We start from the raw sequence: 40623 nt of genomic DNA, 5'->3' as shown, positions 1-40623 counted from the left end.
AAGCGACCAGGTAGACGACGACTGCTGCCGTGATGGACGCGATGCATTCCAATGGGACTCGCGTGAAGATTGCGAAGTTCGCCAGATACTCGACCGCGTAGCGGACAAGTGGTCGTTGCTGGTTATCGCGCTTTTGGACGAAAAAACTCTTCGGTTCGGCGAACTGAGCCGAGAGATAGACGGCATCAGTACCAGAATGTTGACCGTTACCCTGCGCAATCTCGAGCGTGACGGGTTGATTCACCGACGTATGTATCCCGAAATTCCGCCTCGCGTGGAATACAGATTGTCCGACCTCGGCCGCACACTGCTGGGGACGATTCAGGCCCTCGTCGGTTGGACCGAGCAGCACCGAGTCGCGATCGCCCGGGCCCGCAAGGCATTCGACGATGCTGCAGCTACGGCGACACAGTCGTGATTCCATCCCGCCTCGAGGATGGATGAATGGATCGGGTCCTTTTCGACTGCCCAGGAGGAGATGTTTCGCTCGCAGTGGCCGGACTTGGGAGTTCGGTCAATTAGCACAATGCTGTCGGAAAGGCGTGCAGCAGAGACTCAGGCAATCGGGACGGCTGTGTTCTGTCCGCTTGCAATGAGCCACCGACCATCGTGTCGATGCCAGAGATAGGTCGGCTTCCCCTTTCGAGGTGGGGACAGTGAGTCCCCACCAGCGGTCAGGTATTCCTGGTTCACACCTGTCAAAGCAACATCGTCGGTGATGAATCTGACGTGCTCGACGTCGTATCGGACACTGCCGTCGGCAAACGCGCCAGGTAGCACCTCTCTTGTGAAAGCTGCGATGGTCGCTTTGCCGATAAGCCGGGCTCCACCGGCCGTGACCCACACTGCGTCATCGTCGAACAGTGCCAGGAATGCATCGACATCCTCTGCACGTTGCGTGCGTTCGAGTTCTGCCACAAGGGAAACCAGTTCATCGATGTCGCCAGTGCTCGTGCTGGATATGTTCATGACGGCATTTCACAACATGAAGCGCACTTGAGGTCAAGAACGGCACGCATTTCGACCTGGATTTCGCGGCAGTGGCGCGACGACCTCACCGAACAAATCGAAGAACTCACCGCGCTTCGTGACAACTTCTCCAACTGCATCGGTTGCGGAAGCCTGTCCTTGACCTTGTTCCCAATGTCGAACCCCGCCGACGTACTGGGCCGAAGGCACCGGGTGCGCAACGGCTACGAAAGTAGACCCGTCGCTCACCACGAAGGTCCGGCGGACTCGCCGCAACGCAGTGACCCGACACGCGGCCCCGGTCGCAGTGCATTACCCGAAGGAATCCCGGTAGCCTTCAGCATGCCGTCAGACCCCGATTCCGCAGACCCACCGTCCGTGAGCACCCCGGAAGATCCGCCGCACAACTACTTCCACAACAGCGACCCTGTGGCGCTCGCCGAGGCAGCAAACCTGGGCGAAGGTGGCCCAGAAGAAGTCGTGCAAGTACAGCAATTTTACCGGCAAGTTCTCGAGTTCGTCGATGATGTGGCTTGGGCGGAGGACCCGGTGGGTCCGCTCGGCAACCATTGGCGGGGCGTCGGATACGGACAATCAACGAACTACTTGATAAATATCGCTGACATGCTGCAACGTCTCGCGGGGAACGTCTCGCCGGGGGTCGGGCGGACAATCATTCAGCGCATCAAGAGCGTGCTGCGCCCGGTTGATGACCACGGGTACGAGGAGGCGCTTGCGGAACTCGAGGTTGGCAGTGTCCTCGCGTTACGCATGACTCCGGTGTTGCTCGAGCCACTGGTTCCGAGCGATTGGAGGCCCAGCAAAGGCAACCAGCCGATGTCCCCTGACTACGGCTTTCGGATGCCTGAAGGTCTTGTCACGATAGAAGTGACCGTATGGCACTGGGAGGCCTACGCGGCTTGGCAGCGGATGAGCAACATGATCAGTACAACGCTCTCCGCGCGAATGCGCAAACGCGACGTTGCTCGGAACATTCGTGTCGAACTGCCGATCGGATCGCCCAAAGACCTGGTGTCGACACTGTGGAGCCATGAGTTCTGCGACATGGTGTGCAACAGTGATTCTGGTCAGATTACGACGACCCCCGACGCCGCAGAACGACCCATCCGGGCGACTTGGCGACCCATGCTCCACTTCGCAGACGACAGCAACATCGACTGGGACGCAGTAGACGCTAACGGCGGGCTACCCTTCACCTCAGGCCCGTCCATCGGCCACGCCTTCGGGTACTCCGTCAACCCTTGCTTCAACGACGATGACCGTGCCGCCGCCTTCGAATCGCTTCGCAAATCAATTGACCGAAAGAAGCGACAGCACGACCCCACCTCACCGCATTTTCTCGCACTTGCATCGACCGCACCCCAAATTTCCACTGGGTCTGAGGAATTCACTGACACATGGGACCTTCTCGGCCTCACGATCGAGAAACGGATGTGGGCAAATCCGCGATACGCCTGGCTGTCTGGGGTGCTGCATCACAGACCCAACCGCATGGCTCTCAAGTCCGACACCATATACACGCTCGAATACAACCCAAACCCAAATGCCCGACTACCCGCTCCGCCGACCTTCTCGAACGCAATCGCAGGCAATGGTGAATTTCATTCGATGTGGCAGCGCCCACGCCGCCGATCCACAAATAGGCAAGCTTGACGGTGGTCACCCGAGCTGGAGACTACTTCCGCTGCGCGGAGTACCGCGCCCACGGCTGCGCTGCCAATTCGGCGTGGCGGTGGGCGACGGAGTAGCTGTATCCGAGCATTTCCGCGGCGAGCGGCGGTGGCACCTGGGTGACGAGGGTACGAAGCGACGTCGTGCGCGCGCCGAGCAGATTGATTCCCAATGATCGGATTCGGCCCATCATCGTGTTGGGGTGCAGGTGGCGGCCGGTGCGGACGCTGGGGAACAGCCAGCCGGTGTCAGTACCGGTGAGTTGCGTTGTGCGTGAGGCGATATGACCTCGAAGAAGCACCGCGAAGGGTTCGGGTACCGGGGCTGGTTCGGCACCGAGGGTGATCCACAGTCCGTCGGTGTCGGTAGTGACTTGATCGGTGCGGAGTGCGGCAATCTTGACCATCGGTTGGGCGTAGAGCAGGAGAAGAATGCCGGCCACTCGATACGGAAGCGATTCACTGCTGCCGGTGAGGAGTTCACGGATCCAGTGCAGTCGCTCGTCTTGGGTGAAAGTGATTGTCGGGGCGGGGGAGCGGTGCGCGATTGTCACCGACCGATTGATGCGGGTTCTCTTTGCCCAGACGAAGAACGTTCGAATCAACTGGCGTGTGGTGGGTCCGGTGGCGAGCCATTCATCGACGTCGAGTTGGCGGCATGTCGCGGCGGTGCGGCTTTGGGTGTCGTGGAGCCAGGTCAGAAACTTGATGGCTTCGGTGATGTCCTGTTTGGAGGCGTGGACAGGTCCGCGGGTGGGTTTGCCTACGGCTGCGATCGCGCGGACTCGTTTGAGGTGGTGCCAGGTCGCAAACTGTTCGGCGTAGCGCCGAACCGAGCCGTCATCGATGGCGGTCATCTTTGCGGCGATCCAGTCCTCGAAGAGGGCGAGGTAGCGGTCACGCGGCAGAATCAGCTGGTGATGTTCGAGGATTCCCCGCAGGTGCATTGTGCGGCGATCGTCGCCGACGCTGTCTAGGCCTTCGTGGGTCATCGGAATCTGACCGGTTGCCAGCTGGCGCAACAGCTCGTGCACCTTGGCGGATCGTTTCCAGGTGTGGATGCTTTCGGGGCGGTGCACGGCGCAGAAGATGCCCACCAGTGTGTGCATTGCGGCAGGATCGGCGGGGTTGTCGAGAAGCAGCGAGGTGAGGTCGTCGCGGAGGGCGCAGCGTGCGCAGATGCCGCGCCTGTAGTGCTCGGCTTCGGTGCCGCACCGGGTGCAGTGGAAGTCGGTCTCGATACCGGCGCAGTCGACACAGACCGCTCTGTCCTCGACTCGTCCGGGAAGCATTCGCTCGACACCACACGCTGCGCAGTATCCGTGGATGCGCACTGCTGCGTGGAAGCATGTTCCGCAGATCTTCCCGTCGGGCCAGCGCACGCGCGGTTTACCGGCCTCACGTCCGCATCGATCGCAGGTGAATCCGCCACCGGTTCTCGGTCGCCCCCGAACGGTGTTGCGGGGTCGAATCTCAATGGTCATCGCGGACCACCCGGGCGCGCCGCGGTCGGACTGTCTTGTTGAGCTCGACGACGTTCGGTGCCGATGAAGTTGCAGTTCGCTTCTTGCGTTCGTCAGCTGCGGTGACGGTGACCAGGTCCTGCATTCCGCAACCAAAGATGTCGCAGAGCGCTGCCATCATCTGCAGCGAGACACGTTCGGGTCGTTGCGTGACGAGGCGGTAGACCTGTGGACGGGAGAGGGCGATTCCTCGTTCGAGTAGGCGGGGGATGAGGTCCGTGCTGTTGTGCATACCGTGTGCGGCCATCAGCTCGGGTAGGCGCCAGGTGTAGTCGACGGTGCGTTTCACGAGATTTCTCCTTCCATACCGAGAGCGTCGCTCACGGTCGCATCCAACGCTCGCCGCAATGTTCGAGTGCGGAAGTCGCTCGACACGCACGTGTAGAGGGAGGTGGTGCTGGCGTGCTCGTGACCCATCTGCTGTTGCACGAATAGCGGATCCCAGCCGTCTTCGATCAGGTGGGTGGCGTACGAGCGACGCAGTGAGTGCAGGTCCAGCCCGGGGGAGAGCCGCAGCTCGGTACAGTAACGCCGGAACCGACGTATCAGGGTCGATTCGGCAACGAGCGCACCACGTTCGGACGGGAACAGATCGAGTCCCGCATCGAGATAGGGCTGGCCGTGGGTGAGCCAATCCTCGACGATCTCAGGTGTCCAGTCGAAAACCGTCAGGACGCTACGCCGTTTCGGGGGTGACCCGCGTGTGGCTTTGCCGTAACGCACGTTGACCACTCCGAAGCGGCCGAACTCGCGTGCGTGGGGATTGCGGGCGAAGTCGACGGTCTGCAGGTGACGTACTTCGTTGAACCGCAGCCCGTAGGAGTAGGCGAGTTTGAGCATCACCGCGTCACGGTACGCCGGCAGCCACCCCTTGCGCCCTGTCGCTCCGATCGTCTCGACCTGGGCGTCGGAGTGGTCGAACAACAGTTGCAGCTCGGTCTTGGTGAAGGCACGCTTGGCCGGTGTCTGCTCGTTGTCCTGGACGTGTGCTGCGGTGTTCCACTCGAAGAACACCTGAGCAGGGTGCGTACCGAAACGACTCTCACACAGGCGATCCCACCCGTATTCGGGGTTGCTGATGTAGGAGCAGAACAGCTTGAGCGAGGTCTGATAGCTGCGGATCGTCGAGTGCGCGATTCGTCGGATCGAGCGAAGGTCTCCGAAGTATTCCTCGACCATGGCCGGCGTCCATGCCCACGGGAACTCGTTGGTGTAATCGATGAACCGCACGACCACCTGCTGTCGTTGCTCGATGGTCCCGAGCTGCAGATTTCGGCACAGCTGCTGGTTCCGCCATCCCGTGAGCATCTCCTCGACCGTTTGCTCCTCGGGATGCAGAGGCGTCACCGACTCGACTAGGACTACGCGACCGCTCCTGTCGACCCCCATGACATCCCTTCACCGTCTCGTTCAACGAATCAATGATTCATCAGATGAATCATCACTGTCAATAGCACTGCCAGAGAATGACGTTGAACAGCGAGAACTACAGGCTGACAATTCATTGAGAAGGACGTCCGAACGGACGGCGTTCCAAACAGCACGTAACATCCTCATGCTGAACTGATTTCGTGCTTCACCCGAGATGCGCGCAGTCAGTTTGCTGGAGCGAAATGATTCATCAGATGCAATATGCAGAGCTATACCCGACATAATCTATATTATCGGCAATGATTGTCACTATCATTTATTCTCAAGCTCCGCTCATACGTCGACCTTCCGCCACCACCGTCACTCAACCCCGTCGACGCCCCAGACAGAAGCGCTTCGACTTCCGATGAAGGGACCGGTCAATAGGCGGCCGGGAATGAAGGCGCAGACACCCGACACACGTTCTTTCAAGGCACTACGCCCGCACCTTCCCTTGACTACAGTCGATCGAATGAGAATGAGTTTCGAAGCGATGCGGGCGCTGCGATGGCTGGCCGACAACCCGCGAGCTGCGGCACTTCCAGAAGATGTCGTAGTCAGAACCGACGCGCGTTCCATCTACGACGAGCTACACAGCCAAGGCCTTATCGCCGAGACGTTAACCATGAACGGCACAGAAGACGGCGACTTCGACTTCATCCTCACACCTCACGGAATGACTGTCGCTCGCCAAGTCCGCCGAGCTTATCGAGCGGAACTGGCGCAACGCCGCGTCCTCGAATGGCTGCGCACCAACTACTCGCTAGACGGCTTGGCCACCGACCCGATGGCCCACGACTTCACCGGGTCTCTGACCAAGTCCGAGCTTGACGAAGCCGCATCTGAACTCGTCGACGCGAACCGCCTGACCGGCCACACTAGAGCCGACGGGAAATTCTTCCACTTGGAGCTGAAGCCCAGTGGGCGGGCGGCCTTGCGCGCCGACAGTCCGATCAGCGATCCGAACGGTCGGGCAGCAGGAACGGTCACCACGAACACCGCCAACAACTACGGCACGATCGCTAACCAGGTAGTTGGCGGCTCCGGCCACACGGTTACGTCCAATGTGACGTCTGGAATATCAATCGAGCAGGCGCTCGAAGCTCTGCAGCAGATCCGTGAATCGGTGGCAACCGCTCCGGTCGACGACTTCGTCAGAGCGGATGTGATCGAAGATATCGACGGTGTCATCGCTAAGGGAATGCGCAGAGGCCTTGCCTGGATCAAGCAGGCGCTCGTTCCCATCGCGACGCACGTGCGCGCAGAAATCAGTCAAGAGGCCGCACAGCGCATCACGGAACTCACCTCGTCAATCATCACCTAGGGCACGAGCGGAAGCTTCGCCTCTGCCACGTCCATCGCGGAGCTTACGGTCCACCGACATCGAGGCGGGCAGAACGAATGCGGCGGTCCTGCTCTCCTCTACGGACCGCGAACACGATGGCTACATGGGCTACTACAGAGACGCCACGCCAGCAGAGTGGTATAAATTCAACGCGCATCCGCAGATGACTACGTGAAGTATGATCTCGAATAGGAAATCTCGTGGACCTCTCCTAGGAAAGTCTTTTGTTTGGACTGCTGAAGTTAGCTGGCGTCCCCGCTGTGCTGATTACCCTGTTCTCACTGGTCCTGGCCGCGCTTGGTTGGCTCGACCTGTTCAGGTCTGTGTCTGCGCAGATGAACCGACTGAGTGACGTAGCCGCAGATCGTATCCCACTCATATTTCTTCACTTTCTCCAGTTCGTAGTGTCCGCTTCTCTCTCCGTGGCGTGTCTTTATGCATTTATTCAACTGATGTCCACCCCGCACCCGAAAGGACTGTCTCCGTTTCCTGCGGAAACGGGAGGAATAATTGATGTATTGAATAATGCATTCTCGATTTCAGCGTGGAATCCGGCAGCCAAGACTGCCGTTATTACGGCACTCTTCGTTGCAGGCCTGCTGATTGCGTTGATTGCCGTCGGTGCAGATCAACTCCTTGACCTGCTTGCTGGCGTCGTCGGATGGATAGGAATCTTCGCCGCAGTCATCGGGATAGGTCTTCTGCTCCTAGGTGGGATGTCCATCTCAGGGGGCGTGGATCAGTCCGACAACGACGCTGGATATGCTGCACCTATTCTAGGTGTTCTCGTCGCCGGATTTGGTCTCACTTTTTGGTCCGCGACGTACGCGTCCAGGCACATCGCGGTACAGATTGCGCATAGTTAATTCAGCGCACGTGCTTGACTTCTAACGCTTTCAAGATCTCCAGCCAGCAGCTGCAGCGCCGCCTCGGCACTCCCATCGTCGACCAGATCGGGGACCGTCCCGCCGCATGATCGGTGCCAAGCTGTCGACCGGGTACTGGTGAGCTCGTCGACGTACCCTCCGAACTCTTGCGCTGTGGCAATCCGGCGTTCGTGGTGGTTGGCAATCTCGGCCAAAGCTTCAGAGCGCCGGTAGATCTCGGCGACGACAGTTCGCTGCTGCTCCGTGGGAACGACGTTATGGAAGCCGTACTCGTAGTCGCATGCACAGACGAAGTGCAGAAAGTCCGAGCCGTACCGTCGATCGAGCTCGTGAGCCTGGGTGCGGTATTCCACCCCCTGCTCTTCGACGAAGCTGTCCCAGTTCTCGAAGTCCTCCTGCGTTCTCATAGGACTACCTCTACAGGATGGCGCACACGCAACTGCATTCACTCACCCATGCAAAAGAGCCCGTGATTCTGACACCGCCGCGACCCGATATGGCGCTCACGGTACGTTTCGGCTGCTGACGGGATCGGATCGAGTGGGTGGGCGACCTGAACTAGTAGTGGGTACCGCTGCTCGTAGCCGGCCACATCAAAACCCGCGCGCATTGACGAAGCAGGAACGGTGGGGCTACCCGAACGTGGCAATGCTGGCATGTCTACTCGGGTGCGATGCCTTGTTCGAGCACGGCTACATCACAGTCGACGCCAGTGGGACCATCGCCGAACGACGGCCCACCACCGTCGACGCGCTCGCGAACGCCCGGGGCCGAGCTCATCGGATCGCCGTGCCCGACATTCACCCCAGCCCGCGCAGCGTCGTTCAAGGCCCACCGCCAACTACACCGCACCTGAAGTCTCAGACCGCGGCGACGCACAATCGCGACTGCGACACGCACACGGGGCCGTAGCGACTGCGAGCACCTCCGTATCACGACCACTAGGCCGTTACCAGTAGATCCGTTGCAGGATGGAGAGTTCGTTGAACCCTTCCAGTCCCGACTCCCCAAGAATCGAAGCAGGTGGGAATATGCGGTTGGTGGCCGATTGGGACAGGCTGTAGTAACTCATATCAGTGAGACGGAACCCATCTGCCATAGCCGACAGAGAGTCATCGTAGTAACTCAGTTTCTCGTACAGCAGACCGATGAGGAATGCCACCGGCGGCAACTTGAGAGAAGTAGCGTCCTTTATAGATTGATCGTGTCCGACATTAAGAAACGAATATTGAATATGCCCTCCCGGCGCGGCTACACTCGGAGGCAACACTGCAGCGACTTCCGGCGTCACAAGGTGGATTTGCTTCGACCAATAATTCAGGTCGGCAACACATAAAAGATCCAGAGCCTCACGCGGCTCGTTGCTGAATTGGGAATCAAGTTCACTCAGCGCCGCGGTGATCGATTCAACCGGCCTCGATGTTGCTGTCTTCCATGAATGCGTGTGAGCCAAAATGCCGTAGAGGAACGGCGGGAGGAGCTTGCCTCTGAGATCGTGAGACCGGAACTTAGCCGCCTGTCTTACCCTGGCTGCCTCCTTCACCGCTTCCCGAATCCCCGCCTTGTCCAGGGTCAGCTTGACACTGAACGCTGCAACGATTCCCGACAGGAGAACGTTAGGACGGTCACGAAGCGCCTTGGGATACGAGGGGTGAAAAACAACGATATCCGTTTCCGCAGACACCTCCGATCCGTCGCCGGGGTCGGTCTCGAACAAGATATATTTTCGAGTTCCGATACCATATCCTTGAGGCAACCAATCTTTCAGAAATGCTACCCATGCCGCTTCGCTGTTATGCCCTGATTGCTGGGCACCGCCACGTTTAGATGCTTCCGCATGAGCCTCCTCGAAGTCACTATGCATCTGCTTCGATACATCGGTCAACCATTTGTGATGACGATGCGCCATTTACTTAATCTCCTTTGATCATGCGGCCACACTGGCACCTATGCTTAGCGTCGAAACCCTCGTCGGGGATCGCGGGGAGCCTCTCCGTACCGGGGTGTGAACCACGTATCGCAAGGAAAGATCCGTAGCCACTGTGCTGCGGTGGAGGGGTGGTAGAACGCGTCTGCGTCACGATCTTCCATCAGACCGTCCGACACGGCCTCCCAGTCGCTGTCTCGCGGGTGGGTGGGCAGCGTGGCAACGTCGTCGCCGAACTCAGCATCGGACAGAGCAGCTGAGGCATGGACGATGACGATCATGAGCGCCAGTTGCTCTGCCATTGTGCGGGGTCGGGGAAGCTGGCCGGCGTCGAGGTCTTCGGCCAGGTCGTCGAACGATCGGGCCATCTGACGCCGCCACAGGGCGGACTCGTTGTAGGTGCAGCCGGGAAGGCGGTCGAACAGATTCCACCACTCGGTGGTGACGACGGGATCGTCGCCGCGTTCCTCGATGTCGTCGTACGCACTGTCGGCGCACACCCACGCGTGTATCCGCATCAGCTCCCGCTGCCGATCGGTGAGGGAGAACCGCGGCTCGAACTCGATGACGTTGCCCATGCCCGCCATGCTGCCGGTCCACGGCGGTACGGCGCACGGCTTCGCCTCTTTCCTACGCGAAGCCGCAGGCCGAGCGGATACGCCCATCATGTCGGTGCCATGCGCTAGATCGGGATCGCGTGCTCTCACCGATTCGGAACAGTTCGAGCAGCGGGATCAGAAGAAGGCCAGCTGGGCGTCGTCGATGCGGCCACCCCGACACTGCGCTCTTCGGGGCCGGCCTGGGGTGCGAACTATCGCCTCGACATCAGTTCGAGGCGGCTCAAACACAAAAACTGCTGTACGCCAGTTCAGTCGGGATCTAACCTGGCCCTTTGCGTCGAACGAAAGAGTCCCACCATGCCGCCACCAACGCCCACACCGCCCGCTGATCACTACGAATGGCTCGGCAAAGTGATGACTGCCTGCTCTCTGCTCGAGATCCAGATCGGGATGATCGGCTGGGCCACCAAGAACGGCGAGCTATGGACCGAGGACTGGACCGATGTCGCGAAGACCTCCGGTGCCGCGCTAAAACTCTGCAAGAGCCAGCTTCGGGCGATGGATACAGAACTCGCCGAGGACGTCCGAGCGCTGCTCGCCGACGCGCAACCAGTGTTCAACGAACGCAACCAACTCGCCCACGGCGTCTTCATACTTGACCCCACCAAACCAGGAACCCAACAGTGGGTCCTGAAATCGGCACGAGTGGCCGAGTTCAGTCCGCTTACTCCCACGGAGGGCAGCATCCTGGTCGTGAAGGCCAACCGCCTAAGCAGAAAAGCGTCTGAGCTGCGCCAACGGGCCGTCGGCCGGTAGCAAACTCGGCCTTACGCAAACAATGTGAAGTCGGAGTTGATGCGATCGAGGTCGTCATCCGCGGCTGCCCCACCTCGCGACTTCGTCGAATGCACTCTTGCCCCTACGCCAAACAAGAGAACCCCCAGAGCTGATGCTCTGGGGGTTCTCTTCTAATCGTATGTCCTAGAGGGAGGCCTAAGCCCGCGATCCTCAGTGGCTCTGTGATAAACACCGTACATGTCTACCGCGTCGAACGCAATGACCCCCGCTGTGGCGCAGGAGATAGAAAAATGCCTGTCACCTGGCCGAGTTGGGTCGTACGCCCCTCCCCTGATCGCCTGCGAACAGGGCGAACAACCGTTGAGCGCAGCCCTTCGGTTGTACCAGTGGAACACCGAAATTGCATCGGCGATGTGGACTGTCATGCACATATTCGAGGTAACGGTACGGAACGCGGTCAGCGACGCAGTGAGCGAAGTCCACGGGCAGAAATGGACACACGAGCCATCCTTCCATTCCAGATTGGCACCGACACCGAAAGACCGGATCACCGGAAAGCCGATCGGCTATGGCCCCCGGAACGACCTGCAGAAGCAGAGCAGAATCCACACCACCCCAGGCAAAGTCATTCCTGAGCTGAAGATGGTGTTCTGGGAGAAGATGTTCACCCAAGCGCACGATCGTGACTTCTGGAACCCTCACCTCCAAGCCGCCTTCCCGAATCTTGACTCGTCACAACCCACGCGCGATCATCGCAACGCCTTGCGAATCAGATACGAACGGGTCCGCAGAATTCGCAACCGCATGGGCCACCACGAATCGATTTCCGACGCTTCCCGGTTCGACCTAGATGCGTGCTACCACGGAATGATGGATGTACTGGCATGGCGCTCCAGCGAGGTACACGCCTGGGTTTCCTCGATGGAAACCGTTCAAGACGTGCTGCGACGGCGGCCTCGCTAGCCGGGGCCAGCGCTTTCAAGGCACAGCCAGCCCTAAGACACAGAGCCAGGGCGTGCCCCAATCCCGGGTTCAAAACTCAGGAGAACCTTTTGGGCACGGGGCTTCGACTCCGGAATTTCAGCTAGGTCGGGACGAAGCAAGATTTCCTTGAACGCTGCTAGGCCAAACGAGATCGCTTGCGATGCGCGCTGGGCGACGGTGTCGATCGACATCTTGTTGTCACCGACCTGAACATCTCCGTGGACGAAGCGGCTGCGCATCTTGCCAAGAGCGGCCAGCTAGGTACATTGCGGTTCTGGAAGCTTGATAGTGCGGGCACCGTTGTCGACGGTCACCGACCCTGTTACGCAGATCGGCTCGGTTCCGGAGCGAACTATCAGGGGTGAATAGGCGTTGCCAACACCTGGTTCGACGGCGCGCTGCGTATCACTTCTGGTCGGATCGTTGCCCCGGTAGGTGACAACCGAGATCGAGTCACCAGCACCCGCCCCATCCGTTCGTTCTATTTTGCCCCACACGGCGTTGCAGGCCGGGGAGTAGATCACGAAGACACTCATCCCTTCGACGGTCTGCGGTGCGTTCGCGCGGACGGCGTCCGCGCTGCATCCGCTGAAGATAGGGTCGTCCCCCGTTTGGGGTGCCGCCCCTGTTTCGGCTGTGGGTTCTTCCGTGTCGGGCCCAACCACCGCCGCGGTGATCAACGCTGTAATGACAGCCGTCACGACTACCGTCACGACTGCCGTACCCGCGACCAGCGCAGCGAGACGACGACGTGACCACTGCCCACCCGATGAGGGCTCGATCTCGTCAGAAGCAGTGTCAGGCTTCAGTTCGGCAGCGATCGAGTCACGCCGCTCGACAAATTTCTCGACGAGGGCGGCATTGTCGTCGGTGACGGCCGCTACGTAGGCGGCAACTGCACCTGCGGCGGGCAGTCGGACGCATTGCTGAACTGCGTGCATCGTCGATTTACTGTTCGGGGTGCGCCCTGCATTTTTCGCCGCTCTCGACAAGGCCTCTACTGTCCTGTTCTCGCCATTGAGGTCCTGCAGAGCTCGACGGAACGGGCGCAGTAGACGTTCTGCGGGGTCTGACTCCTCCGTGTGCTCTGGATCCGGTACCACCGGTTCCGAACTCGATCGCATCTCAGCTGCCATGCCAGCCCCCTATTCGCTCCACCCGTTTTCCGATTCTTCCAGATTCACTGCTCAGACCACCTGGATGGACGAATCCGATGGTTGTGTGGAAATCGTCGAGCAGCAACCGGACCGATCAGAAGGAGTGATCTCGATGAAGGGCTTCACCTCGATCAGAGACAGCAAGGCAGTAGCGGCGACAGCCGCGACCGCAATCATGATGGGTGCCGGCGTCTTCGTCGGAGGTCAACTTGTCGCGGATGTTCCCGCCCAAGCGCAGGACCAGAGTGCGGGCTACTACGGCCGCGAGTGCACAGTGAAGGCCCTGAGCGGTGAAGGCCTGATGGGTGGTGGATGCAATTCATACGGCGTTGCGCACTGGATTCCAGGGAATTCCGGTAGCCCCGAGATCGCCAGCTGGATCCAGGCCTGCGTCAGGGGTGGCGCATGGGCGGTCGCCGTAGTCCCGTTCGCGAAGGTATCGCCGCAAGGCCTTATTGCCTCTACGTTCCTCGGATGCGCGACATCTGCGGCGGATGATCTGCTAACCAACTGACCGACCCCGTTTGTCGGCACGGTGAGTATCCAGAATGGACGGCCCCGGGATTCTTCTCGGGGCCATTCTGCTCGATTCTCGAAATCCTCGACCTGGTTAGCCACCGTTCCCGGGTACGGCGTCGATGAGTTATTGTGGATGATGTTCGACCGTCGATGAGGGTCACGGTCGAGCGTCCATCCAGCAACAGCGCTGCACCGCACCTCTTTTCGGGTGCCGGTGTCATCGTGCTGTGGGCTGGCCGACGCTCCCAGTGAAGGCCCTCCATGTCGATTCCTCACCCGCTCCCCACGAGCACATCCGAAGTCCCAACCCATGCCGACGGTGGTGACTGTCGATGACCACAAACACCGTCTCGACCGCTGAGCTGCAGCGTCGCTCACAGATCGCTGCCGCCGCCTACGAACGCGGTCGCCGCGCCACCCTGGCTGCCGCTCGCCGCCGCAGCCTGCCCGACCGGGCTAACGTGCGCCGCGAGGAGATCCGCAGTCGTTCGTACTCCTACGAGCCGCGCAGTGACAGTCGCGCGTTCGGTCTGCTCGACACCGACGTGTTGTTGGTGCGGGCGGCGGCGTATCTCGCCGCGTCCGGTGTCGCGCACGAGCTGATCGCCGCACAGACCTTCACCGACCCGGCTCAGCAGGAGTGGGCGGACGCCACCGTCAATCGGACGGCTGTGCACGAGGATGCCTGGCGGGAACGGTTGGTCTACAACGGTATCGACGACGCGGTGCTCCGTCCTGGTCTGTCGATGGATGCTCTGGAGTTGCCCGCCGAGCTCGATGGCCTCGACTTCGACGACATTGCTGAACACACCCTCGACGTGTCCTCCACCTCCGCCGACGTCGAACCCCTGAGGCTGGTCGACCTGCTGCGAGAGACACCGCGCCAGGAACAGTCGTCGGGTTCGGTCGTCGACATCACCGACCGGGTCGCGCAGGTCATCGAGCTCGACCGCGGCGTTGACGCGGCCGTCGAGGGTGGTGTGGACGCATGGTGACCAAAAGGCCGACCGCCAAGGGTGCCGGCACACAGTCCTCGATGTTCCCGTTGATCGCGATATCGCTGGTGATCGTGCTGATCGCCCTCGGATACGGATCGCTCTGGCTCGGGCACGCGTTCACCGACACCGGTGAGTCGATCCCCGGGAACCCGTTTCAGGCCCTGTTCTCCGTGGCCGGCGGGAAGCTGACGTGGCCGACAGTGTCGACAGTGATCTTCGTGTTGGCGGTGATCATCGGCTCCGGTCTCGCCGGCGTCGCTGCGGCCGCTCGGGCGTCACGCGGCGGGAAGAACGATGTCGATGCCAAGGCTCGTCTGATGGGGTCGACGTCGAAGCTGACCGGGGTGACGGGCAAGCAGGCCCGTGATCGAGCGAAGTCGCTGCGGTCGGATCTGGCCAACCGCGACACCCTCGACGACGCCGACATCGGGGTCATCGTCGGACGCACGGTCCAAGGCAACCAGAAGGTGTACATGTCCTGGGAGGACATGATGTTCGCCTTGGCCGGACCTCGTATGGGTAAGACGGCCGCGATGGCGATCGACGCCTTGTGCACCGCGCCGGGCGCGGCAATGTTCACCTCGAACAAACGTGACGGCCACGATCTCACCCGTGGAGTCCGCGAGGAGCTCGGCGCGGTGTGGCGCTACGACCTACAGGCGATCGCCGAAGGCCCCCGCACCGGCGGTGACGGGTTCTGGTGGAATCCGCTGCGCGGGGTCACCTCCATCGTCGCGGCCCGCAAGCTCGCCTCCTACTTCGCTGCCGCGTCGAAGGATGATTCGGCTCGCGTCGATGCCTACTTCGACGGTGGTGCACAGGAATTGCTCGCGCAGATGATTCTGGCGGCATCGTGTGCGGGTGGCGATCTGCTGCACGTCTACGGTTGGCTCTCCGACGAGGAGAACGAACTCCCCCAGAAGATCCTCGAGGAACACAACCACCAGATCGTCGCGATGCGGCTGCAATCGGTGCGCGGCCTCAACCCGCGCCAGCGAGATGGCTTGTACGACATGGCTCGCCGGTTCATCGGGCTGCTCGAGGAGCAGACCTACGTGATGAGCGTGCTCCCACCCGAGCGTGTGGACGTCTCGCTCGGCGCGGTACTCGACACCGACATCGGTAGGGGCGTGCGCTACCCACATTCGATGCGCGAATTCGTGATCGAGAAGTTCGTAACCAGCACCGACACGCTCTACGCCTTGTCGAAGGAAGGGCCGGACTCGTCGTCGGCGCTGACCACGGCGTTGATCGGGTCGATCATCGACGCCGCTCAGCGCACCGCTCGCCGCAGCCCGCGCGGCCGGATGCCGGTCCCGATGCTGTGCATCCTCGACGAAGCCGCGAACGTCTGCCGCCTCCCCGAGCTCCCCGCCTGGTACTCCCACCTGGGCTCGCAGGGGATCTGCCTGATGACGATCGTGCAGAACCTCTCCCAGGCTCAGAAGGTCTGGGGCCAGGACGGGGTCAAGCAACTCCAGGATGCCGCAAACTTCCTCTGGTACGGCGGCGGAATCAAGGACAAGACCACCCTGTCGGACCTGTCCGCGCTCGTCGGTGATCACGACGTCGAACGCTGGTCGGCCTCACGGGCCGGCGGCATGTTCGACAGCGGCTCGACCTCGAAGTCGCAGTCCTGGTCGAAGGAACCGATCATGACCGTCGACGACCTTGCCGCGATCCCGAAAACCAGAGCCTTGGTGCAGATTTCGGGTAACCGGCCGGTGCTGATGAAGAAGCTGTACTGGTCCGACGGCCCGAACGCCGACGCCATCACCGCCTCTGCCGAGCGATACGGAATCCCTGAGAAGTCACAGATCCTCCTCGACGAGGATGCAATCGACCTCGACGAGGTCACCGAGATCGACGAGGAGCCGTTCCTGTGACCGCATTCGACGACTTCGACCCGGCGGAGCCTGTGACCGCATTCGACGACTTCGACCCGGCGGAGGGCGGCCCGGACGAGGAGCCGTCGGCACCGGAGCGGCAGTACGAGTCGATGTTCGACTGGTTCGACACCTGGTTCGCGACTTTGATCACCCGCAAGCTCAGCGGCACCGCCGGTAAAAGCGGGCGAGTGTTCTGTCCCGAGTGGTGGCGACACGACGAAGTGGTGCGACGCCTGCGTGATCTGTGGCTGGCGTGGGAGGGCGCGGAAGCGAGCGAAAATCTCGGGGCTCCGAGTGCCTGGTGGATCCACGACGCCGACCCGATGCTGCGAGTACTGCTCGATCCGGACGGTGGCCCGATGTATCTGTGCAGCAGAGACAAGCACGTCACGACCCCGCCGCTACGACGAACGTTGACTCTGCCCCCAGCGGGCTGGTTCGACGGGCTCGACTGACGCTCCACCCAAATCGTCAACATATCTTGACGATTTGGGTGGAGCCTGACACAACTACCGATTCGATCGACCGAGGGGACCTGGTGGGTCCGGCTAGACCCACCAGGTCCGATGTGGCCGGAGAGTGCGTCTCCGGCCGACGACGACGTTAACGATCCCTGCCCGTTCCCGGGCAGTGCGGGTCGCACAGACGTCTCGCCCGACTTCAGGAGCGCACACCGTGGCCAAAGATTCCGACGATTTCCAACTCGATTTGTTCGCCGAGACAGAGGACAGTGACACCCATGATCGACCCGATAACGCAGGAGATAATGAAGCTCTACTTGGAGCACCAGGGATTGCCGCAGGAGCTGAGCCCGGACGATCAGCAGGCGTTCCTCGAGACCGAGAGCGAGCGGATCGCGGAGCGGATCGACAACATGAAGATCGTCATGGAACAGCAAGTGCTGCAACGCTACATGCGCGACAACGGCCAGCCGCCCCCGTACATGGAGAACGTCGGGATGATCAACCAGGCGTGGGCGCAGGCGACGGACTTCGTGATCAACGAGGAGATCTACGGCCAGCTCCCGCCGGAGATGGAGGCCTACCCACCGGACCAGGAGAGCCCGGAAGCGGAAGCGGAACGGGACCAGGCGCGGATTCAGGTCCACAAGAGCGATCCGGAGCGCTGGCGCAACCCGCTCAACTGCGCGGACCCGGACAAGGAAGCGGACCGGCTGACCGATCAACTGTGGAAGGGCCGACCGGTGCAGTTCCTCTACTACGCAGCGCATCTGATAGCGGCGAGGATCGAGGACAACGAGCCCTACCCGACATCGCAGAGCCACCCGCTGTATCCATCGTTCACCAGCCAGCTCGACGAGAGAGTGGCCGAGCACGCGGCAAGCGGAAAGTAACCCGCCGCAGCGAATCCGACGCCCAACTGGATCTGTTCTCGTTCGACGCCGACGGGGCCGCACCGATCGACCCGGCCGGCACCGAGATCGGCGGCACACCGCTCCCGGCACCGGTCGATCCGGAGATCCTCGCCGCCGACGCCGCATTTCGGCAGACGCGCGTGCTCGAGCCCGAACCGGAGGTCGCCCCGGACGTCGCCGTCGACGTTCCAGTGCAGGCTCCGTCGGCGACAGAGTTGGTGCGTGATGCCTACGGCCGGTTGGCGCGTGAGGAGGAGGCGTATGTGCGGCTGGCGCGGATCCGCGCCGACCTCGACGGAACGCTGACCGCCGACCAGGTCACCGGCGCGTTGATGGAGCTGCGGCGTGCGGGTGATGTGTCGTTGATTCCGGAAGAGAATCAGAAGACTCTCGGGCCCGACGATCACGCTGCAGCGGTGAGCTACGGCAACCAGAGTCGGCACCTGATCGCCGTCGACGGTCGCCGCGTCGACCAACTCCTCGGCGCGCAGAGCACTCCCCCGCCCAGCGTCGAGATCGACTCCCCCACAGCCCAACCGGTGCCGGAGACGACTGTGCCGGTATCCGAGACTGTCCCCGTCTCCCCGGAGATCGCAGTGCCGGACACCACCGAAGGGATGCCGGTCGACACGCAGACCGTCGCCGAACGTCTGTGGAACGTCGAGCCCGTGGACTTCCGGCCCGGCACCGACATCCTGGTGCCCTCCGGAGCGAAAGCCCGTGTGGCAGCGAACATCGAGGCCCTACGGGTACTGGCGGCTGTGACCGCGCAGGATCGCTATGCCACCGCCGACGAGCAGGCAGTGTTGGCCAGGTGGTCGAGTTGGGGTGCGACACCGCAGGTGTTCGACCCGCGCCGCGACGATTGGGCGGCCGAGCGCGAGCAGATCCGCTCGCTGCTGGACGACACCGCGTGGGCGCAGGCGCAGCGGACCATCCTCAACGCTCACTACACCGACCCGGCGATCGCCGCGGCGATGTGGAAGGCGACGATCCGGGCGGGGTTCTCCGGTGGCCGTGTTCTCGAACCAGGTTGCGGGTCGGGAACATTCATCGCCCACTCCCCCGGGTCGGCGCAGATGGTCGGGGTGGAGCTCGATGCCACCACTGCCGCGATCGCTGCCGCGTTGAATCCGTCGGCGCAGATCCGCGGCGAGGGATTCGAGAAGACCACCGCGCCGGCGTCCTCGTTCACTGCGGCGATCGGCAACGTCCCGTTCGGGGACTATCGGCTCTACGACCCGGTTCACAACCAGGCCAAGCACTCGATCCACAACCATTTCATCGTCAAATCGTTGGCGATGACCGCACCCGGCGGGTACGTCACCGTCCTGACCTCCCGCTTCACCCTCGACGCGCAGAACCAGCGTGCCCGCCGCGACATTGCCGCCCTCGGCGACCTCGTCGGGGCAGTGAGGTTGCCGTCCAACGCGTTTCGGCGTGTCGCTGGGACGGAGGTCGTCACCGACATTCTCGTGTTGCGTCGCCGTGCCGACGGGGTGAAGCCTGCGCCGCTGACCGAGCGGTTCTTGCAGCTCGAGAACGCCACTGCACTCGATGATGCCGGCGAGGACAAGGGTGTGCCGATCAATGCCGTCTACACCGATCACCCGGAATGGGTGCTCGGTGAGCTGCGGGTCGGGCACGGCCAGTACGGGAACGAGACTCTGTCCGTCGACGCCCCCGACAGCGACGTCGACCTCGCTTCCCTGGTCGACGATCGACTCACCGCGATCGTCGATGTCGCCAAGACCGACGGGCTCAGGCTCACCGCATCGTGGCGCGACACCCTCGGGCCCACCCGGGAGGACTTCGAGCGCGGACTGCTGGCGATCGGGAACGGACCGGCGCAGGACGAGCTCGCGGTGGGAACGCTGCGGCACGACGCGCAGATGGAGACCATCGAACGCTGGAACTCCCGCGACTGGGAGGCGGTGAACACTCGCGGAGCCAAGCAGGTCGCCGAATGGGGCGAGCTGCTCGCGCTCCGCGACACCACCCATGCCCTGATCGATGCTCAACGCGGCCCCACCGACCCCAGTCAGCGCCAAGCCTTGCGGGAGATCCTGGGCGAGCAGTACGACGCCTACGTTGCCCGCTACGGCCCGATCAACCGGTTCAAGATGTCGATACCCAAGGACCTCACCGAATCGCAGCACGACGCCGCTCTGGCGAAGCTGATCGACACCTGGCGTAAGGACGAAGGGATCGCCGGAGATCCGTATGCCGGAGAGGTTCCCGAAGACGTCTACGACCGGCTCTCCGACGATGCGTGGATCAACCCCCGCCAGCCCACCAAGCTGCAGAGCCATCTCGGCAAGGCCCTGCGCACCGATCCGACGTTCGCAGCGGTGCTCTCCCTCGAGCACTTCGACGAGGAGACCATGACCGCCCGCAAGGCGGCGATCTTCCACACCGACGTCCTGCACTCGCGTGAGCTGCGCAGCCACGCCGAGACGGTCGACGAGGCGATGGCCATCAGCCTCGACGAGCAAGCCCGCCTCGACGTCGGGCGGATCGCCGAACTACTCGGCACCACCGTCGAGCAGGCCGAGACACAGATGGAAAGACGTGCTTTCCGCACGCTGACCGACCCGACCCGGTGGGTGTCATCGTCGACGTATCTGTCGGGCAATGTCCGCACCAAACTCGCCGACGCCGAAGAGATCGCCGCCCTCGATCCCCGCTACCAAGCCAACGTCGACGCACTGACCGCGGTCATCCCTCCGCGCAAGACCGATGTCGATGTCTCCCTCGGTGCGCCGTGGGTACCGATCGAGACCTACACCCAGTTCGTCCGCGAGACCTTCGAGGTGCCGGCCGATGTCCCGGTCACCATCGAGCGGGCATCGGGGCGCTGGGCGGTATCGGTGGAGGCCTACCCCGGTGTGGGCGAGCAGCACCTCAAGTGGGGCCTGGTACCCAAACGTGGATCGTGGTCGACGAAGTACAACTTCGAGCACCGGCCCGCCGAAGACCGCGGCATCGGCAACGCCGGAATGCGCTCCGGTGACTACGAGTGGCAGGAACTGCTCACCGACCTGCTCAACAGCGACCCGATCGAGATCGCCACCTCCAAGGAGTTCCGCGAGAGTGCCGGGGCACCGGGCATTCACGATGCCGCTACCCGCGCGGCGCAGTCGAAGGCGCGGCGGCTGTCCCAAGAATTCGGGCAGTGGGCGTTGCACTCCGACGAGGTGCGCCGCGAACAGCTCCTCGACATCTACAACGACAAGTTCAACTCCCTTGTCGCACCAGTACATTCGGGTGCGCACATGGACTTCCCCGGCCTGGGTGAGAAGTTCTCGCCGTACCCGTACCAACGCGACGCCGCCGCGCGGATCGTCTCCGAGCCGACGGTGCTGCTCGATCACGTCGTCGGGGCCGGAAAGACCGGCACCATCTTGATGGGCGCGATGGAGCTCAAGCGCCTCGGGTTGGCCGACAAGCCGTGGGTGGTGGTGCCCAACCACATCATCGACCAGGTCGTCCGCGAAGCCGGCCAGTGGTATCCCGGTGCGCGGATCCTCTCCGGATCGGCGGCCACCGACGCCGAAGGGCGCCGATTGCTCGTCGCACAGTCCGCCTCACAGGACTGGGACATGGTCATCGTGCCTCGGTCGGCGTTCTCCTCCATCGGGGTCGATCCCGGCACGAAAGCCGAGTACATCCGCAGCCAGGTCCAGGCCATCGATGCAGATCTGGGCGATGTCGAGGGACGTCAGACCAAGAAACGGCTCGAAGCGATGAAGGCCAGGCTCGAGGAAAAGCTCGCGACTGCTCTCGAACAGGCCGGGAAAGATCGCGGGCTGACGTTCGAGGCATCGGGCTGCGACTACCTGTTCGTCGACGAGGCCCACGAGTTCAAGAACCTCGCCCGCGCATCCGGGGTCACCGAGCTCGCCAACGAAGGCTCGCACCGGGCCACCGACATGGACCTCAAGCTGAACTATCTGCGGTCGATGCGCCGCGAGGAAGCGATCACCAAGGGCATCCCGCCGGAGGAGTACGTCGAGCGTGTGGCCACGTTTGCCACCGGCACCCCGGTCGCGAACTCGCTCGCCGAGCTGTGGGTGATGCAGCACTACCTGCGTCCGGATCTCCTCGAGGACGCCGGGGTGGCCTCGATCAACGACTGGGGGGCGACGTTCACCGACACCGTCGAACGAGTCGAGCTGAACTCGTCCGGATCGAGACTGCGGGCCATCACCCGGGTCGGTGAATTCACCAACGTCGGTGATCTCATCGGCATGACCAGCGTGTACACCGACGCCGTTACTCGTGATCAGGTGCCGGCGAACCTGCCGGTCAAGGACGGTGGCCGCAACACCGACGTCACCTTCACCCCGGCGCTGGAAGTGCAGGACTTCATCGCCGATCTGGGCTACCGGGCCGATCACGCCGACGTCAAACGGCCTGATCTCGACAACGCCCTCAAGGTCGCCAACGACGGTCGCAACGCCACCCTCGACCCGAGGGTCGCGCACATGGACCCGGCCCCGCCGGAGCATTCGCGCGCGCACATCGTTGCGCAACGAATTCTTCAGGTGCACAACGAATCGAGCGAGAACGTCTACCTCGATGCCTCCGGTGAACCGCAGCCGATACCGGGTGCGTTGCAGATCGTGTTCTGCGACCGATCCACCCCGAAAGCCGACGGGTCGTGGTCGATCTATGAGGGGATCAGGGAGGAGTTGCTCACCGGCGGCATGGAGCCCACCCAGATCGCCTATGTCCACGACTATCCGAAGCCGTCGGAGAAGGCCCGCTTGTTCGAGATGTGCCGCACCGGACGGGTGTCGGTGGTGTTCGGGTCCACGGAGAAGATGGGCACCGGCACCAACATTCAGGATCGCGCGATCGCGCTGCACCACGTCGATGTGCCGTGGCGACCGGCCGACCTCGAACAGCGTGAGGGCCGAATCATCCGGCAGGGCAACCAGAACGCCCATGTCAAGGTATTCAACTACGTCGCCGAGAAGACCTTCGACACCGTCATGTGGCAGACCGTGCACCGCAAGGCACACTTCATCGAACAGCTCAAGAAAGCGGACCGGTCGATGCGGCGCGTGGTCGATCTCGACAGCGACTCGCTCGCCGAGAACTCGGCCATGACCAAAGCCCTCGCCACCGGCGATGATCGGTACATCCAGCAGATCGAACTGGACTCCCAGCTCCAGGAGCTCCAGTCCGAGGCGGATTCGCATTTCGCCGAGCAACGCTCCATCGAACGTGACCGCGACCGGCTGCGCCGCGAAGTACCGCGGGGACGCCAGCGGGTTGCCCAATTGACCGAAGCAGCACCGATCCTCAAAGGCCGGCGCGAGGTCGAGCAGTGGCCCGGCATGACCATCCGCGGGGTGTTTTACGACAAACGCAGCGACGCAGCGAATGCGATGGCCATAGCGTTGCAGGGCACCTACCAGGCCCTCAAGGGCGAAGGGTTGGCCAAATCGATGGTGATCGCGGAGATGAGCGGATTCCCGATCGAGGCCTCTCGCCCGGCACAGGCAAGTGCGCTGTATCTGTCGTTCTCCGGGCTCGGGTCGTCGACGAAGGTGATCGAAGCGCACGATCTGTATCCGAGGATCGGAGACGGTGACCGCAGCCAACATGCGTTCGGCCTGCTCACGCGGGTGGAGAACATGGCGTACACCGTCGACACGGACCTGGCGAAAGCCGAACGTTCACTCGATCGAGACGAGCAACGCCTCGACGACCTCGAACTGGTCGAGTTATCCGATTTTCCGAAAGCCGTTCAGCTGAAGGATCTCTCGAACGAAGTCGCCCGGCTACGGCGGGAGATCAAGGAGGCCGAGACCAGTCCCGAAGCCGTCGCCCGGGACGCTGCCCGTGCCGAACGCGCAGCAGCGAAGGGACGACAGCCGGGGTGGTCGCTGATGCTCAACCCCACCCCGGCGTACGTCGAGGAACTCGGGATGGGGAGCGCCGACAACGTCCGCGCGATGATGCGTCAGGCCGAAGTAGAAGCGTTGCAGCGCGCATCATCGTCGAGCGTCGAGGCAGTCGACCCGGATCGGCCCCGTCGCGGACTGTCCGCCCCACCCGAACACCGCGAACCCGGCACCGGCCGCCCGGACCGAGATCGGAAACTCCCGCCTCCGGATCCCAACGAACCTGGTCGGGACATCGGATTCGGTCTGGACTGATAGCCGGGGCCTGAGCATTTATGGCGCGTTCAATCGTTTCGGTCTATTCGTCAGGATTTCTTGACGGATAGGCCGAAGTGGTTACGTGTCATCGTCGCGCCGACGCGTGAGCAATCCGTTCCTGGTGTGGGTGACGGCAATGCCGATGTAGCGCGGACGGACTACCAGGCCCGGGTGGGGCGACGGGGGTCGGCGTTCCAGCGATGCCGTAGCTCTCGCCTTTTCATTACTGACCAGGTAGGTCTCGCGGGCCCCGTGGACGACGGACCGCATCGAACCCCATCGGTCGATAGCGAACCAGAATGGCTGTTGATTCCTCGGGTCTTGTTCGGAGGCCTGAACCCACATGCTTTCTGGATCTCCGCTGAGGTAGAAGCCCGAGATCCTCGGTGCCGTCGCACGATGACCCTCCAGCCTCTGGATGTGTTTGCCGAAGTCAGCCTCCTGCGAGGTATCGACCGTTCCGACTTTCTGCCACTGCTCACCGGGCCCATCTTGACCGAAAGCAACGTCAGGTGTTGTCGTCGAGATCCACATGTCAAGCGCTGTCATACAGCTCAGCTTTCCCGATGAAGAGAAAGGTCCAGGACGCGGGGTTAGGTCAACGCGAGCAGGGCACTGATCGCCAATCCCGCGATCGCCAGAACCTGCGAAATGGTAGCTGCAAGCAGAAACCTCGATTTCCAGTTGTTACCGTCTCTGAGGCTTACTACTGATTTAGTGTTTGTTTTAGCAACCGCCTTCCGCGCATCGTCTTCACTGTCGCACCAATGGGTGTCAGTCATTTCATTCAGGCTAGCGCCGTCCGCCACCTTGTATTTCCAACTCAGACCCGCGAACACGCCAAGAATGGCACATACAAGAAACAGAATGAAGGCAAAGATCATCCAGCCGCGTTCGCCTCCACTGAGCAGATAATCCTTTCCCAGGAAGACAGCGAGGACGGCGACGGTCAGGGTGACTAGACCTCCTGCGCTGGTGATCACGGACGCGGACCGTGCGTTGAGGTCATCTCTACGCTTGTACTCAGCCTCCAGTGCCGCCTTGATGTGGTTCGTGTATTCCTCGCCCTGAGTGCTCATTTTTCGAGTTTTGTTTCTTCATCGCCGTCGTACCTCTTGCGAATTTCTTCCGTCTTGATCCAATCACTATCAGGCGGCGGTTTCTTACCTGTATCGGGTTTTGGATCCTCTTCTTTGGCTGGCGGGTTTTCTGTATCGCTACCTTCCGGGGTATCACTCATTACCTTCCTCCTCCTCGCTACCTTCGATTTTCTCTGCCTTACTTGACGGTATTCCTTGCTCAACCCGGTTACCCTGAACCGGCACTATGTCTTGCAGGTCCAAGGCTTCGACTGCGTCGAGATTGACCACGAAATGGAAGATCAGCTCTGCTTCGAGTTCGTCACCCACGATCATGTAGTGGTCGTTGTGGTCGCCGTCTAGGACAGTCCATTGGGCTCGCGACCCGGCGTAGTCGCTTTTGTGCATGTAGCCCTCGTACCCGATGCTCGCGTCCACGTGTGCTTCGCCGATTTCGGTTCCGTCCTCGAACTTCTCGTGCACCTCGTAGGTCATACTGTCGAGGTTGAGGCTGACGTCGTTGATGGTGATCGGCGGCTCGAGGTCGCTGTCGAACTCGAACCCGTAGAGCGGCGTTCGTTCTCCGTCCTGGGTTTGGGTCGTCAGCTCCATCCCCCACATGTTGTCGGCCTCTCCGGAGAGGGCGTTGGAGAGCACGTCGTTCAATTCGGGGATCTCGATCGACTTGTCAGTGAGTTCGGCGTGCACTGTGTCCAACCGGGTCATCGTCATTGCGTCGTCGATGGTTTTGGCGATGCGCACTGGATTCGAAGTTATGGCCGCGACTTCACTTGCCAAACTGGGGTGCAAGGAATCCGAGTGTTCTCCGGTTCCGCGGTAGTCCTTGTCTTGGGTTACGAAGACAACTTCTGTACCCGCTGCGGAAGAGCGCGCCACGTCGAGGACCGTTGCCCAAATTAGAGCATCTCGATATCCCTTGTCCGTTTGATCGAACGGAGGATGCTCTCCAAGAGACCACTCCACCAACGTGGCGTGGTCGAGGGTCGACGAGATCGCCGCTATCTCTGCCCCCTCGTCGATCAGACGATCGCGCAGGTCTTTCGCGAAGTCCTGCCACGACATCGCACTCACGGCAGCTCTCAGCTCTTTGACGGTAGGGAGTCCCGTTGGAAGCGGGATCGCGGCACCGTCTAGCTTCCTCAAGGCCTGCCCCCACAGCCTTGCTCCGTCGACTGCCATGCTCCTAGCATCTGCCCATCGGCGTCGACCGAACTCCTGGACAACGACCTCAGGTACAACGACGCTCAGCGGTCCGAATTCGGCGACCAGAAACGTCCGTCTCCACGGGACATCGGCCAGATCAGGGGCACCGAGCAAAATGTTGGTGTCGAACACGAACACAGTCGACGAAGTCCCCATACCGACCATCGTGCCGCTTTGAGGCGGCTCGTTCGGGACAAACAGCCAAACTGCGGTCCCGTGGAGTCGATTCGCATCGGCGTTGTCTGTCGCCTGCACGTGATGGCCGACTATGTCACCGACGTCAGAGTCCGCGATCGAGATCGTGTTCTCGACTTACGTCGAGATCTGGGAGAGGTGATCTATGGCTGTTTGTTGTTGTCGCACGTTTGGTCACTGTGGTCCCTGTAGATGCGAGCGAGCGGGCGCGCGCGGCATCGTCATGTTCGTTCTCTGACAGCACGCGGTCCCTCTGCGGACTATCGGTGATGCCCACGATGGACGGTGCATCAATAGATGCCGGCCTGGTCGAAGAGAAGGCACGCAGGGCCCGTTCGGATACAGCGCGTTGGGGTGCCGTGAGCGTCTGTCTGCGTCGTCGAGCGTGTTCGGTGATAGCGGTATCGAACACGGTCGCGGCGGCGTGGTCGGCGGAGCGCCGATCCGGATCGGTCGCGCGTTGAACGATCGCTGACCACTCATCCGTTTCTGCCTGGACACGGCCGGCTGCGTCGCTGGCGGCACGTTGAGTGTCGTGGACCTGGCGGGCGAGGCGTTCTTGGCGTAGTCGTGCGTCGTCGACGGCCGGTTCGAGAGCCTTGCGATCGCGACGTTTCGCGGTCGACAGCCGCTCAGCGAGTGTGGTGTGTTCGCTGTGTGCGGCCTCGTACTGTGCGGTGACGCGACGTAGTTCGGTCTCGAGTTCGCGGGCTGCTGCGATCGCGGCGGCTTGCTCGTCGAGTCGTGCGTACAACTTCTCTGTCTCCGCGACGACGGTGGGTTCGGTGCGGTCGCGTCCGGCTCGGTCGACGAACGCGGTCAGCTCGGCGTCCGGAACGAGCCGGATCGGGTCTCGTTCCATCTTCGCGAGCAGAGCGGCGTCGGCCGGTGAGAGCACCGGTTGCGGATCGGGTGCGGTCTCGATGGTGTCCTCTGCTGCCAGCTCGGTCGGGGTTGGCGTTTGTTGGTCGAGCTGTTCGACTGTGTCGGCTGCTGGTGCGTCGACGACCTCGACGGTCGACTCCAACGAAACCTGCGTTGGGGTCGGGGTGTCGGTCATCGCCGCGCGCTTGGCTGCTTGTTCGGCCCGCCACAGCATCGCTTCGGTGCGGTCGACGTCGGCCTTGAGGTCGGCGAGTGCAGCGAGGTCGATGCTCTCGGCTGCCAGGCGTGCGGTGGTGACGTCGACGGCAGTGACTTCTCCCCCGTCGGCGGCGGTGACGCGCTCGTACTCGGCGGCGGCGTCGTGTGCGCGGGTGCGGGCTGCGGTCGCGGCGTCGTCGACGAAACCGGCGCGCCAGATCTCCCAGTCGAGACCGCGTTGCGCGAGGGCGCGTGCATCGTCGTCGTCCCCGGCGGCCGGGACGTCGGCGGCCACGGCGGGCCGGATGACGGTGTCGATGTGATGCCAGAGCGCTTCGGCCTCGAACTCGCGGTCGGTCCACTCCTGACGGGTGTCGAGCATGGCGATGCGGGCGGGGCGTTGCCGGTCGGCTCGCTCCTGCAGCTCGGCGAGCATCGTGCGGGCATGGAACTGTGCGGGGCTGGTGCCGTCGGAAATCCGGCCACGCAGCTCCCGGTACCTGGCTTTCGCGTCGTCGAGATCTGCGGTGAGCAGACGTACTCGTTCGTCGGTGGTGACCGTCGGGTACGGCAGCTCGATCGTCTCGATTTGCGAGCGCAACGCATCCCACACGTCGGCCTCGGCGGCGGTGGTGCCGATCGTGTCGGCGGCGTCGATGTCGAGTGGTGCGCCGGCCTCGTGGTCGACCCCGGTGTATTCGTCGTCGTACTCCGATGGTGGCTGGTCGTAGTCGCTGTCGTATTCCGGTGGTGGTGCTTGGTCGTAGTCGACGGGGGCGTCGAGTGCGTCGAGTGCGTCGAGGTAGTCGGCGTCGGCGTCGACCGGGATCGCGGGGGTCGAGCCGTCGACGACGGTGTCGGCCGCGGCAGCGTGGGTGAGTAGTGGTGCCGGGATGACGAACTCGTCGGGCAGCTCGCCGCCGATGGTGTCGGAGACCGCGTCGTCGACGACGGGGACGGCTTCTTCGTCCTCGACCGAGAGTGGTTCGGCGGTGGGTGGGGTGTAGGTGCGGGCGAGGTGGTTCTCGCGCACCAGCATCTCGGCCCGCCATGTCAGGGCGGTGGCGAGTTCGTGGGCGGGCAGGGTGACACCGTGATCGACCGGGTCGATGCCGCCGTGCAGGAACTCGTACGCGGTCCCGAGCAACTGTCCCGGGGTCCACAGGGTCGGGTCGGCGGCGTCGATGGTCGCCACGAGCGAGGGCCACGCCGCATCGGACATGACGCGGACGGCGGCGGTGTAGCCGAGCAGTTCGGTCAGTACCGGTGCCCAGGACGGTTCGAGGACTGCGCCGTCGGTGTCGGCGTCGAGCGCGGCGACGGAGAGTTCACCGGACAGTCGCCACCACAGGGCGGCAGCGGGCAGCTCGTCGGGCAGCGGCGACGTGGCGAGGGAGTCGCGGACGAGGGTGTGGACTTCGATTCCGGCGCGTGCGGCGGCGGAGAGTCGGTCGGCGAGGATCGGGAAGTACGGGTCGCGGGCGATGTGGGTGTCGAGTTCGTCGACGAACGGACGCCATCGGGCGACGGCATCGTTTCCGGTGTCGATCATCTCGGCGGCGCGGCGGTCGAGGCTGCGTTGCGCTTTCACCGATGCGGCGGCGAGCTGCTCGGGTCCGGTCGGACGGCGATCGGCCGGATCGACGTCGTGTGCGGCGCGGAACACCGCGAGATCGGTGAGCAGTTCGAGGTCGGGTTCGTCGGTGAGCATCGGGCGCGCCCACACCGGTGCAGTCGTCGGTGTCCACGTGGCGACGTCGGCGGCGATGCGTGCGCAGTGCGTCGCCACCAGTTCCTCGCGGGCGTCGAGGTAGGCACCCCACTCGGGTAGAGCGTGTACCGCTGTCGGGATGGCAGGTAGCCACGGCAGCGGCCCAGTGGCGGAGGAATGCTTGCCGCTGGGGTCCAGACGCCAGTCGAGCACCGCGGCCCTGTCGAGGGCGGTGTCGAGTTCGCGCGAGCGGACAGCACTGCGCAGCGCTTCGACGGGATCGCGGCCGTGTGCACCGAGGATCGCCAAGTGTCCGCGCAGGGTCGGCCATGCGGGCTCGTCGGTCAGACCCGGTGCTTCTTGTTCGGCGGCGACGTCGATAGCGGCCATCACCTCCGGCCCGAGGTGCACTTCGGAGCCGGTGGCCACCGAGTAGTCGTAGGCCCGCGCAGCCGGCGAGAGATTGAGGTGCGGGTCGTCGGCTTCTGCGAGGGTCGAGTGCGCCGAAACCTGTGCGCCGTCGCGCCGCAGAATCTCGCGGAGGTCGTCGACCGCGGTCGGGGGAAGCATTCCGCGTTCGGTCATCGCGGTGTGCAGGTCGCCGTCCGACGCGGTCGCCAAGTACAGGTGGTTGGCTTGCTTGCCGCGGGTGAGTCCGACGTAGGCGAGCTGTCGGGTTTCGTCGCCGGTGGCCACGACGTGGCAGGTATCGGCGGTCGAGCCTTGCGCCGAGTGCACGGTTCCGGCGTAGCCGAGTTCGGTGGCGGACTGGACGTAGTCGGCGTCGAGGGTGACGCTGCGTCCGAGTTCGATGTGCCGGACCTGTAGCGAGCCGTCACGGCCGACTTTCTCGACGATCCAGCGGTCACCGTTGCGGACCCAGTCGGTCTGCGAGAGCGGGTTGCGGCGGTCGTTCGAGCGGGTGCGGACGGTGTCCCCGGCGCTGGCCATGAGCCCGTCGGCGAGGACGGCTTCCCGGCCGACACGTTTGTCGGTGGCGGCGAGGCGGTCGGTGCGGGCGCGGGTGTTGAGTTCGGCGACGAGCTCGCGGGTCGGGGCGAGCATGAGCGCGTCCTTGCCGGCCGCATGATCGGCCGCCCACGCGGTGTAGGCGTCGTCGGTGACCGTCGCAATCGACCCGACGTGAACCCGGCCGTGGTCGATGTAGAACCCGATCGCGGCCTCGTCACCGTCACGCAACGCCAACGACGCGGCACCTTCGGCACTGTCGCGGAACCGGACGACCTGCGAGAGCGACAACGCACCGATGCGGTCGTGGATATCGCGGAGCACACCACCGGAGGCGACGGAGGCGAGCTGTTGATCGTCACCGATCAACCGCACCGTTGCACCGCGCTCGACGAGTGCAGTGATTGCTTCATCGAGATCGAGGGTGCCGGTCATACCGGCTTCGTCGACGATGACGAGAGTGTCCTCGCCGATGTCGGTGTACCACTGCGGAACTTTCACCGACCGGCCCTCGCGCAACCGTTGGGTGATGTCGACGAACTTCGCCAACGTATCGGTAGTCGTCAAGATATCTTGACGCAGGACTGCGGCGGCGGCAGCCGTCGGCGCGAACCCGACGACCCGCCCGGCGGCGTTCTGCCACGCGGTCGTCAGCGCTTTCATCGACGCGGTCTTGCCGGTGCCTGCGGGTGCGAGTGCGAGCTGCACTTTCGCTCCCGAGGTCGCCATCGCGCGCACCAACGACCGCTGGCCGGCGTTGAGATCGAGACCGTTCGCTGCGGATTCGAGCAACGCAATCTCGACGTGCTTGTCGTCGATCGCAATACCGTCGGTGCGCGCGGCGAGGGCGACGATGCGCGCTTCGGCATCGAGTACTGCTGCGGTGGTGAGCAACTGCGATTCGTGACGGGTGTGCACATCGCCGCCGTCGCGTCGGCGCATCACATCCGGGGCGACATCGGCGGCCGGGTCGGTGTCGGCGGCACCGGAGAGGTCGATCGACAACTCGCCCCCGCACGCGAGGTAGGTGACCTTCTCGACGAGTGCGTCGATGCGCTCGGTCGGCGGGTCGAAGGTGCGTACTTGCCGCACCACTTCGGCGCGAATGTTGTGGCGCAGAAACCGTGATCGTTTCCGCGAAACGATGTCGAGTGAGCGTTCCGCGGTCTCACGCACCCAGGCCTGATCGAACTCCGTCGTCGCTTCGGCGGCGGTATGCGCGGTGATCGAGGAGACCAGTTCCGACAACGCTTTCTGTGAGCCGAGGATCTCGATCGCTTCGGCTCGCCAACCGCTGCGTTGGTCGGCGTGCGAGACCGGTTCGTGTTTGGCGGCACGGGTTTCCAACGTCGCTTGCTGGGCGAGGGAGATCGCTTCGATGGCGGTCGGTTCGCGCCCGTGATCGGCCTGGAAGGCGCGGGCGAGTTCGGCGGTGCGGAGTTTGATCGCGGCGCTGCGCGATGACCACCGCTCGGCGAGACGAGTGTCCATGCCGTCGATCTCGCGGACCGGACGTTTGCTGCGATCGGTCGACGCTCGCTCGGTGAACCGGACGCCGATGCGTTCACGCAACTGCGCTTCGAGGACGGTGTTGTAGACCTCGGAGGCGGGAACGTTGTTGCGGTACAACGCGGCCCCGTCGAGCGCGAGCCACTTGATGGTGCCGTCGGGCATCGTGGCGGCGACCTTGTTGCTGATCGCAACGTGGGTGTGCAGGTTCGGATCCCCGGCGCGTGAATCGCGGTGGGTGAACTGTGCGGCGATCAATCCGTTGCCGTCGACCTGCGCCACTCCCCCGGTCCCGACGCGGGTGAAGCACGCGTGCTTCTCGAGGTACGTCACCGCGGCGGCGATCGCGGACTCGTGTGCAGCTTCGATCTGTTGCGAGACCTCGCGCGGGGCGACGGCCCACAATGCCGACACCGATTTCACCGGTGTGAACGTCAAGTCGAAACCGGCAACGGCGGTGGTCTTCTGCCGTCCGACCTTCGCCACCCAGCCCGACAGTTCCCGCTCGTCCGCCGGCGCGCGTCCGTACTCTTTCGCGAACATTGTCGATCCGACATCGGTGCGGATCCGCGCGCGGTCGGCGTCGTCGATCGCCGCATTCCACTTCTGCCCGCGTGCGAGGTTGTGCGCCACGAACGCCTCCGCGCACGCCACCCGATACGCGGTCGCTCCGGAGTCGATCTTGAACGCCCGACCCAGTTTCGCCGACCGTGCCGCGTCGGCTTGAGACGCGCCTTGGGCGAGCGCCAGCTCGAACATCAGGTCCGCGTTCGGGTGCAGACCTTCACCGAACAGGGCCTTCATCTGCGCTTCGGACACCTGCTGGCCTGCGGCGACCGAACCCAGACCAGAGAGGCCGGCCCCGGCCCAACGGCCCGGGGACTCCCCTTTCTCGGAGTAGTAATCGGCCAACGAGGAGGCCCCACGCTCGGTGGAATCGGCAGCCGCAACCTGCCGGGTCAGGTACTCGTACCCGTCCCCAGCGGTCAGCTTGTGCAGACCCATCACAAACGCGGACTGTACCAGCGAAAACGCGAATAGCTCCATAGTGCATGAGGTGGTGGGTCGATCTTAGCTTTGGTCTGGTAATCGATGGCGGTTGGTTTGGTGGTCGTGGACTGGGGTTCTGGGGTTGTCGGATCGGGGATGTGGAGAGAGGTTGTGTCAGGTTCTGTGAATTCGAGGTTGTTCGAGGTTAGGGTGGGCGGCATGGCGTCGACTCAGGCTCGGATGACTGCGCGTGCTCGGGCGCGGGCGGCGCAGCAAAAAGTCGTCGCCGACCGCAAAGCGCGTGACGAGAAGAACATGGGCTCGTTGACGGACTACTTCGCGGCCGCCGAGCAGATCGACGCGGCCCGGCTGGCGATGGCCCGTGCGCTCGACGACATCCGAGGCCGGGAAGGAACACTCAGCGCCGCTGCGACCCTCGCCGGGATCACGACCGGCGAGGTACGCAAACTTCTGGCACTGCTCGTCGACCCCGCAGCGGCGTCGGCGAGCGCGGACATCGGCGACGACACCTCGGACTCCGACTCGGATGCAGCCACAGAATCGCGTGATGGATCGGCCTCGAACGAGACGGATGACTCGACGGCGACAAGCGATGCAACGACGAGCAAAATCGCGACCGGCGACAGCGTCCCTGACACCGAGCCCGCGACGAGTCAGGGGTAGCCGGTGACCGCCGCGGTGATGCAACTGGCGTTGTTCGGCGACGACACCAACGCTGCAACACCGCAGCCGATTCGTCGGGTGTGGCGACCGTTGCAGCAACCGTTGACCGCGAAGACCGTGGCCAGGTTCTGGGCGAAGGTGGTCAAAACTCCGAGCTGCCATTTTTTCAGGGGCTCGGTGAGTTTTCCAGACGGCTACGGCAGATTTACCTTCACCGACGGCGACGCACCACGCACGTTGTCGGCGCACCGGTTCGCGCTGCTACTCGAATACGGCGACCTCGGTGACGGGATCGTCGGCGAGCACGACTGTGACGAAACACTGTGCGTGCGGGTGGCCGACGGGCACCTCAAACGCGGCACCCAGTCGGCGAACCTCGTGCACGCCGTTGCCGTCGGCCGGCACATCGGACCGACACCGGCAGGCGGGGATCCGCGCGGACGGTACGGGCGCGCCGTTGCGATCCGCGACGCACTCAAGGACGGCTACGACGAACCGAGACTGCGGGCCGCGTTCGCGGGCCACAGCGTCGACGCCCAAGCACCACCGACGCTCTTCTGAAACGAACGCCACCGACACATGTCGGTGGCGCGCGGTAGAGATAGATCCATCAAGGCTTCGGGCCGCGCCGCCGCACCGGTGAGAGCAGTCCTCAACGAAAAGGACTTACGAGATGACGCTCTCCTCGCTCTTCACCGACGACGTCGGACCACTCCCCTTGCTCGCTGTCGCCGGTGCCGGATTCCTGATCTGGTACGTGCGGTACCTCGGCGAGAACGACCCCGGATGGAAGGGGTTCGTCGCGAACATTCTCACCGTCATCGGCGTCGGCGCGTACCTCGTCGTACTCGCGGTCGTGTTCTCCACATTCATCGCGGTGATCGGCGCGTTCATCGCCGTGATGCTGTTCATGCTTCCCCTGTTCGCACTCGGCGGTGCCAGCGGAGTCGCCGACCGCAGACCCCGACGCGGGTACCACCGCGACCCCTACGGCAACGACTACTACTGACCGGCCGGGCACGCTTGCACCGACGCTTCTGTACTCGTCGCAGCGGTGACATGTGCAGCCGATGAAACCGCACTGTGCACGCGCTGCAACGACGTCGGCTACACCACCGCACCGGCCCACAGCGACGACCGTGCACGGTTCGCTTATGCCGACTTGCCGTGCATCCAACTGATGACGTCGAGGACGCGCAGCGCACTGATGTCGTCGGGCAGAGCTGCGGCCGCTCTGATCCTCAGCAGTCGAGTGTGCAGCGCACCGCCGTCCGCGCGTAGAGCTTCTCGAATGGGATCACGGTGCACCTTCTCGGTATTGAGAACACGACCGACGACCACGTCGTAGATCGGCACCAGGCGGGGACGTTTGCGCGCCATCAACTTCGTTGCGATGGTGCGGCCGACGTCTGTCACGGTTCGTAGTTCGTCCTCCAGCAGCAGGATCGGCGCGTCGGGCGTGAGCTCGCCCGTCTCGTCGACGAGGTCGCGATCCGGGCCGACGGCGTCGAGCAACTCGGCGAATCGTGCGGCGCGGGTGACGAGGAGCTCGCGTGCCGCTCCCGCTTTGACGGCGACCGACAAGAACGTGATCGCGACCAGATCGTCTGCGGTGAACCGGTTGCTGTCGGCGGCGCGGTTCTGCGGTGCCCAGCTGTCGAAGTACGCGCCGGTGTAGCACCCGGCATCGAGGTAGGTGCTGCCGTAGTACTGCCGCAGCAGAGCGACTGCGTCGTCGTCGTTGTCGGCGATCAGGGGCGGTGGGAGAGTGACGCTCATAGCGGTCGATCGTGTCAGACAGCAGTGGTGTCGACGTCGGGTTTCGTGCCAGGTTCGATGCGCTCCATGCTGTTGATGATCAGCGCGGTGCGCTGCGGCGGGCCGGACACACTTGCGGTCGCAGCGATCGGGCCGGCCGTCTCGATGCACGATCGGCCGGTGCGTGCGAACGCGCGCGGGAACATCCAGAAGTCGATCGAGTCCTTTCCGTCGACGAGTCGCCCTGTCGCCCACTGACCTGTCTGCTGATTCGTCTTCACTGTGACGTCCTCGAGGGTGCCGTGCACGACGACGTGCGTCCCATTAGGGACATCGCCGTCGAGCACCTCCCGCACTCGCACGAGAGGCTGCGGTGTGGTGGCGTCGTCGTCGGTCATGGTCGGAACGGTGCCAGCAGGCACCGACACGAACACACACCTCAGCGCCGGTGGCACGCCGCGCAGAGCGCAGATGATCTAGGATCGAGTCAGTTCGAGCGTCGATGAGGGTCACGTTCGAGCGCGCCCCACCCGTACTGATTCACCCCGCACTGCGTTCATCGCACTGTGGGTTGTGTTGCTCTGTGAGCGATCGGTGCCTGTCCGGTGGGGATTTCCGCGCACCGAAACTGGAAGGCCCTCACCTCTGATGTCCATCTCCCCCACGGTCGACAAAGACACCGTCATCGCGCGCGCACGCGCCGCGATCGAGAACCGCACCAAGTACATCGAGTCCCTCTTCGACGCCGCCCAGGAGTCCGCCGCCGCGCGCGAGAAAGTCGCCGACGCGACTCGCGCCGCTGAACACGCGAACGCCGAACACGCTGCCGCGTACAAAGAGGCGATCGACGCCGGATGGACAGTTGCCGAACTCACCGAGAGCGGTCTGACCGCTCCAACGCCGCCGACCGGCAAGAAGACATCCAAGGCCTCTGCCAAGCGCGCTACCGGTCGCGGTACGCCGCGCCGCCGAGTCGGTGCTGAGAACACCGCCGGCCCAGACCGACAACCCGACGACGTGGCCACCTCGTCGGCACCCGACGTGTCGACCGAACCGCAGTCCTCGACTGCCCCCGCGTCCTGACACCACTGCTCTGCGCACTGCCCGCGCACCGGCACCGGTCGCGTATCTCCGTGCCCCTCGCACGCTCGACACATCGTCTCGCGTAGGGGCGTACACCCACACCCTCGAAGGACCCACTTGCCATGAGCCAGCCCGAATTCAACGTCGAAGTAGCCTCCCTCGATCAGCACGGCGACCCCGGCTTCGTGCATTTCCGCGGCGCGTTCTAGACCTCGCGCTCCGCTGCACAGTTCGCGCTCACCCAAGCAGCAGCACTCTCGGACACCCGCGAGGTCGACACCGTCTCGGTGGTGATCGACGCTGTCGCCGAGGGCAGCTCTCGCCGTGATGTCGAGTTCATCGGCACTCTCGGCGAACTCGCCGCCGAGCTGATCGCGCTCCCGGACTACCGGAACGGTGTGCTGCGCACCGTCATCCCCGCACCGAAAGATGTCACCGCGGCCGTCGCTGCGGTTGTCGACGCGTCGCCGCCGTTGCCCGACTCTGCTGTCGACGGCCCCGATGCTGTCGCGGTTCTGGACGTGGAGGTGTATTCCACCCGTCCGGGCCCGATCCCGAACTCGCGCACCGAGGTCGGCGCGTACACCCCCGAGTACGCGCACCGCATCGCCGAGCAGCTCGCGGCCGAACTCGGCGGCATCATCGAACCGATGCGCAACGACACCGTGCTGCGCGTGACCCACGAAGCCGGTGTCTCCGACACCGACCGCATTGCAGTCGACCGGTTCTCCGAAGTCCAACGGATGCGTGCGAACCTCTCCGTCCTCGATCCGGTCGCCGACGCGGAATACATCACCGCCCTCGCAGCCGACCTCGAGGAACTGCAAGCGCGGTCGACGCCGGCCGCACGCGCCGACAACACCGCGGCTGTGTCTGCGCCGGTATCGGTGTCGAACGCGGTCGAAATCGATCGTGCGTCGACGCGTCCGCGTGGGTTGGTCACTCCCCGCCCACACGCGCACCCAGTGCGGCGCGGGCTGCATCGCCGACGCTGTACACCGCACCGGCACCGACACACACAGCGGCGATATCGCAGTCGGCCGATCACGGTCTCGGATGACCACCGACCAGCACATCGCACCGGCCCCGGCACCGGTGAGCGACCGCCACTGACACCGCTCGCACCGCTCGCACTGAACGAGAAAGGCACCCACAATCGAAGTGTGGGTGCCTTTCTTTCTGCTCGGGCCGGGCTTTCGCGCGGTCAGTGCTGCGGGTGCGGCGCGGTGTCGGGTGTACCGAAAATCCCAGCCGAGCGTGCCCATACGGTCAGGCTGCGTCGTTCGGCGTCGGTCATCTCGTCGGCGTGGAGGTAGTCCCATTCCTGCAGCGCATCGAGATCGAGCGCGTCGGCACCGACGTGTCCGCACCACCACAGGTATGCCCCGATTGGAGAGGGCACTTCGACGGTGACGACACCGGCAGCGGTCACGCGTTCGTACTGTGCGCGTCGGCGTACTCGGCGACTGCATCGCGCAGTACCGCTGATCGGCTGCGCCCTTGCTGCTCGGCGATCGCGTCGATCCGTGCATCGAGCGGCTTGGGTAGCCGGACTTGGCGTACCGGGGATTCACTGCCGGGTTCGGCATCGGGGTCCAGCGACGGGCGTCCACCGACACGGTCGAGCAGCGCCCGGCCCGCAGCGGCGGCCTCGCGGCCCCGTTTCGCTGTGGCCGACTTCGTGGGCAGGGTCATCTCGTTCTCGGCCCAGTCGGACAGGGCGTCGTAGTCGGTGCCCGCGTCGGGCTTGTCGGAGTTGCTCATCATGTTCACCTCTGGTCGGGGTAGCGGTCGTGCAGTAGAGCTGGTCGTGTCGAACTCGGACGGCGACAGGTCGTTCAGTCGTCCATCCGATCGAGATGCTTTCGCCGTGCTTCCATGACGTGGAAGACGACCATGTCGCGCGGCGGGATCATCTCCACCATCACCTCGAGCAGCGGACCTCCGAGTGTTCGCGGTGGGCCGATGAACAACGTCGGTTTCGCGTGCCCGGGGACTCTCGGTTCGTCGAATTCTTCCTCGACGTAGTACGCGTTTCCTAGTGCGTGCAGGGCGTCGTCGTGGTCGATTCCGTGCTTGTCCGCACTGTTCGCCCACCTGATCCCCATACAGGTAGTGTACTACAAAACGCTGGGTTGTGTAGCACAAAACCTGGGATCGGGTGAGCGGTCATGCGGAGCGGAGCGCCGCCGCCGTGACCTGCCCGGTCGGCGCTCCGCCGCCTGCGTCGAAACAGCATCACCCAGGACAGAGCGTCAAGATATGTTGACGCTACCGAGCCGTCAATATATCTTGACGTTTGGCTGGCTAAGGGATGATCCGCCCCATCTGCGCTGGTGGTCGCGGTGGCCATAGTCACTGCTGTCCCCGAAAGGCGTTGAGCCGCTGCCATAGTGCGCGTTGAGCGCGCCCGTACTCGACGAGATGATCGAATAATTGCTCCTCCGGCAGCTCTTCTGCGGCCTGCACGATGGCCGCTGCCACGGTCCGGTAACTGCGCCGGTAGGACTGGGAGAGCACGATGTCGGCGTAGTGGGTGGCGGTGAAGCCGTCCGCTCCTGCGGTGATGACCTCGTTCAGGCGGCGGAGCAGGGGTGCGTCTTTGGCTCCGCCTGATCCGGACCGCATGAAGGCTGCGGTGACGCTCGCCGGGTCGTAGGGTTCGCCGGCCGCGACGAGAGCTGCGATCACGACGAACAGTCGCCGGTAGGCGACGGTATCGAAGTCGTCGCCGGTCACGATCGCGGTGATGCGCTGGTCCTCGGTGGACACTCCCCCGGTGTGGGCGCTCCACATCAGAGCGCACAGCAGCAGTGCCTCGGGGTCGGTGGCGGGTAGGTGAGCTGCGCTCCAGTCGTCGACGGCGGCGACATCATCGTCGGCGACGGGGGCCAGGGCGCGTGGATGGATGCGAGTGGGCTCGTCGTCGGGCGCGGGGACTGCGCTCAGTGGCATCATCGGGTCTCGTTTTCGCAGACAATCTCGGACAGTGGCGACAGAGTGACAGGTCAGGCAGCGGCGAACTTGTCGAGCGCCTCGATCCGAAAGCCGGACCAGTGCGTGTTCTCGTCGACGGCCACCACCGGCATCTGGCGGTAGCCGAGTCGGTCGGTGACGAACTCGCGCGCCGCCGCATCTTCGGTGACATCGACGGTCGTGTATTCGATCCCGTGCTTATTCAGGCGTCGTTTTGTTTGATCGCAGTTGTTGCATTCGGGTTTCGTGTACACAGTGATCGACATGAATAGCTCCTCGTACGGATAGCGTTCGACAGGTCCAATTCTATATCAATGCAGGCGAATTCGCTATGGGTAAAAGTGGTTCGACTTTCCTCCTAATACATTGCAGCACAACTGTTTGCATCAGCACTCGACCTGAATCTTCGGGTTTACCAAAACAACAATCTCAATATCGATTTCAGCGAAAATCTGTTCTCAATCCCGATTACACACACGGCAGACAGCCGATTCCACGAGCGCTCCGAGAGGGGTAACGCGGGAAGTAGAACGCCGCCGGAGTGGGGTGCGGTCAGTACGTCCGAGCGCAGTCCGCTGCAGCCTGCGACCCCGGATCCGAAAAGTCGAGTTGTAGCTGTTCGTGAAGGTCCAGCAAATTGGACTCGTTACGCGCTGTGATTGTCACCGGAGTGACGATCGGTCCTTGCTGGGCGAACACGTCATCGCGTGAGCGGATCCCGCCGTCCTGCAGCTCGACGATCTCACCAGCGATGTAGAGGGTGTCGCCGTCGTCGTACGCCGCAGGCGATCCCAGCTCGTACCCGCTCGGCTCGAGTGACGCGTTGATTGCCGTAAGGACGTCGCCCGGGACGTCGAGGCAGCCGACCGCTGGCATCGCCTGAGCTGTCGTCGGAGCGGGGCGCACCGATGTACGCGGCGCGACAGACGGGACCGGAGTAATTGCGGGTGTTGTCGTAGCTGCCGGTAACTCCGACGACGTCGCCGAAGCCTGATCAGCTTCGCCCTCCCCTTCGTCCGAGCCGAACACCGATCCGATGCCGACTGCGAGAATCACGACAGCCGCGACCGACAGCACGATCTTGAGTCCGCGGTTGCCACGCTGTCTCCCAGGCGGTCCCTGTGTGGGGAGCGGTGGCGGCGTGGGGCGGGGAGGGT

36 protein-coding genes and 1 pseudogene are annotated in these 40623 nt (G+C 63.4%); 18 read left to right on the top strand and 19 right to left on the bottom strand.

The features are described from left to right. On the top strand, positions 1–418 hold a 418-nt coding region (locus CH293_RS27580; protein ID WP_217900798.1), incomplete at its 5' end, for a helix-turn-helix domain-containing protein. A gap of 137 nt (positions 419–555) precedes the next feature. Here the strand turns inward: CH293_RS27580 and CH293_RS28870 are convergent. After that, the gene (locus CH293_RS28870; RefSeq protein ID WP_094722059.1) at positions 556–969 is read right to left on the bottom strand and encodes an SgcJ/EcaC family oxidoreductase; all 414 of its coding nucleotides are present in this window, start codon (positions 967–969) and stop codon (positions 556–558) included. On the opposite strand from CH293_RS28870, the gene CH293_RS28435 reads away from it, so the two are divergent. Next, a complete protein-coding gene (locus tag CH293_RS28435) occupies positions 895–2643 on the top strand; it encodes a hypothetical protein (protein WP_217900796.1) in 1749 nt (582 codons plus the stop codon). The two genes, CH293_RS28870 and CH293_RS28435, sit on opposite strands and share 75 nt — an antisense overlap. A 22-nt stretch (positions 2644–2665) precedes the next feature. Here the strand turns inward: CH293_RS28435 and CH293_RS27565 are convergent, their stop codons facing one another. The 3 genes from CH293_RS27565 to CH293_RS27555 are packed head-to-tail and all read right to left on the bottom strand — an operon-like array spanning position 2666 to position 5572. Then, positions 2666–4144 (bottom strand): recombinase XerD, encoded by a 1479-nt coding sequence (locus CH293_RS27565; RefSeq protein ID WP_255123014.1) that lies wholly within the window; start codon positions 4142–4144, stop codon positions 2666–2668. Further along, positions 4134–4472, bottom strand: a complete 339-nt coding sequence (locus CH293_RS27560; RefSeq protein WP_094722057.1) for a helix-turn-helix transcriptional regulator — start codon at positions 4470–4472, stop codon at positions 4134–4136. Before CH293_RS27560 ends, CH293_RS27565 begins: the two co-directional genes overlap by 11 nt. Next, positions 4469–5572, bottom strand: coding sequence for a site-specific integrase (locus CH293_RS27555; RefSeq protein WP_094722056.1), 1104 nt, complete (start codon positions 5570–5572; stop codon positions 4469–4471). Before CH293_RS27555 ends, CH293_RS27560 begins: the two co-directional genes overlap by 4 nt. A 493-nt stretch (positions 5573–6065) precedes the next feature. Here CH293_RS27555 and CH293_RS27550 point away from each other — a divergent pair, with 493 nt between their 5' ends. Together CH293_RS27550 and CH293_RS27545 are read left to right on the top strand one after the other, a co-directional pair. After that, positions 6066–6917, top strand: a complete 852-nt coding sequence (locus tag CH293_RS27550; RefSeq protein ID WP_141217256.1) for a hypothetical protein — start codon at positions 6066–6068, stop codon at positions 6915–6917. Positions 6918–7198: 281 nt separating this feature from the next. After that, positions 7199–7804 (top strand): hypothetical protein, encoded by a 606-nt coding sequence (locus tag CH293_RS27545; RefSeq protein WP_141217255.1) that lies wholly within the window; start codon positions 7199–7201, stop codon positions 7802–7804. Here the strand turns inward: CH293_RS27545 and CH293_RS27540 are convergent. Beyond that, entirely contained in the window at positions 7801–8232 is a 432-nt protein-coding gene (locus tag CH293_RS27540) for a hypothetical protein (RefSeq protein ID WP_094722053.1), read from the bottom strand. The two genes, CH293_RS27545 and CH293_RS27540, sit on opposite strands and share 4 nt — an antisense overlap. 202 nt (positions 8233–8434) lie before the next feature. On the opposite strand from CH293_RS27540, the gene CH293_RS27535 reads away from it, so the two are divergent. Next, positions 8435–8737: a hypothetical protein gene (locus CH293_RS27535; protein WP_141217254.1), complete on the top strand. Its 303-nt coding sequence runs from the start codon at positions 8435–8437 to the stop codon at positions 8735–8737. Positions 8738–8774: 37 nt separating this feature from the next. Here the strand turns inward: CH293_RS27535 and CH293_RS27530 are convergent, their stop codons facing one another. Together CH293_RS27530 and CH293_RS27525 are read right to left on the bottom strand one after the other, a co-directional pair. Further along, on the bottom strand, positions 8775–9734 hold the full coding sequence (locus tag CH293_RS27530; RefSeq protein WP_141217253.1) for a DUF6602 domain-containing protein: 960 nt from the start codon (positions 9732–9734) through the stop codon (positions 8775–8777). 44 nt (positions 9735–9778) lie between these two features. After that, entirely contained in the window at positions 9779–10459 is a 681-nt protein-coding gene (locus CH293_RS27525) for a hypothetical protein (RefSeq protein ID WP_141217252.1), read from the bottom strand. 210 nt (positions 10460–10669) lie between these two features. Here CH293_RS27525 and CH293_RS27520 point away from each other — a divergent pair, with 210 nt between their 5' ends. Together CH293_RS27520 and CH293_RS27515 are read left to right on the top strand one after the other, a co-directional pair. Then, complete coding sequence (locus CH293_RS27520; RefSeq protein ID WP_141217251.1) at positions 10670–11128, top strand: hypothetical protein; 459 nt, start codon at positions 10670–10672, stop codon at positions 11126–11128. 450 nt (positions 11129–11578) lie between these two features. Further along, the gene (locus CH293_RS27515; protein ID WP_141217250.1) at positions 11579–12073 is read left to right on the top strand and encodes a hypothetical protein; all 495 of its coding nucleotides are present in this window, start codon (positions 11579–11581) and stop codon (positions 12071–12073) included. A gap of 278 nt (positions 12074–12351) precedes the next feature. Here the strand turns inward: CH293_RS27515 and CH293_RS27510 are convergent, their stop codons facing one another. Next, the gene (locus CH293_RS27510) at positions 12352–13035 is read right to left on the bottom strand and encodes a DUF2690 domain-containing protein (protein ID WP_176460148.1); all 684 of its coding nucleotides are present in this window, start codon (positions 13033–13035) and stop codon (positions 12352–12354) included. Between the two features lie 328 nt (positions 13036–13363). On the opposite strand from CH293_RS27510, the gene CH293_RS27505 reads away from it, so the two are divergent. From CH293_RS27505 to CH293_RS27480, 6 genes are all read left to right on the top strand, one after another. Beyond that, entirely contained in the window at positions 13364–13765 is a 402-nt protein-coding gene (locus CH293_RS27505) for a hypothetical protein (protein ID WP_141217249.1), read from the top strand. A 337-nt stretch (positions 13766–14102) separates the two neighbouring features. Next, the gene (locus tag CH293_RS27500) at positions 14103–14765 is read left to right on the top strand and encodes a TraI DNA relaxase (protein WP_094722045.1); all 663 of its coding nucleotides are present in this window, start codon (positions 14103–14105) and stop codon (positions 14763–14765) included. Then, positions 14759–16654: a type IV secretory system conjugative DNA transfer family protein gene (locus CH293_RS27495; protein WP_094722044.1), complete on the top strand. Its 1896-nt coding sequence runs from the start codon at positions 14759–14761 to the stop codon at positions 16652–16654. The genes CH293_RS27500 and CH293_RS27495 overlap by 7 nt, the downstream gene beginning before the upstream one ends. Beyond that, entirely contained in the window at positions 16651–17112 is a 462-nt protein-coding gene (locus CH293_RS27490; protein ID WP_094722043.1) for a DUF4913 domain-containing protein, read from the top strand. Before CH293_RS27495 ends, CH293_RS27490 begins: the two co-directional genes overlap by 4 nt. 284 nt (positions 17113–17396) lie before the next feature. Next, positions 17397–18011 carry a hypothetical protein gene (locus CH293_RS27485; RefSeq protein WP_094722042.1) on the top strand — a complete coding sequence of 205 codons (615 nt, stop codon included), beginning with the start codon at positions 17397–17399 and terminating at the stop codon, positions 18009–18011. Positions 18012–18172: 161 nt separating this feature from the next. Continuing rightward, the gene (locus CH293_RS27480; RefSeq protein WP_255123016.1) at positions 18173–24202 is read left to right on the top strand and encodes a helicase-related protein; all 6030 of its coding nucleotides are present in this window, start codon (positions 18173–18175) and stop codon (positions 24200–24202) included. Positions 24203–24798: 596 nt separating this feature from the next. Here the strand turns inward: CH293_RS27480 and CH293_RS27470 are convergent. The 4 genes from CH293_RS27470 to mobF form a co-directional block, all read right to left on the bottom strand. Then, on the bottom strand, positions 24799–25284 hold the full coding sequence (locus tag CH293_RS27470) for a hypothetical protein (RefSeq protein ID WP_094722040.1): 486 nt from the start codon (positions 25282–25284) through the stop codon (positions 24799–24801). Continuing rightward, positions 25281–25445: a hypothetical protein gene (locus CH293_RS28380; protein WP_176460147.1), complete on the bottom strand. Its 165-nt coding sequence runs from the start codon at positions 25443–25445 to the stop codon at positions 25281–25283. Before CH293_RS28380 ends, CH293_RS27470 begins: the two co-directional genes overlap by 4 nt. Beyond that, on the bottom strand, positions 25438–26640 hold the full coding sequence (locus CH293_RS27465) for a PIN domain-containing protein (RefSeq protein WP_176460146.1): 1203 nt from the start codon (positions 26638–26640) through the stop codon (positions 25438–25440). The genes CH293_RS28380 and CH293_RS27465 overlap by 8 nt, the downstream gene beginning before the upstream one ends. 148 nt (positions 26641–26788) lie before the next feature. Continuing rightward, positions 26789–32980 carry a MobF family relaxase gene (gene mobF / locus CH293_RS27460; RefSeq protein ID WP_255123015.1) on the bottom strand — a complete coding sequence of 2064 codons (6192 nt, stop codon included), beginning with the start codon at positions 32978–32980 and terminating at the stop codon, positions 26789–26791. 204 nt (positions 32981–33184) lie between these two features. Here mobF and CH293_RS27455 point away from each other — a divergent pair, with 204 nt between their 5' ends. The 3 genes from CH293_RS27455 (at position 33185) to CH293_RS27445 (ending at position 34658) form a co-directional block, all read left to right on the top strand. Continuing rightward, the gene (locus CH293_RS27455) at positions 33185–33649 is read left to right on the top strand and encodes a hypothetical protein (RefSeq protein ID WP_094722037.1); all 465 of its coding nucleotides are present in this window, start codon (positions 33185–33187) and stop codon (positions 33647–33649) included. Positions 33650–33652: 3 nt separating this feature from the next. Continuing rightward, positions 33653–34210: a hypothetical protein gene (locus CH293_RS27450; RefSeq protein WP_094722036.1), complete on the top strand. Its 558-nt coding sequence runs from the start codon at positions 33653–33655 to the stop codon at positions 34208–34210. Positions 34211–34322: 112 nt separating this feature from the next. After that, the gene (locus CH293_RS27445; protein WP_094722035.1) at positions 34323–34658 is read left to right on the top strand and encodes a hypothetical protein; all 336 of its coding nucleotides are present in this window, start codon (positions 34323–34325) and stop codon (positions 34656–34658) included. A 143-nt stretch (positions 34659–34801) separates the two neighbouring features. Here CH293_RS27445 and CH293_RS27440 read toward each other — a convergent pair whose 3' ends face one another. Both CH293_RS27440 and CH293_RS27435 read right to left on the bottom strand, forming a co-directional pair. Beyond that, entirely contained in the window at positions 34802–35428 is a 627-nt protein-coding gene (locus CH293_RS27440) for a DUF6308 family protein (RefSeq protein WP_094722034.1), read from the bottom strand. Positions 35429–35442: 14 nt separating this feature from the next. Continuing rightward, positions 35443–35805, bottom strand: a complete 363-nt coding sequence (locus CH293_RS27435; protein WP_141217248.1) for a hypothetical protein — start codon at positions 35803–35805, stop codon at positions 35443–35445. A 250-nt stretch (positions 35806–36055) separates the two neighbouring features. Between CH293_RS27435 and CH293_RS27430 the strand changes: the two genes are divergently transcribed. Together CH293_RS27430 and CH293_RS27425 are read left to right on the top strand one after the other, a co-directional pair. Then, positions 36056–36490, top strand: coding sequence for a hypothetical protein (locus CH293_RS27430; protein ID WP_094722032.1), 435 nt, complete (start codon positions 36056–36058; stop codon positions 36488–36490). A 290-nt stretch (positions 36491–36780) separates the two neighbouring features. Further along, entirely contained in the window at positions 36781–37806 is a 1026-nt protein-coding gene (locus tag CH293_RS27425; protein ID WP_141217247.1) for a hypothetical protein, read from the top strand. 112 nt (positions 37807–37918) lie between these two features. Here CH293_RS27425 and CH293_RS27420 read toward each other — a convergent pair whose 3' ends face one another. The 5 genes and pseudogenes from CH293_RS27420 to CH293_RS27400 form a co-directional block, all read right to left on the bottom strand. Next, on the bottom strand, positions 37919–38254 hold the full coding sequence (locus tag CH293_RS27420) for a CopG family ribbon-helix-helix protein (RefSeq protein WP_094722060.1): 336 nt from the start codon (positions 38252–38254) through the stop codon (positions 37919–37921). 74 nt (positions 38255–38328) lie between these two features. Further along, positions 38329–38598, bottom strand: a complete 270-nt coding sequence (locus tag CH293_RS27415) for a hypothetical protein (protein WP_094722030.1) — start codon at positions 38596–38598, stop codon at positions 38329–38331. A 247-nt stretch (positions 38599–38845) separates the two neighbouring features. Then, positions 38846–39448, bottom strand: coding sequence for a DnaB-like helicase N-terminal domain-containing protein (locus tag CH293_RS27410; protein WP_094722029.1), 603 nt, complete (start codon positions 39446–39448; stop codon positions 38846–38848). A 50-nt stretch (positions 39449–39498) separates the two neighbouring features. Further along, positions 39499–39732: a glutaredoxin family protein gene (locus tag CH293_RS27405; RefSeq protein WP_094722028.1), complete on the bottom strand. Its 234-nt coding sequence runs from the start codon at positions 39730–39732 to the stop codon at positions 39499–39501. A 286-nt stretch (positions 39733–40018) separates the two neighbouring features. Beyond that, positions 40019–40623, bottom strand: a pseudogene (locus CH293_RS27400) (hypothetical protein); the annotation flags it as partial.

The organism is Rhodococcus sp. 14-2470-1b, from assembly GCF_002259415.1.
In the GTDB taxonomy this organism is placed as follows: domain Bacteria; phylum Actinomycetota; class Actinomycetes; order Mycobacteriales; family Mycobacteriaceae; genus Rhodococcoides.
This window is presented reverse-complemented; position numbering and strand designations above follow the sequence as displayed.

Bases quoted from the DNA above. Each gene is read 5' to 3' on its own strand.
- CH293_RS28870 (WP_094722059.1), bottom strand. From the start codon at position 969: ATGAACATATCCAGCACGAGCACTGGCGACATCGATGAACTGGTTTCC.
- CH293_RS27565 (WP_255123014.1), bottom strand. From the start codon at position 4,144: ATGACCATTGAGATTCGACCCCGCAACACCGTTCGGGGGCGACCGAGA.
- CH293_RS27555 (WP_094722056.1), bottom strand. From the start codon at position 5,572: ATGGGGGTCGACAGGAGCGGTCGCGTAGTCCTAGTCGAGTCGGTGACG.
- CH293_RS27550 (WP_141217256.1), top strand. From the start codon at position 6,066: ATGAGAATGAGTTTCGAAGCGATGCGGGCGCTGCGATGGCTGGCCGAC.
- CH293_RS27540 (WP_094722053.1), bottom strand. From the start codon at position 8,232: ATGAGAACGCAGGAGGACTTCGAGAACTGGGACAGCTTCGTCGAAGAG.
- CH293_RS27530 (WP_141217253.1), bottom strand. From the start codon at position 9,734: ATGGCGCATCGTCATCACAAATGGTTGACCGATGTATCGAAGCAGATG.
- CH293_RS27520 (WP_141217251.1), top strand. From the start codon at position 10,670: ATGCCGCCACCAACGCCCACACCGCCCGCTGATCACTACGAATGGCTC.
- CH293_RS27510 (WP_176460148.1), bottom strand. From the start codon at position 13,035: ATGCACGCAGTTCAGCAATGCGTCCGACTGCCCGCCGCAGGTGCAGTT.
- CH293_RS27505 (WP_141217249.1), top strand. From the start codon at position 13,364: ATGAAGGGCTTCACCTCGATCAGAGACAGCAAGGCAGTAGCGGCGACA.
- CH293_RS27500 (WP_094722045.1), top strand. From the start codon at position 14,103: ATGACCACAAACACCGTCTCGACCGCTGAGCTGCAGCGTCGCTCACAG.
- CH293_RS27495 (WP_094722044.1), top strand. From the start codon at position 14,759: ATGGTGACCAAAAGGCCGACCGCCAAGGGTGCCGGCACACAGTCCTCG.
- CH293_RS27485 (WP_094722042.1), top strand. From the start codon at position 17,397: ATGATCGACCCGATAACGCAGGAGATAATGAAGCTCTACTTGGAGCAC.
- CH293_RS27470 (WP_094722040.1), bottom strand. From the start codon at position 25,284: ATGAGCACTCAGGGCGAGGAATACACGAACCACATCAAGGCGGCACTG.
- CH293_RS28380 (WP_176460147.1), bottom strand. From the start codon at position 25,445: ATGAGTGATACCCCGGAAGGTAGCGATACAGAAAACCCGCCAGCCAAA.
- mobF (WP_255123015.1), bottom strand. From the start codon at position 32,980: ATGGGTCTGCACAAGCTGACCGCTGGGGACGGGTACGAGTACCTGACC.
- CH293_RS27455 (WP_094722037.1), top strand. From the start codon at position 33,185: ATGGCGTCGACTCAGGCTCGGATGACTGCGCGTGCTCGGGCGCGGGCG.
- CH293_RS27445 (WP_094722035.1), top strand. From the start codon at position 34,323: ATGACGCTCTCCTCGCTCTTCACCGACGACGTCGGACCACTCCCCTTG.
- CH293_RS27440 (WP_094722034.1), bottom strand. From the start codon at position 35,428: ATGAGCGTCACTCTCCCACCGCCCCTGATCGCCGACAACGACGACGAC.
- CH293_RS27435 (WP_141217248.1), bottom strand. From the start codon at position 35,805: ATGACCGACGACGACGCCACCACACCGCAGCCTCTCGTGCGAGTGCGG.
- CH293_RS27430 (WP_094722032.1), top strand. From the start codon at position 36,056: ATGTCCATCTCCCCCACGGTCGACAAAGACACCGTCATCGCGCGCGCA.
- CH293_RS27420 (WP_094722060.1), bottom strand. From the start codon at position 38,254: ATGAGCAACTCCGACAAGCCCGACGCGGGCACCGACTACGACGCCCTG.
- CH293_RS27415 (WP_094722030.1), bottom strand. From the start codon at position 38,598: ATGGGGATCAGGTGGGCGAACAGTGCGGACAAGCACGGAATCGACCAC.
- CH293_RS27410 (WP_094722029.1), bottom strand. From the start codon at position 39,448: ATGATGCCACTGAGCGCAGTCCCCGCGCCCGACGACGAGCCCACTCGC.
- CH293_RS27405 (WP_094722028.1), bottom strand. From the start codon at position 39,732: ATGTCGATCACTGTGTACACGAAACCCGAATGCAACAACTGCGATCAA.